The sequence below is a fragment of the Actinomadura harenae genome, assembly GCF_003696215.1.
GTDB lineage: Bacteria > Actinomycetota > Actinomycetes > Streptosporangiales > Streptosporangiaceae > Spirillospora > Spirillospora harenae.
Genome location: NZ_RFFG01000002.1, coordinates 1 through 57,671, shown reverse-complemented (window position 1 = coordinate 57,671; position 57,671 = coordinate 1). Strand labels below are relative to the sequence as shown.

The following is a 57,671-nucleotide window of genomic DNA, read 5'->3' as shown; positions in this document are numbered from 1 at the left end:
AGCGCCGGGCACGACGGCGGCAACAAGCGTCGGGCCTCGCTCGACGAGAGCGATCCGCCAGGAACCGGGTCGGCGTGGTAGACGTCGGCGGGCACGTCGTCGAAGACACCCGGCCGGGCAACCTCCCACGTCGCGGTGATGGTCGCAGCGGTCACCGCGCGCCGCCCAGCAGCGCGTCGAGGGCCAGCTCGACCCGCGTCCGCGCCGCGCTGAGCGCCTGCCCGTCGCGGTCGAGGCCGACCGCGTCCGGGACGACCTCCGACCAGTGAGTGACGCCCGCCTCGATGCTCTCGACGAGCCGGACGGCGTCGAACAGCTCGTTCACCGCGCGGTCCCTGTCGATGCCGTACAAGGGCGACAGCTCGTCGAGGTCCCCGGAGATCTCCAGGTTCGGCAACAGCCGCCTGCGGTGGACGAGCGCGAGCAGCTCCCTACGGGCTGCGGTGTCGGACGGCGCCTGCATGTCCGGGTGGATACTGGTCAAGACCCTGCTCCTCTTCTCTGTGGTGGATGGGTGGGGTCTCGGGCTCCCGGCCGGTCGCGCGGCGCGGGAGCCCTTCGTCGTCAGGCCGCCTGTCGCCGGGCGGCGGTCGCCGCGCGCAGCTCCCGCACCCGCGCGGCCAGCTCCTCGCGGGACAGGCCGCCGGGGACGTAGGCCGCCTCGGCCGCCTGCTCGGGGGTCTGCCGCGCCAGACGGGCGCGGGCATCCGCCAGGATCTGCGCGGCCGCGGCAACGGCCTGCTCATACGTGGGCGCGGTCACAGCGGGCCCCCACAGCCGATGCACGAGGTGCGGTCCGGCTCGTTCGAGGTCCCGCACGCGCACTTCTTCAGCGGCTCCCGGGGCGGGTTCGGCAGGAGCGCCAGGACCCGCAGCAGGAGCGCGAGGACGACCCGGGTGATCACGCGGACTCCTGCTCGGTGTCGGCCGCGTCCGCCTCGCGGAGCATCACGCGCAGGTCGTCATCGCGGCGCACGTCGACCGGGTGGATGTTCAGCGCGAGGGCCCAAGCCCTCAGCAAGGAGCGGCTGACCTGCTTGTTGCCCTGCTCGACGTTGGTCAGGGAAGAGGGGTGGACCCGAACGCCGTATTCGGCGATGCGCTCGGCGAGCTGGGTGGTGGACAGGCCGTGCGCCTCGCGGAGGGCCCGGAGGGGGACCATCGGAGGAATCTGCATGTCGATAGCTTGCGACAGCTATCGACAGGTGTCAAGCCTTGAGAGCGACACCTATCGACAACAAGTTTCCTACCTGGGGAAATGCGAGGAAAAGATGTCGTTACCTGTCGATGTGACGAGTTGCCACATCGGCCTTACCTGACTCGACCTGTCGATACCTGTCGTGCATCATGGGCGGCATGTCCCACCCAATCGAAGACTGGCAACGCCTCGCTGAGTGCGTGAGCCAGCGCCGCGCCCAGCTCGGCCTCACGCAAGAGGACGTGCGCGCGGCGGGTGGCCCATCAACGGTGACGCTGCGATACATCGAGAGCGCGTCCCAGGACAGCTACAAGAGCAACAGCCTCACGCGCCTAGAGCGCGCGCTCGACTGGGCTGCCGGGTCCGTCGAGGCCGTCCTGGCCGGCGGCGAGCCGACCGAGAGATCGGCCGCCAAGCGGCCGCCCTCAAATCCGGAGGGCGACTCGGAGGCCGGCGAGATTGGGGATCCGCTCGCAGGCCTACCGGAGGACCCTGACGAGCGGCTTGCCGAGCTGGTGCGCCGAAACAAGGCGATCGGCCGAGAGATCGAGCGACTGGTCCTCGATGGCAACGAACGATCCGAAGATCGCCACGCTGGTTGAATCCCCCGTTCGGAAGCCTGTCAGCGTGAACGCTTGACAATCCGCATTTGCCTGCTCACGTAAAGACAAAAAGCGTCCGACTCTTGATCATCCCGTGACATTTTGGGGCGAAGGTGAAAGCGCCCCGCGCTACCACACCGTCACAGGGGGCTGACGTGACGCAAGAGTCCCGGGAGGACAGGCTTGACCAACTCCGCAGAGCAGAGGCACAAGCAGAGGCAAATCTCGCCGCCCTCATCGCGGCACGCGAGGCCGAAGAACGCCGCCTAGGCATCCCCGCCGTCGCCGCGACCACCCTCACCGCGCGAGACCGCGCACGCCGCCGCGGCTGGCACATCATCACCGGCGGCACCACCGGCGCCGCACTCGCCGCCATCATCCGCTGGGGCCACCATCACGCCATGACCGCGACCACACTCGTCGCCGTGACCACGGCAGCAGCTACCACAGCCGCGATCCTGCCCGTCGTCACCCACATCAACGGACCCACCCCGGAGACGACCAGTCCGCCGCCCAGCATCGTCGACCGCTCGCCCGAGCCGTGGCCGTCTCCCACACTGCGCGCGTCGAGCGCCCGGCCAACGCCGCCCGGCCCGAAGTCACCCGTCCCGACGCCGGCGAACCCGACCACGCCGCCCGGGGCGCCTGCGGCGCCGCCAGGGAGCGGGTCTTCATCGCCCACGCCCAGCTCGCCGCCACCATCCTCGCCCCCGTCATCCCCACCGCCGTCTCCGTCTTCGCCACCGCCGAGTAGCCCCTCGGACGCCGGGCCGCCGGGGCAACGGAAGACGCACAAGCCTCACAAGAGGAAGCGACACGGAAGAACGCGCTACGCCATGCCAACCGCCTGGATTCGGCTCCTATGCGGCCGACTAAGCCGCATCATGTGACTACCTCCGGAAAATCTGACCCACCTCCTCGGAGTCCCCCCATGCCTCCACAGCTCGCCGCGCTGCCCGTCGAACCCATCCCGGCAATCGGGTACGTCCGCGTCAGCATGCTCCGCGAAGAGATGATCTCGCCGGAGCTGCAACGCGCCGCGATCACCGAATGGGCGCGACGGAACGGCCGCGAGGTCACCGAATGGATCGAAGACCTCGACAAAACCGGCCGCAACTTTAAACGCAAAGTGCAGCGTGCCGTCGCGGGCGTCCGCGACGGCCGCGCCCGCGAGATCATCGTCTGGAAATTCTCCCGCTTCGGCCGCCAGCGGCTCGGCTGGGCCGTCCACCTCGACCTGGTCGAGTCCGCCGGCGGCGACCTGATCTCAGCGACCGAGGAGGTCGACGCCCGCACCGCGTCCGGCCGGTTCGCCCGCGGGATGCTCGCCGAAGTCGCGGCCTTCGAGAGCGACCGCGCATCTGAGCAGTGGATGGAGGCACTCGACTACCGCGTCAAACGGGGCCTGCCCGGCAACGGCACCCGCAGGTGGGGGTACATCCGGCGGGGCCGCATCCCGCACCCGACCGAGCCGCACCTCTACATCGCCGACCCCAGCGACCCGCTCGGCGAGCGCTACGAGCCGGACCCCGATTTCGAGGAACCGTACGCGAGCCTCTACGAGCAATACGTCGCCGGAATCAACGACCGTCGCCTCGCGAAATGGCTCAACGACCACGAGCTGTACGCGCCCGATGGGGGCCTTTGGACTGGTCGGCAGGTGCTGCGTATCCTCGACTCGGGGTTCGCGGCGGGGTATCTGCGTGAGCACTCGAAAGAGTGCCGGTGCAAGCAGCGGGGCCGCTGCACAAATGTCGTCTACCGGAAAGGCACACACCGGCCGGTCATTGGCGAGGATTTGTGGCAGGCGTATTTGGAGCGCCGTGCGGCGAATCGGCGGCCGGGGCAGGGCAGCAAGGAGCCGAAGTATCCGCTGTCGGGCTTGATGCGCGACCCCGGATGCAAGGCCGTCCTCACCGCCCAGCACGGTGGCGCCCCGTACGGCGCCGGGTACGCGTTCCGCTGCAATGCCTACGGAGAGTCCGCCCAGTGCCAGCGCCCGTGGGTCCGACGGACCGTCGCCGAGGAGCGGGTGCTCGGGCAACTCGCGGAGTGGGCGGCGGAGATCGACGCGCTCGCGCTCCAGCTCGAGCCGCAGATCGTGCCGGAGCCCAAGACGTCCGCGAAGAACGACGTCGCCAGCCTGAAGACTCAGATCGCCAAGCTCGACCGGGCGCTGGTGAAGCTGACGACGATGCGGGCGATGGACGACGACGAATCCCCGGAGGCGGAGGCGGAGTTCCGACGGTCGCGCGACGAGCTGCGGTCCCGGCGGCGGAAGCGGGAGGAGAAGCTCCAGGCCGCCGAGGCCGTCCAGGAACCTCCGCCCTCGAAGGCCGACTTCGGGCCGGTGATTCAGGGGCTGCTGGCCGAATGGGACGTGCTGACGGTGGACGAGAAGCAGCGTCTCCTGCGGAGCCTGATCCGGGTGATCTGGGTCCATCGGACCGGGCACGGGCGCGGGTCGCTGCCGCGTCTGGAGATCGTCCCGGTGTGGGCGCCGGCGAGCTGACCCAGGCCGGGCGCGCTACGAGCTTTCTTGTCCTAGATGTGACTCATCAAAGGAAGAGTCCGCCACCGGACACCTCACCCCTTCTAGGCTGCGAATTCGTCCGCCCCGAGCACCAGGCGCGCAACCCTGGGCCCACCCCGGCGCGCCCCGCCAGCGTAGCGACCCGGAGCGATGTCACACCCACTCCCAAGGTCCGCTATTCTTTCCAGTGCCGCCGCGACAGCGGCGACCACGGCGGGTTGCCCGAGTGGCCAATGGGAGCGGACTGTAAATCCGTCGGCTTAGCCTACGCAGGTTCGAACCCTGCACCCGCCACACCACGTGGAACGGCCCCTGACCAGGAACAACGGTCAGGGGCCGTTCGCGTACCCACTCCCGCCCGGCCATCGAGGGCCGGGCCTCCGCGCCGCAGGCGACCGTCCAGGTGTCGATCATCCGCGGAACCCGCACCGCCACGACCGCTCGCAGGTGACGGCTTCTGCGGCGGGCTAGGAACCGTCGCCATTGCCTACGCAGATTGGATCCGCGTTCGCCGTGCCCAAAGGGACCGCCCGTGGCAAGTCCAAGGTCATGGGGTGTTCGCAATTCCTGGGCCGTGCGCGCGGGCGGGGTAGTTCGTGGGGCGTTGGGGGCCAGTAGGTTCGCGGGGTGGCGAATGTGTTGAGTGACGCCGTGCGGCGGTTGGTGGACGAGGACAACCCTGCGGTGCTGGCGACGGTGAATCCCGATGGCAGTCCCCAGACGTCCGTGGTGTGGGTGGGGCGGGACGGGGACGATCTGCTCGTCTCCAGCCAGGAGGGGCGGCGGAAGGTTCTGAACGCGTTGCGGGATCCGCGGGTCTCGCTGAGCGTGTACGACCGGAACGACCCGCTCTGGTACCTGGAGGTGCGCGGTGAGTGCGCCGTGGCCGAGGACGAGGGGCGCGCGCTCGCGGTGGCGCTGGCAGAGAAGTACGAAGGGACGGGCGCGGGGGAGGAGTACCTGGAGCTTCCGCCCGAGATCGTGCGCGTCGTGATGCGGATTTCGCCGCGGAAAGTGGTCGGGACGGCCGCTCAGGTGTGAGCGACCGTCCCGGGACGTTTCTGCGTGGCGGACCCTAGCGGCGGAACCGGATCCCTAGAGCCAGGGGCAGGATCACCGCGGCGAAGGCGGGGACGGGGCCCGGGTCGGGGGCCGGCAGTGGGACGAACGCCTTGCTCTGCTTCAGGGCGGGCTGCTTGAACGTCTTCGGGATCGGGATCGTGCCCATCCGGTTGAGCGGCCAGACCTTGACGAACGCGCGTCCGATGACGTCCTTGGTCGGGATCGAGCCGTTGTCGGGGCCGTCCTGGTGCGCGCGCGAGTCGAGCGAGTTGGAGCGGTGGTCGCCCATGACCCAGAGCTGGCCGTTCTGGAGCGTGATGTCGAACGGGCTCTCGGACGGCTTGTCCTGCTGGTGGTCGGCCGGGTCGATGTAGATGTAGGCCGACTCTTCGAGCGGGACGCCGTTCACGGTGATGCGCCCGCGCGCGTCACAGCACTTCACGTGGTCGCCGGGGATGCCGATGACGCGCTTGATGTAGTCCTTCTCGGTGGGCGCGACACCGAAGGCCGTCCCGACCCAGCGCACCGCCTTGGAGAACGGGTTGCTCGGCTTGGACACCTGCACCTCGGGCTGCCATGAGGGCGGGCCCTTGAAGACGATGACGTCGCCGCGCGCGATGTCCCTGGTGTGGAACACGATCTTGTTCACCAGGACGCGGTCGCCGACCAGGAGGGTGTTCTCCATGGAGCCGGACGGGATGTAGAAGGCCTGCACCGCGAACGTCTTGATGACGAGGGCCAGGATCACGGCGACGGCGATGAGGATGGGCAGTTCTTTCCAGAACGACCCTTTCTTCTTGCCCTCGTCTTCTTGCTTCTCCTGGTCGGAGCCCTCCGGAGAGGGTTCTGAGTGCTGGTGTTCAGCGTCAGGTCGCACGTTCGAGAACCTCCCCGGGGACAGGCTTGCCAGCTTATGGTGTCCGATGCCTCAGCGCGCCTGTGGATCGGCCCCATGTCGTGGACGCGCCACCGGCCTTCGTTGGTTCCCAGACGGCCGTTGTTGTTCCCAGGACGAGCGGACGTGTAGACCAGGCTCGTGCATGTGAGCTTCGCGAGCGAACCGACGCCCGGACGTCCGAACGAGGACTTCGTGGTCGCAGGCCCGGATTGGGCCGTCGTCCTAGACGGGGCCACCGCGCCCCCGGGTGTGAACAGCGGATGTGTGCACAACCCTGCCTGGCTCGTGCGACGTCTAGGCGGAGCGCTCGCGCTGAGGCTTGCGGTAGATGACGACCGTCCGCTGGACGATCTGCTCGCCGAGGCCATCAAGACGGTGTGTGAACTCCATGCCGACCGGTGCGATTTGGCCAACCCCGACAGTCCGTCCGCGACGGTCGCGATGCTGCGGCATCGGGACGATGCACTGGAGTGGCTGGTTCTTGCTGATTCGCCGGTTCTGCTCGATGTGGATGGTGAAGTGCATGTCGTCCGGGATGACCGCGTTGACCATCTGACCAGCTACACGCTTGAGGCCGTCCGTGCGGCCCGGAACGCGCCCGAAGGGTTCTGGGTCGCGAGCACCCGCCCCGAGGCCGCCTGCGAGGCTCTCAGCGGCCGGGTCGGGGCTGCTTCCGTCCGGCGGGCGGCGATGTTCACCGACGGCGCGTCCCGGCTCGTGGAGCGGTTCGGCGCGCTCGACTGGCGCGGCCTCCTCGATCTCACCGACCGCGAAGGCCCTCGCGAGGTCATCGAGCGGACGCGCGCCGCCGAGTCCGCAGAGCCGGACGGCTCACGCAGGGGGAAGCGCTACGACGACGCCACGGCGGTCATGGTCCGCCTGTAGCTTCCGCGTTGTCGCGCCTGGCTTCAGGCTGCCGTGCCGCGTGCGGGCCTGCCTTCTGGCCCGCACGCGCGACGCGCACGAGTCGTTCCTACCGGCCGTGGTCCGGACCGATGTGCGGCCACCAGGAGGCGAGGTCCTCAGGGTGGTGGACGCCCTCGATGGTGAGAGTCGCGTCCATCATCGGGAAGCGTCGTCCGGCCGGGAAGTGACGCGTGTACGAGGGCGGGTCCAGGACGACCACGCGGGTGCCGTTGATGGCGGGGATGTCCGCAGGCACGCCTTCGTTGTAGATCCACCCGCCGTGACCGTCCACGAGGTTCCACGGGCTGTTGATGATGGGACGGCCTTCCGGGTCCTGGTCGGTGAACCAAGCGACCCATTCCGGCGGAAGCGGCTCACCGGGCATGCATTCGGGACGGCCTAGAAGCGCTCCGCCCAGAAGGACGTGCAACTGGAAGTTGTCGCCGATTCCCGCGATCTGGACCGTCCAGCCTCGCTTGCTGGCTCGGTCCAACACGAGAAGCCGCTCGCCCTCGAGCACGCGCAGGAGTCCCTGCACGTAGCTCATGTGCGAGTGGAACTCGACGAGCTCGCCGGCGAGGCGCGCACGGTTCTCGCGGTCCTGGATGCTTCCGCGCACCATCGCGGAGTTCTGCAGGACCGTGGTCATCGCCAGGGCGAACTGCGGAACCGAGAACCAGGCCAGCATCGCGCTGACGGAGGCTTCACCGAGCTGCGGGACGAGGATGTCCACGATCTCCTGCGAAGGACCGTCGTCCTCCATGTCGGGCGGCGTGCTTCCCGTCGCCTCGCTCCATGCGCGCGCGAAGGCGTCGGCCTCCCCGAACACCTCGGTCGCACGCTCGACCAGAGGAAGGCCGATGCCCTCCGGAGCGGCGCCGTTCTCCACCCAGGAGCCGGACAGGATGGAGAGCCAGCCGCCCAGTGAGGGCTGGGCCTTGCCCAGGCCGTCCGCGATGCGCGGCAGCGCCGCGGACAGATCGGCGGCGGAGACCTGCTGGCTCATGCCCATGACCTGCGGCAACAAGCCGCTGAACGCGGGGTTGTCGTCGATCGCGGCCTGGACGAGGGCATCGCAGGCCCGGTGGAAATCCTCGGAACCCATGTGGATCACCCTGGCATACCGGATTCTAGAGTGGAATTCTAGAATCGGCTCCCATGGACGCTCAGGAGTTCGCCGACGTCGTTTCGGCCGTACGCGCCTTCGTGCGCGAGCAAGTCATTCCCCGCGAGGACAAGATCGAAGAGTCCGACTCCATTCCGGAGTCGATCCGTCAAGGCGCGCGCGAGATGGGCCTGTTCGGGTACGCGCTGCCGGAGGAGTACGGGGGCCTCGGCCTATCGCTGAGCGAGGAGGTCAGGCTGGTCTTCGAGGTCGGCTATGCCAGCCCTGCCTTCCGCTCCATGTTCGGGACGAGCAACGGCATCGCCGGGCAGGTTCTCGTGAAATCCGGCTCGCCTGAGCAGCGGGCGTCCTGGCTACCGCGCCTGGCGTCCGGAGAGGTCGTGGGGGCGTTCGCACTGACCGAGGCGGAGGCCGGCTCCGACCCCAGCACCCTCACCACGGTCGCCAGGCGTGACGGGGACCACTACGTCATCGACGGTGCCAAACGGTTCATCACCAACGCCCCCGAGGCGGACGTGTTCATGGTCTTCGCGCGCACAGGAGGACCGGGCTCGCGCGGCATCTCCACGTTCCTCGTCCCTGGGGGCGCTCCTGGCCTGAAGGTCGGAACACCGGACGCCAAGATGGGCCAGCGAGGCGCGCACACCGCGGAGGTCTTCTTCGACGGTGTCCGGGTCCCCGCGTCCGCGATGGTCGGCGACGAGGGGACGGGCTTCCGCACGGCGATGGCCTCGCTCGCGCAGGGGCGCGTGAGCATCTCGGCCGTCTGCGTCGGCCTGGCCCAGCGGATCGTGGACGAGACCGTCGCGTACGCGCGCGAGCGCACCCAAGGTGGCCACGCCATCGGCGAGTACCAGCTGATCCAGGGCCTCATCGCCGATTCCCAGGCCGAGCTGTACGCGGGACGCGCGATGGTCATGGAAGCCGCCCGCGCCTTCGACGCCGGGGAGGACACCAAACTCGGACCGTCCTGCACCAAGTACTTCTGCTCGGAGATGGTCGGACGCGTCGCCGACAGGGCCGTCCAGGTGTTCGGTGGCATGGGCTACATGCACGGCGTCCCCGTCGAGCGGTTCTACCGGGACGCCCGGCTGTTCCGGATCTACGAGGGGACGAGCCAGATCCAGCAGGTCGTCATCGCCCGGCACCTCCTTCGCTGAGCCCCCGGAAGCCCATGCCACGGGACGGGCGCCCACCCTGCTGATCGCCTGGTGGCGCCCCTCTCGGGCGGGCCTGGGGCCCGGCGGATTGATTTCGCACTACGCCGCCGGACCGTGTACTGTTCTTCCTGTCGCCGCGAACGGAAGAACGCGGGCGGACAAGCCCCTTTAGCTCAGTCGGCAGAGCGTCTCCATGGTAAGGAGAAGGTCTACGGTTCGATTCCGTAAAGGGGCTCAGCCAGAAGAGCCGTATTCCGATCAAGGGATGCGGCTCTTTTCGTGCGTGCCCCATGTGCGCCTCGTATGCGAGGGGATCCGGCCGCGAGTGGGCCCGCTAGCGTGATCCATGGTGATGGTGATGCGGATAGTGCGCGGAAGGCGCTGGTCGGGCGTGCGCGCGATTCGCTCGTGCGCGGGCGTTGTGGTACCGTCCATCCGGTCCCAGCGGGATGATTCGCAGGTCACCGCATCAGCAGGTAACCTGGGGTCCGGTCCGCTGCGGACCGCGAGGAACCGAGTCCCCCTGCAAGCCCCGGGAGCTCGCGTTTCCCCGGTTTGGTGAACTTCCGGTATCCTTGCAATCCGGTCGTCACCGACCATCACGGCGGGGTAGCTCAGTCAGGCAGAGCAAGCGGCTCATAATCGCTGTGTCGCCGGTTCAAGTCCGGCCCTCGCTACTACCCGAACCTCTCGGCCCCTCCGGGGGCGAGAGGGCTGGGTTGAAACAGCCGGCCTTCCACTCCTGGACGGCCGACCGAGAACGTCCATGTCCCTAGCCCAGAAAGGCACTCCAACGTGGCTGCCACCGACGTCCGGCCAAAGATCACGCTGGCCTGCCAGGAGTGCAAGCACCGCAACTACATCACGCGGAAGAACCGGCGGAACGACCCGGACCGCCTGGAGATCAAGAAGTACTGCCCCAACTGCCGGACCCACCGGCCGCACCGCGAGACCCGCTAGTAGCCGTTCGAGCACAGCGGTCCGCGCCGGCAGCTTCGCGCTTGCCCCAGACGCGCCTCAGCCCGTCCTCGCCTACCCGCGAGGGCGGGCTGAACGTCGTTCTGTTACCGTCCCGGAGCGAGACCGGTAAGCGGGCGCTTGGGCGCGGGCACCCCTGACCCGGACTCCGCGCGCACGAGCCCGGACGGGAACTCCACGCGCGAGCCAGCGGACTCCGCCGGGGAGTCCGCATGCGAGCGAGAAGGACGGAGTGCATGGCGATCAACCGTGATTTCATCGGGCGGACGTTCCCGCCCAGCGAGCCCTACGAGGTCAGCCGGGTCAAGATCCGGGAGTTCGCGGACGCCATCGGCGACGCCAACCCCGTCTACCGCGACCCCGAGGCCGCCCGCGCCGCCGGCCACCCCGACGTCATCGCGCCGCCCACCTTCCCGATCGTGGTGTCCCTCGGCGGGGGCGCGCTCGGCGACCCCGAGCTGGGCATCGACTTCGCCATGGTCGTCCACGGCGAGCAGCGCTTCGAGTACGTCCGCCCCGTGCGCGCGGGGGACGTCGTCACCTGCACCTCGACGATCACCGAGATCAAGGCGATCGGCAACAACGAGAAGGTGGACATCGTCACCGAGGTCACGACGGCCGAGGGCGAACTCGTCTGCAAGTCGTACAACACGATCGTGGAGCGGGGGGCCTGATGACCGCCAAGGTGAAGTTCGACGAGGTCAACGTCGGCGACGAACTGCCCGCCCAGACCTACCACGTCGACCGGGCGAACCTCGTCATGTACGCGGGCGCGTCCGGCGACTTCAACCCGATCCACTGGCGGGAGAGCTTCGCCAAGCAGGTCGGCCTGCCGGACGTCATCGCCCACGGCATGTACACGATGGCCCAGGGCGGCCGCTATGTGACCGACTGGGCGGGCGACCCCGGCGCGGTCGTCGACTACGGCGTGCGCTTCTCCGCGCCCGTCGTCGTCCCCGACGAGGGCGGCGCCGATCTGGAGATCACCGGGAAGGTCGAGGAGAAGCGCGACGACAACACGGTCGTCGTGGCCCTGACGGCCCGGTCGGTTGGCCAGAAGGTCCTGACCCGGGCCAAGGCCGTCGTCCGGCTCGCCTGAGTCCGGTCGAGGTCCACAAGTACGGTACACATGAGCCGGGGGCGGCTGGCCGCCCCCGGCTCATGCGCGCGTAGGGGAGGGGAGACACCACGTGGCGGTGTTCGCTGAAGAGGTGAACCTGGCCGGATACACGACGCTGCGGCTCGGCGGCCCGGCCCGGCGGTTCGTCGAGGCCACCACCGAGGCCGAGGTCGTCGACGCCGTCCGGGAGGCCGACACCGACGGAGAGCCCGTCCTGGTGCTCGGCGGCGGCAGCAACCTCGTGGTGTCGGACGACGGCTTCCCCGGGACGGTCGTCCACGTCGGGACCCGTGGCGCGGAGCAACTGATGGACGGCCAGGGGCGCGTCCTCATGCGCGTGCAGGCGGGTGAGGAGTGGGAGCCGTTCGTGGCGCGCTGCGTCACCGACGGCCTCTCCGGAGTCGAATGCCTCTCCGGCATTCCCGGGCGCGTGGGCGCGACCCCGATCCAGAACGTCGGAGCCTACGGGCAGGACGTGTCGGAGACCATCGTCGAGGTTCGCGCCTACGACCGCCGCGCGGGGACGATCGTCACACTCTCCCGGGAAGAGTGTCGCTTCACCTACCGCAACAGCATCTTCAAACAGACCCCGGACCAGTACGTCGTCCTCGGCGTCACCTACGCGCTGCGTGAATCCGACGATTCCCAGCCGATCGCCTATGCCGAACTCGCGCGCCGCGTGGGTGCCGAACCGGGGGAGAGCGTTCCGCTGAAGGAGGCGCGTGACGCCGTCCTGGAACTGCGGCGCGGCAAGGGCATGGTGCTCGACCCGTCTGACCTGGACACGCGCAGCGCCGGATCGTTCTTCACCAACCCGATCCTGGACGCGGCCTCCCTTGCCGAGCTCGAGCGACGCGTCGCCGAGCGCCTTGGTCCGGATGTGGCCTTCCCGCGTTTCCCCGAAAGTGAAGGCCGAGTCAAGACGTCTGCCGCATGGCTCATCGACCGCGCGGGATTCACCAAGGGACACACCCGCGGGCGCGCGCGCATCTCCACCAAGCACACCCTCGCTCTCACCAACCCGGAGGGCGGTAGCACCGAGGACCTGCTCGCGCTCGCGCGCGAGGTCCGCGACGGCGTCCGTGCCGCCTTCGGCGTCGAACTGGTCAACGAGCCGGTCTTCGTCGGCGTCGCCCTCTGAGCCTCAAGATCACGCTCTCTTCCGTCCTCGCTTACCGGAGCGGAAGAAGAGTGTGGCCAAGATCGGCTTGACGAAGTTAGTGATCGACCAATAACTTCGGATCATGAGTCCACGGATGAGCGCCGACGAGCGCCGCGAGCAGACGATCAGGGCCGCTATGGCCGAGTTCGCCCGCAGTGGCTTCGACGGCACCTCCACCGCGGCGATCGCCGAGCGGGTGGGGGTCTCGCAGCCCTACCTCTTCCGGCTGTTCCCGTCCAAGCGCGCGCTGTTCCTCGCCGCCGCCGAACGCTGCTTCGACGACATGGAGCAGGCGATGTGCGAGGCGGCGGGCGGCCTGTACGGCGGCGAGGCGATGACCGCCATGGGCGGCCGCTATCGCCAGATCCTGGCCGGCGACCCGACACTGCTCCGCTTCCAGCTGCAGATCTACGCCGCCGCCGTGGACGACCCGGAGCTCCGTTCCCTCGGCAACGCCAAGTGGGCCAAGCTGTGGCGGACGATCGGTGAGCTCTCCGGCGAGTCACCCGAAGAGGTGATGAGGTTCGTCGCCGTCGGCATGCTCCTGAACGTCCTGACCGCCTTCAACATCCCGTTCGACCGGGGTGAGCGGCTGCCCCGCATGCTGGTGGAGTGGTCACAGCATCCCTATGAGGCGCCGTTGGGCAATCGTGCCGCCGACCATGCGCCGTCGGGTCAGTGCTCTGCAGGGGAGGAGTAGGCGACCGGCGACCACCCCTTCGACTGAGCGCGCCCATCGGGGCGCCCTTTTTCTGGCCATCGAAGTTAGTGACTGATAACTAATCAAGGAAGCAGCATGAAACCTCACGCCCTCCGCACCCTCGTGGTGACCGGCATCGCGTTGTTCATGGTCACCCTCGACAACCTCATCGTCACGAACGCCCTGCCCGCCATCCGCGAAGACCTCGGCACCGGCCTCGAGGGCCTGGAATGGACGGTCAACGCCTACACCCTGACCTTCGCCGTCCTACTGCTCCCCGCGGCGGCCATCGCCGACCGGCACGGCCGGCGGCGCCTGTTCATGATCGGCCTGGCCCTGTTCACCGTCGCCTCGGCCGCCGCGGCCCTCGCCCCCGGCATCGGCACCCTGATCGCCGCCCGGGCCGTCCAGGGGCTCGGTGGCGCGATCCTCGCCCCGCTCACCCTCACTCTGCTCGCCCACGCCGTCCCGCCCGCCCGCCGCGCCGCCGCCCTGGCCGCCTGGAGCGTGATGAGCGGCCTCGGCGTCGCCCTGGGCCCGATCGTCGGCGGCGCCGTCACCGAGTACGCCACCTGGGAATGGATCTTCTGGATCAACGTTCCCACCGGCCTGCTCGTGCTCGGCCTCGCCCCGCGCTTCCTCACCGAGAGCCGCGGCCCCGCCCAGCGCCTCGACCCGCTCGGCACCGTCCTGATCACCCTCGGCCTGCTCGGCGTCGTCCTCGGCCTGGTCCGCGGCAACGGGCACGGCTGGACGAGCCCCCAGGTCCTCGGGGCGGAGATCGTCGGCCTCATCCTCTTGGCCGCGTTCCTCGTTCACGAGGCCCGCACGCCCCACCCGATGCTCCCGCTGACCCTGTTCCGCTCGCGCGGCTTCACCCTCATGAACCTGATCAACCTCGCCATGTGCTTCGGGATGTTCGGCGTGACGTTCCTGCTGATCCAGTTCCTGCAGATGATCGGCCACATGTCCCCGCTCGAGGCCGGCGTCCGCACCCTGCCCTGGACGGCCATGCCCCTCCTGGTGGCACCCCTCACCGCTCTACTGACGGTCCGCCTGGGCACCCGCCCGGTGATCGCCCTGGCACTCCTCTTCCAGGCCGTCGGCCTGGCCTGGCTGGCGATCCGCTTGAGCCCGACGTTCAGCTATGCCGACCTCGTCCCCGGCTTCGTCCTGGCGGGCATCGGCATGGGCCTGTTCTTCCCGCCCGTCACCCGCCTCGTCCTCGGCTTCGCCCCACCCACCCAGACCGGTGTGGCGTCCGGCGTCAGCAACGTCAGCCGCCAACTGGGCACCCTCCTCGGCGTCGCGGCCCTTGGAGCCGTCTTCAGCGCCACCGGCGACATGACCAACCCCCACCACTACGCCAACGGCGTCACCACCGTCCTGTGGACCGCGGCAGCAGTCCTCACCGCCGCCGCCCTGTCCACCCTCGCCGTCCCCCAACTGACCCCGTCCACCACCTCAACCCCCACCTCCGAGCCCACCCCTACCCCCACTCCCCAATCCGCCCCCACAACCTGACCCCGTTCCCACCCCAACCACCCGCCCACACCCGGGACCCAACCCCAACCGCCCGCTCACAACACGCCTTGCCGGAAAGCGCCGCGCGGGGCCATCCCCGCGCGGGCACCCCGCCCCTCAAACGCCACATCCACGCCCTCCCACACCCGCGCCCACCGCCAGATCGACCTACTCGCCACCTCACACTCACGTCACACCCGCACCCACCGTCGCCCACTCGCCCCTAAACCGCGGTGCGGGTCCGTGAGGTGCTCCAGGACGAGTACCTCGGGTGCACGCTCCTGGATCGCCGCGCCTGCCAACCCGCTCGCCTCCAACCGGGGCAGAGGCTGGCCAAGAAGCGGCCATACCCTGGCCGGAGCCACCAGCGAAGCGGCGCTCGCCAAGCGGCGCTCGCCAAGCGGCGCTCGCCAAGCGGCGCTCGCCAAGCGGCGCCCGTCGTGTGACGCCGCCGTGTGGCGCCCGCCGTCCCGTGTCTGCGTCCGGCGCACGCCAGCCGATGCGCTCCAAGCGACGCCTGCCGTTCGGTGTCGGCGCTCGCCGTTCGGTGTTCGCCGTGCGGCGTCTGCCAACCCGGCATCCGCCGTGCTGTGCGCATCACACGTGCTTGTTGCGCACGGGTGAGCAGGGCGAGGTGCTGAATGCTCGCCCACGTCCCGTTGGGAAACGAACTCGACGACGTCCCTTCAGAGTCTCGATCTCGGGACGGGCTGGGCCTGGCCACGCGACCGGCCGTCTATGACCTGTCGCGGGCCTTGGACGGGGGCCTGCGGATGACGTACGTGTGGCTGGGCGCGTGTGGACGGCGCCTCTACACGCGCCGCTTCCGTGCGCGTTGGCCCTGCACGGTGTCCCTCTGTGCGGGCTCCGGCGCACCATCTGTGTGCGCGGCCCCACTCGCACCACCCGGGCGCGCCGCTCTGCACGCCCTTGGAGTGCTGAGAGCTCTTGCGTTCGCCTTTGCCAGTGGCTGTGGGGGTAGGGGCTCTGCGGGGGTGTGTCAGGGGCGCGGTGGGCTTGGGGGTTGGGGAGGGGGTGTTGCTGGGGCGGGTCAGGCGGGGGTGGTGGTCAGCCAGGTGTCGATTTGGGTGAGGAGGCGGGTTCGGAGGGAGGTGGGGGCGGCGGAGGCCTGGATGGAGTGGCGGGCGAGGTCGGCGAGTTCGTGGTCGGTGAAGTGGTGGACCTCGCGGGCGAGCTCGTACTGGCGGGCCAGGCGGGAGCCGAAGAGGAGGGGGTCGTCGGCGCCCAGGGCGAGGTGGGCGCCCGCCTCGTAGAGGGTGCGGAGGGGGACGTCGGACGGGGTGGAGGCGACGCCGAGGCTCACGTTGGAGGAGGGGCAGACCTCGAGGGCGACGCCGCGGTCGGCGATGCGGGAGAGGAGGCGGGGGTCCTCGACGGCGCGGACGCCGTGGCCGATGCGGTCGGCCTCGAGGGTGTCCAGGCACTCGCGGATGCTGGTCGGGCCGAGGAGCTCGCCGCCGTGCGGGACGGACAGGAGGCCCGCGCGCTTGGCGATGCGGAAGGCGCCGTCGAAGTCGTAGGCGCGGCCTCGGCGTTCGTCGTTGGAGAGGCCGAAGCCGACGACGCCCTGGTCCACGTAGCGGGTCGCGAGGCGGGCGAGGGTCTTGGCGTCCAGGGGGTGGCGGGTGCGGTTCGCGGCGATGACCACGCCGATGCCGACGCCGGTGGCCTGCTCGGCCTCGCGGGCGGCCGACAGCACCAGTTCGACGGTGGGGGTGAGGCCGCCGAAGCGGGCCGCGTAGCCGCTCGGGTCGACCTGGATCTCCAGCCAGCCGGAGCCCTCGGCGGCCTCGTCCTCGGCGGTCTCGCGGAGCAGGCGGCGCAGGTCGTCCGGGGACTGGAGGACGGACCGGGCGATGTCGTAGAGGCGCTGGAAGCGGAACCAGCCGCGTTCGTCGGTGGCGTGGAGCCGGGGCGGCCAGTCCTCCACGAGGGCGTCCGGCAGGTGGACGCCGTACCTGTCGGCGAGCTCCACCAGGGTCGAGTGACGCATCGAGCCGGTGAAGTGCAGATGCAGGTGGGCCTTGGGGAGCGTCGCCACCGGGCGCGGGCGCGGAGTCTCGAACAGCGGGGACGCGACGGACGTGGTAGGGGCCTCCATGAGCCAATGTTGCCGGATCCGAGCCGGTGGGGAACCCACGGCTCACCGGGATCATCAGTCAGGACTACCCGCCATGACCCGTTGCGGCCATGCGCCACATGATCCTTTAGTGGGCCCGGACGGACGCCTCCCCGCGTCGAAAACCCCTCAGCGCAGGGCGAGATGAAGATTTGCGACGTTGGCGGACGAAGTAGGTCGTGACGCGCGAGTGCGCCCGTGATGTGTGGAAAATCACTCCAGGCGTTCCGGTGCGGGCACGGGAAAGCCCCGGCCCGAAAAACCGGGGCCGGGGCTTCGCGAGCACGGGTCAGTGGGCCTCGTTGAGGAGCTTGGCGACCCGGGAGACGCCCTCGACGAGGTCGTCGTCGCCGAGCGCGTAGGAGAGGCGGAAGTAGCCGGGGGTGCCGAACGCCTCACCCGGGACGAGCGCGACCTCGGCCTCGTCCAGGATCAGGGCGGCCAGCTCGACCGAGGACTGCGGGCGCTTGCCGCGGATCTCCTTGCCGACCAGCTCCTTGACCGACGGGTAGGCGTAGAACGCGCCCTCCGGCTCGGGGCAGAAGACGCCGGGGATCTCGTTGAGCATGCGGACCATGGTCTGGCGGCGCCGGTCGAACGCCTTGCGCATCTCGGCGACGGCCGACAGGTCGCCGGTCACGGCGGCGAGCGCGGCGGCCTGCGAGACGTTCGCGACGTTGGACGTGGCGTGCGACTGCAGGTTCGCGGCGGCCTTCACGACGTCCTTCGGGCCGATCATCCAGCCGACCCGCCAGCCGGTCATCGCGTAGGTCTTGGCGACGCCGTTGAGCACCAGCGTCCGGTCGGCGATCTCGGGCACGACCACCGGCATCGAGTGGAACTCGGCGTCCCCGTAGACCAGGTGCTCGTAGATCTCGTCGGTGACGACCCAGAGGCCGTGCTCGGCGGCCCAGCGGCCGATCGCCTCGATCTCGTCCCGCGAGTAGACCGCGCCGGTCGGGTTGGACGGCGAGACGAACAGCAGCACCTTGGTCCGGTCGGTGCGGGCGGCCTCGAGCTGTTCCAGGGTGACCCGGTAGCCGGTGGTCTCGTCGGCCACCACGTCCACCGGGACGCCCCCGGCGAGCTTGATCGACTCGGGGTAGGTCGTCCAGTACGGCGTCGGGACGATGACCTCGTCGCCCGGGTCGAGGAGCGTCGCGAACGCCTCGTAGACGGCCTGCTTGCCGCCGTTGGTCACGAGCACCTGGGCGGCGTCCACCTGGAGGCCGGAGTCGCGCAGCGTCTTCTCGGCGATCGCCTCGCGCAGCTCCGGCAGGCCCCCGGCGGGGGTGTACTTGTGGAAACGCGGCACGCGGCACGCGGTCACGGCCGCCTCGACGATGTAGTCGGGCGTCGGGAAGTCGGGCTCGCCGGCGCCGAACCCGATGACCGGACGGCCCGCCGCCTTCAACGCCTTGGCCTTGGCGTCGACGGCCAGCGTGGCGGACTCGGAGATGGCGGCGATGCGCCGGGAGATGCGGGGACGCTCAGTGCTCATGTCCGTAACGTTACCGAGGCCCGGGCATGACTTCAGCGAGATATCCGCAGCCGTTGTGGCAGGTCGGAGAGACATGCCGGGGGAGGTTTTCCGTTTCCGGTTCGACGGGAGGGCGTTCGGGGCCGTAGACTCCACTGCCTAGTGACGCGTCACCGGGATACGGCCCTGTCCGCACGAGCCGTAAGCTGGGACCGGCACTAACCGATCCGCGAGGGTCGGTGTCTCCCCCGGGAGGCGTTGAAGGGCAGTGGCTCAATTGGTAGAGCTCCGGTCTCCAAAACCGGCGGTTGGGGGTTCGAGTCCCTCCTGCCCTGCGAGGTGCGGTGCGCGCTTCCCGCGCGGCCACGGGCTGCCGGGGTCCGCGCGAACAACCACGACGTGGTTGAACACGACCTACCGAGGTGAACGGCGGCACAATGGCGACTGAGACGCGCGGCGAGGCCGCGGCCAAGGACGAGGACAAGTCGAGCTCCGCGCCCAAGCGGACGACTCCCGCGCTCTTCGTGCGCCAAGTGATCGCCGAACTGCGCAAGGTCATCTGGCCGACGCGCCGTGAGCTGATCACCTACACCACGGTCTCCTTGGTCTTCGTTCTGGTCATGGTCGCGCTCGTCGCGGGCATCGACTGGGGTCTGCAGAAGGGCGTGTTCTGGCTCTTCGGCTGATCCCCGCAGACCGCGGGACGCACGCCCGTCGCGTGCCCCCATCGCCGGAGGCGTGACCTCCGGCGCCGCCTCCGCGGTCAGCGTCAGCAGAACAGAGTCGACCAGCCCCCCGCGTCCGGTCCACCGCCGGAAAACTCCAGTCCGAGCCAGTCCGAGAAGAAGGATCAGCACCGTGTCCGAGTCCTCACAGCCCAACGACGAGGCCATCGAAGAGGCCCAGTCCGCTGCGGCTGACGCGGCCGAGCCGACGGACGAGGCGGCCGACGCCCCCGTCGACGGTGCCGCGGACGTCCCGGCAGGCGAGGACGCCGCCGCGGAGGGCGATGTCGCGGAGGCGGAGTCCGCCGGGCAGGCCGACGAGGCCGCGCAGGCGAGCGAGACCGAGCAGGCGAGCGAGACCGAGCAGGCCGACGAGGCTGATGAGGCCGTCGAGCGGGCTGACGGTGAGCAGGCCGACGGCGAGCAGGCCGACGGAGAAGAGGCCGACGAGGCTCCGGCCGGGCCGCCGGCCGACCCCTACGCCGAGTTCAAGATGCAGCTCCGGCTCCAGCCGGGCGACTGGTACGTCGTGCACTCCTACGCGGGGTACGAGAACCGGGTCAAGACCAACATCGAGACCCGTACCCAGACGCTCAACATGGAGGACTACATCTTCCAGATCGAGGTTCCTCAGCACGAGGTGACCGAGATCAAGAGCGGCAAGCGGCAGAAGGTCAACGAGAAGGTCCTGCCGGGTTACATCCTGGTCCGGATGGAGCTGACCGACGAGTCGTGGGCCGCGGTCCGCAACACGCCGGGCGTCACCGGGTTCGTCGGCCTGTCGAACAAGCCGTCCCCGCTGAGCCTGGACGAGGTCGCCAAGCTGCTGGCACCGGAGCCGGAGGAGACCCCGGAGACCAAGGCCAAGGAGACCGCCAAGATCGCCAGCACCGTGGACTTCTCGGTCGGCGAGTCGGTCACCGTCATGGACGGCCCGTTCGCCACCCTTCCGGCCACGGTCAACGAGATCAACATCGAGCAGCAGAAGCTCAAGGTGCTGGTCTCGATCTTCGGCCGCGAGACCCCGGTGGAGCTCTCCTTCAACCAGGTCTCCAAGATCTGACGAGGCTTTCCGCGAACGCTCCCGCCGCCACCAGGCGCGGGGGCGTTCCGCTTTTCCCGGCCGAACGCGGCGGGTTCCGCGTCCCGCTGGACGAGTCGCTCCACCGGATCGCCTAGACTTGCTGGTCGGCCCCGCCACGGCGGGGAAGGCTCCACATGGCGCGGACGGGTCGCACGACCCCCGCACCGGCGCCCCGCGTTCGGCGGGATGACGGAGCCGCCACTTCCCGGCTTCTACACGGCGGGCACGTCCCGGCCGCCGTGTTGCCCGTACCCACGGGAGTCGAAGCCATCGCGAAACGGGACAGAGGAGGGCGCATGCCTCCCAAGAAGAAGAAGATCTCCGCGATCGTCAAGGTCCAGCTGCAGGCCGGCCAGGCGACCCCCGCGCCGCCCGTCGGTACCGCGCTCGGTCCGCACGGCGTCAACATCATGGACTTCTGCAAGCAGTACAACGCTGCCACGGAGTCCCAGCGCGGCAACGTGATCCCGGTCGAGATCACGATCTACGAGGACCGCTCGTTCACCTTCGTCACCAAGACCCCGCCGGCCGCCCAGCTGATCCTGAAGGCCGCGGGCGTCGAGAAGGGCTCGGGCGAGCCGCACAAGACCAAGGTCGGCAAGGTGACCCGCGACCAGATCCGCGAGATCGCCACGACCAAGATGCCCGACCTCAACGCCAACGACCTGGACGCCGCCGAGAAGATCGTCGCCGGCACCGCCCGGTCCATGGGCATCGTGGTCGAGTAGTACCCCGGCGCCCGCCTCGTGCGGGCGCCACCGCCCGCCGACCCGCGGGCACCGGCCGTCCACCGTTCGGGTGGGCGGCCACCCGTCCGCCTCGCGCGGACGTCACGAAAGGCAGTGGAAGGGCCGCTGCGAGGCCCGCACCACGATCCCCTGAGGAGGGAACATGAAGCGCAGCAAGGCGTACCGCGCCGCTCTGGAGAAGATCGAGAAGGACCGTCTCTACACCCCGGCCTCCGCCGTGAAGCTGGCCAAGGAGACCACGGCCACCAAGTTCGACGCGACCGTCGAGGTCGCCCTGCGCCTGGGCGTCGACCCGCGCAAGGCCGACCAGATGGTCCGCGGCACCGTCAACCTGCCGCACGGCACCGGTAAGACCGCCCGCGTGCTGGTCTTCGCCGGTGGCGCCAAGGCGGACGAGGCCCGCGAGGCCGGCGCCGACATCGTCGGCTCGGACGACCTGATCGAGCGGATCCAGGGCGGCTTCCTGGACTTCGACGCCGTCGTCGCGACCCCGGACCAGATGGGCAAGGTCGGCCGCCTGGGCCGCGTGCTCGGCCCGCGTGGCCTCATGCCGAACCCGAAGACCGGCACCGTCACCATGGACGTGGCCAAGGCCGTCACCGACATCAAGGGCGGCAAGATCGAGTTCCGCGTCGACCGGCACTCGAACCTGCACTTCATCATCGGCAAGTCGTCCTTCTCCGAGCTTCAGCTGGTGGAGAACTACGCCGCCGCGATCGACGAGATCATGCGACTCAAGCCGTCCGCCGCCAAGGGCCGGTACGTGAAGAAGGCCGCGATGACCACCTCGATGGGCCCGGCCATCCAGGTCGACCCGAACGTGGTCCGCAACCTCACCGCCGAGCTCGAGGGCTCCGACGCCTGACGGAACCTCACGGTGGAGGCGCCGGACGGAAGCCGCCTGACGGACCGTCCGGCGCGCCGAGAGCGCTGAAGAGGACGTCCCCGGACACCGGGGGCGTCCTCTTCGTATTACGGGACGGAACCGGCGCATGATGGTCTTGTGGGGTACGCCGGTGGTCGTACCCGGGGGGCAGGTGTTCGTACCACCGGGGGATGCGGAGCGGTGGCGCCCCCGCGCAGACTGAAGGTCATCAAGCAGTGGGATGCATGCAGTGAGACCAAGGAGGCACCTTTCCATGAAGCGCCGAATCGCCGTGGCCGCCGGCGTGACCTCCGTCGGTGCCGTCCTTCTCCTGTCGGGGTGTGGCGGGACGGAAACGAAGGCCGGCTCGACCGGTGACATCAAGCTCACCGCGGCCGATGCCGTGATCAAGGCGTCCGAGAAGACGGGTCAGGCCGACACGTTCAAGGCCGACCTCACCGTCAACGGCTCCGCCAAGGGCGGGTCGGTGCACGCGACCGGGCAGTTCCGGCTCCGCCCGACGCTCGAGTTCGACGCCACGCTCGACAACGCGTCCAAGGGCGGGCAGAGCCTGTCCGGCCTGAGCGGGCAGGCGATCTTCACCGGGGACACCTTGTACGCCAAGGTGCCCCAGCAGTTCAGCCAGTTCGTGGGCGGCGGCAAGCCGTGGGTGAAGATCAGTGTGGCCCAGGCCCAGCAGCAGTCCGGAATGGACCTGCGCGGCGTCATCGACCAGATCCAGCAGGTCGACCCGGCCGAGCAGACCAAGATGTTCACCGCGTCCAAGGACGTGCACAAGGTCGGCACCGAGTCCGTGGACGGTGTGCAGACCACGCACTACCAGGGCACCGTGACGGCCAAGGAGGCTCTCCAGCAGCTCAACGCGCAGCAGCGCGCGAACGCCCAGAAGTGGCTGTCCCGGGCCGGGAACTCCGACAGGAAGATGAACTTCGACCTGTGGGTCGACTCGTCCAACCTGCCGCGCAAGATGGTCACCAAGGGCGCCGAGCCCACCGGTGACGGCGGCACGGTGACCGTCCTGTACCGCGACTACGGCAAGTCCTTCAAGGTCAGCGCGCCGCCGTCCGACCAGGTCGGCGACTTCTCCCTGCAGGGCCTGTTCGGCAAGCACAACTGATCCGGTCCGTGTGATCGGAGGCGGCCGCCCGCGTGACCTTCCGCGCGCGGCCGCTCGTTCGTCCCGGACGGCCGGGCCCGACTGACCGGACCCCGCTGACCGGACCCGGCTGACCGGACCCGGCTGACCGGACCCGGCTGGCCTGCCCGATTCGTCTGGACGCGCTGGGGGTGCTCGTGCCCCTCCTGAATCGCCCGGTCGTGTCTCGGTTCTTCCTGGGCCCGGAGGCGTGCGCGTCCGGTCTCGATGACGCTCCTGTCGGTGGCCTCCCGTATAGTGCCGGGTCCCGTGATCATGGGGATCGTCGACAAGGGAGCTCGGTCATGAAGCGTCGTCTCGCCGCCGGAACCGCCGTATCGGCGGGGCTGGTCCTCTCACTGACCGGCTGCCTCGGCGACTCGGGCGGTGGCGACAAGGCCGGCGCTGGGGCCGAGGGCGGCAAGAGCGTGGTCCTCGCCGCGGACATGATGCGCAAGTCGTCCGATACGACCTCGAAGGTGGAGACCGTCAAGGCGGACGTCCAGACCGAGGTCACGGCGCCCGGAACGGGCAAGACGGTCACCATGCACATGCGGATGGACTCGAAGCTGCGGCCGGAGCCCGCGTTCCGGATGACCATCGACTCGATGAACATGGGCGGCACGAGCGTCGGCGGCCAGGGCGGCATGGAGCTGATCATGGTCGGCCACGCCGTCTACATGAAGTCGGCGCTGTTCGCGCAGCTGACGCACGGCAAGCCGTGGCTGAAGATCTCCTCGTCCGAGCTGGGCGCGGCGTCCGGTCAGAACTTCGACCAGCTGATCGAGCAGCAGAAGCAGGCCGACCCGGCCGAGCAGACGAGGATGTTCACCGCGTCCAAGGACGTCCGCGAGGTCGGCAAGGAGACGGTGAACGGCGTCGAGACGACCCACTACCGGGGCACGGTCTCGCTCCAGGAGATCGAGGCGAAGCTGCCCGCCGCGTCGCGGCCGCAGCAGATGAAGAGCTTCCAGAAGCTCGGGCTCCAGTCGCTGGCCTTCGACCTGTGGGTGGACGGCAAGCAGCTTCCGGCGAAGGTCGTGGTCAAGTCGCCGGAGGGCGCGTCCACGAAGATGAACACCACGGTGGTCTACAGCGGCTGGAACACCCCGGTGACCGTCACGGCGCCGCCCGCCTCCGAGGTCGGCCCGATGCCGAAGCTGCCGAGCCTCGGCGCTCCGGGGGCCTGACCCGGCCTGAGGGCGCCTCCGCGGGAGGGGCCCGGCCTGCGCGATTTGGCACCGGCGGCCTTGGGCACGTACTCTGTGCACTGCCGAAGACCGCCGGTCGCCGTTCCTGTGTTCGCACAGCGAACGGCCGAAGGACTCGGCCTCCGATTCGTCGGGGGACGAGCGGCCCGCGTAGGTGAGACGAGAGCTTCTCGCATGACTTTCCCGTGGTCGTGCCCGACGCCCCGTGCGCCTACGCCGGGGCGTTTTTGCTTTCTTCGCCCCGGCGGCTTCCCACCCAAGGTAATCGGAAGGAGGCCACATGGCTAAGGCCGACAAGGCCACGGCGATCGCCGAGCTCAAGAACGACTTCGAGAGCTCGAACGGCGCCGTGCTGACCGAGTACCGCGGGCTCACGGTCGCCCAGCTCAAGGAGCTGCGCACCAACCTCGGTGAGAACGCGAAGTTCTCCGTGGTGAAGAACACGCTGACCAAGATCGCCGCTGGTGACGCCGGTGTCGACGAGGACTTCAAGAACCTTCTTGAGGGCCCGTCCGCCATCGCGTTCGTCCAGGGCGACGTGGTCGAGGCCGCCAAGGGCCTGCGCGACTTCGCCAAGGCGAACCCGCTGCTGGTGATCAAGGGCGGCTTCATCGACGGCAAGTCGATGGACGCCACCGAGATCTCCAAGCTCGCGGACCTCGAGTCCCGCGAGGTTCTCCTCGCCAAGCTCGCCGGCGCGATGCAGGCGTCCATGGCCAACGCCGCGGCCCTGTTCAACGCGCTGCCGACCAAGGCTGCCCAGCTCGCGGAGGCGCTGCGCGCCAAGCGCGAGGAGGCCGGCGAGACGGCCGAGGTTCCGGCCGCCGACGCCGCCGCCGAGGCTCCGGCCGAGGCTGCTGCCGACGAGGCGTCCGCCGAGTAACGGTCCGCCCGGACTGAGACCCGCGGTCATCACTGACCACACCTACCAAGCCACGGAGGAAACATCATGGCGAAGCTCAGCACCGACGAGCTGCTCGAGGCCTTCAAGGAAATGACCCTGCTCGAGCTCTCCGACTTCGTGAAGCTGTTCGAGGAGACCTTCGACGTCAAGGCCGCCGCCCCGGCCGCCGTCGCCGTCGCCGCCGCCCCGGCCGCCGGCGGTGCCGCCGAGGCCGAGGAGCAGGACGAGTTCGACGTCATCCTCGAGTCGGCCGGCGACAAGAAGATCCAGGTCATCAAGGAGGTCCGCGCCCTGACCTCCCTGGGTCTCAAGGAGGCCAAGGACCTGGTCGACGGCGCGCCGAAGCCGCTGCTGGAGAAGGTCGCCAAGGACGCCGCCGAGAAGGCCAAGGAGGCCCTCGAGAAGGCCGGCGCCACGGTGACCGTCAAGTAACACCCTTAAGGCACTCGTCAGAGCGTCTTTCGCGCGAGGCGGTCGTCCCACATTCGTGGGGCGGCCGCCTCGCCGCTTTTACGGGGTGTTTCGGCCGTCCGCGGTGTTCCGGACATGGGGCCGGGCTCGTGTGCGCACGATGTGAGCGTCCGGGACGGCGAAGTTATCCACAGGTGAGCGCACCGGTTGTGCGGGCTCTCGCACGCCGCGTAGCGTCGCGGGGGTCAGGGGAGGCGAAAGTTTCCCGAAGATTCCTCCGATACCCGCCTTGAAGTGCTGGTTCTCGGAGCAGTAGTGTCTCCCGCGATGTAAGTAACGATTGTCTTACGAGGTCGCTTTTCGTCGCAGTTGCGGGCTCGTGCCTCTTCCATTTCGGGCGCGGACCGCTACGGTAGTGGCACCCGCCACAGCTACCGGACGGTAGTAACCGGCCCGGTACCGGACGTCACGGTGGCTGTCATGGCGGCTGTCACGCGGCGAACCCCCCGGTGAGCCGGCGGGCACGACGGACAAAGACATCGGACAACTACACGGCGATCCCGTCCGCGGCGCGGCGGCGCGGGACCGCACCCCGCCTGAGTGCTACTCGCTCATTGGTTCCGGATTCCCCCCGGCCTGGACGAAAGGTGACGAGTGGGCGTCGAGATCAGAGTCGAGGGGCTGACCAAGTCCTTCGGCCGCCAGGTCATCTGGCAGGACGTGTCGCTGAGCATTCCCGCAGGAGAGATCTCCGTCCTGCTGGGCCCCTCCGGCACGGGCAAGTCGGTCTTCCTGAAGTCGCTGGTGGGGCTGTTGAAGCCCGACCGCGGCCATATCTACATCGGTGACCGTGACCTGCCCTATCTTCCCGAGCACCAGCTCTACGAGACCCGCAAGTTGTTCGGCGTCCTGTTCCAGGACGGCGCGCTGTTCGGGTCGATGAACCTGTTCGACAACATCGCCTTCCCGCTGCGCGAGCACACCCGCAAGACCGAGGCCGAGGTCAAGCGGATCGTCCTGGAGAAGATGGACCTGGTCGGCCTGATGGGCGCCGAGGGCAAGCTGCCCGGTGAGATCTCCGGCGGGATGAAGAAGCGCGCCGGGCTCGCCCGCGCGCTGGTGCTCGACCCCGAGATCCTCCTGGTGGACGAGCCCGACTCCGGTCTCGACCCGGTCCGCACCGCGTTCCTGAACCAGGTGTTCATCGACCTGAGCGCGCAGCTCGACTGCACGTTCCTGATCGTCACCCACGACATCAACACGGCCCGTACCGTCCCGGACAACATCGGGCTGCTCTACCAGCGGCACCTGGCGATGTTCGGGCCGCGCGAGATGCTGCTGTCCAGTGAGGAGCCGGTCGTCCGGCAGTTCCTCAACGCGAGCAAGGTCGGTCCGATCGGCATGTCGGAGGAGAAGGACGCCTCCGAGCTCGAGGCCGAGGCCAAGATGGGCCTCGACTCGGGCAAGCTGCCGCCGATCCCGCCGCAGCAGATGCCGAGCAACGGGCTGGTCCGCCGCGGCCAGCACGCGCCCGGCGCGTGGTGCGCGGCGCACGGCGTCACCCCGCCGCCCGGCTCGTTCATCGACGAGCTCGGCCGCAACTGGGTGGACGAGTGGCCGCGGTACGTCGCATCGATGCAGGCCGGGCAGGCCGCGGGCGCCGCGGGGATCACCCCGCCCGGCGGCTTCCCGCCGCCCGCGCCGGGACCGGGCGGTGCCGGGTACCGATGACGACCGACGGCATCACCCCGGGGGGCATCGGGGGATCGTCCCCCTCGGGTCGTTCGACCTCCCGGCGCGCGCGCCGCGCCGGGGGAGGAGGAGGCGGCTCCGCCGCTCTCCGCAAGATCTCCGACGGCGCGGTGAACGTCGCCGTCAAGGAACCCGGCCGCTTCTTCGCCCTGTGTCTCGACACGTTCCGGGCGATCTTCAGGTGGCCGTTCCAGTGGCGCGAGTTCATCGAGCAGTCCTGGTTTATCGTCAGCGTGACCGTCATCCCCACGATGCTGGTCGCGATCCCGTTCGGCGGCATCCTGTCGTTGCAGGTCGGCGGGCTGATCCGGCAGCTGGGCGCGCAGTCCTATACGGGCGCGACCGCGGTGGTCGCGATCGTCCGCGAGGCCAGCCCCCTGGTGACCTCGCTGCTGGTCGCGGGCGCGGCCGGGTCGGCGATGTGCGCCGACATCGGCTCGCGGAAGATCCGTGAGGAGATCGACGCGATGGAGGTGCTGGGGATCAACCCCCTGCACCGCCTGGTCGTCCCGCGCATGTTCGCCTGCGCGTTCATCGCGCTGTTCCTCAACGGCCTGGTGTCGGTCGTCGGCCTCGTCGGCGGCTACGTCTTCAACGTGATGCTGCAGAACGGCACGCCCGGCGCGTACCTGGCGTCGTTCAACGCCATCGCGCAGCTGCCCGACCTGCTGCAGGCCGAGTTCAAGGCGTTCGTGTTCGGCATCACCGCCGGGCTCGTCGCGGCTTACAAGGGCCTGAACGCCAAGGGCGGCCCGAAGGGCGTGGGCGACGCGGTCAACCAGACCGTCGTCATCACCTTCATGTTGCTGTTCGTGGAGAACTTCATCATCTCCACGCTGTACTTCCAGTTCGTCCCGTCGAAGGGCATGTGAGCATGGCCGCCCAAGGAAGGACGGGAAGGGCCGTCAGGACCGCCGTCAACGCGCCGCTGGCGCGCCTCGACGACTTCGGTCACCAGATGTCGTTCTACGTCCGGGCGTTCGCCTGGACGTTCCGGGTGCTGCGCCGCTACCGCACCGAGGTGCTGCGGCTGCTCGCCGAGGTGTCGCTCGGCACCGGCGGGCTCGCGGTGATCGGCGGCTCGGTGGTGATCGTCGGGTTCATGACGTTCTTCACCGGTTCGCAGGTCGGACTGCAGGGCTTCAACTCGCTGAACACGATCGGCGTCTCGGCCTTCACCGGGTTCGTCGCGTCCTACTTCAACACCCGTGAGATCGCGCCGCTGGTGTCGGCGCTGGCGCTGTCGGCGACGGTCGGCTGCGGTTTCACCGCGCAGCTCGGCGCGATGCGGATCTCGGACGAGATCGACGCGCTCGAGGTCATGGCCGTCCCGTCGATGCCGTTCCTGGTGACCACCCGCATGATCGCGGGGATGGTCGCGGTCATCCCGCTGTACGTGGTGGGCCTGCTGGCGTCCTACGGCGCGACCCGGATCGTGGTCACGCTGTTCTACGGGCAGTCGACGGGCACCTACGACCACTACTTCCATCTGTTCCTACCACCGAACGACATCCTGTGGTCGTTCGGCAAGGTCATCGTCTTCTCGGTGCTCGTGATGCTGATCCACTGCTACTACGGCTACAACGCCAGCGGTGGTCCCGCCGGCGTCGGTGTCGCGGTCGGCCGCGCGGTCCGCACGAGCATCGTCGTGATCAACGTGGCCGACCTGCTGCTCGGCATGGCCATCTGGGGTTCCAGCATGAACGTCCGGATCGCGGGGTGACCGGGCGATGACCACCCCCGCACCCCCTACCCCCGCACTCCCCGTCGGACCCCCGCGACGCACCGGTTTCACCGAGCGCACGCGGTCCCGCCTGCTCGGCCTCTCGATGATCGTCGTGATCATCCTGCTGGTCGTCCTCACCATCGGCTTCTACGAGAAGGTCTTCACGCCCGTCCTGAAGGTGCGGGTGGAGGGCGCGCGCGCCGGGTTGCAGCTGCTGCCGCACTCGGACGTCAAGGTTCGCGGCCTGATCGTCGGCGAGGTGCGCGGCACCCACGCCACCGCGAACGGCGCGACCCTCGACCTGGCGCTCGACCCGGACAAGGCCAAGCTGGTCCCGGCGAACGTCCAGGCGCGGCTGCTGCCGAAGACGCTGTTCGGCGAGAAGTACGTCGACCTGGAGATCCCGTCGCAGCCGGGCGCCCTCGGGCTGAAGCGCGGCCAGGTCATCCAGCAGGACCGGTCGCAGGCCGCGGTCGAGATCGACCAGGTGCTCGACAAGCTGCTTCCGCTGCTCCAGGCCGTCCGGCCGGAGAAGCTGAACACGACGCTGAACGCGCTGGCGACGGCGCTCCAGGGCCGCGGCGACCAGATCGGCCGCGACCTGGAGGAGGCCGACTCGCTGCTGGCGAAGGTGAACCCGCAGCTCGGCACGCTGGTGCACGACCTGAACGCGCTGTCGGCGACGTCCGAGATCTACGCGGACGCCACGCCCGACCTCACCCAGGCGCTGCGCAACCTCAACGTCACCAGCAAGACGATCACCGACAAGAAGCGGCAGGTCGAGGACCTGATCCCGATGGTCACCGGGTTCGCCCGCGACGGCACCCGGTTCGTCCAGGACAACGGCCCGAAGATCATCGGCTTCAACGTGGCGAACCGTCCCGGCCTCGAGCTGCTGTCGTACTACTCGCCCTCGCTGCCGTGCGTGTTCAACACGTTCCAGAAGATCAACCCGGAGATGGAGCGGGTCGCCGGCGGGAACGGCGGCACCACCTTCAACCTCACGATCGAGATCGTGAAGCCGCGGCCGGCGTACAAGTACCCGCTGGACCTCCCCGAGGCCAAGGACCGCCGCGGCCCCCGCTGCTACAACCTGCCGAACCCGAAGGTCCCGTTCCCGGACTACCTCGCGCGGGACGGCACAGAGGACGACCTGTGGTGGAAGAACCCCGACCCGGCCAACGCCTCCGCCACGGGCGCCGGCCGCGGCCGGGCCGTGTCGGACGTCTTCGTGGACCCGGGCACGATGAGTGAGAAGGACAAGATCAAGAGCATCGTCGGCCCGGCCACGCACACCCCCGCGGACCAGGTCACCGACGCCGTCCAGCTGTGGTGGGGCCCGCTCATGCAGGGATCGGTGGTGAACGTCCGATGAGAGGCAGGACGCTCTCCGCCGGCGTCAAGCTGGTGATCTTCGTGGTGCTCACCTCGCTGGCCACCGGCGTGCTCGCGATGACGATCAGCAACCTGCGGTTCGCCGACACGCGCAGCTACAAGGCCCTGTTCAGCGATGTCACGGGCCTGCTCGACAAGGACGACGTGCGCGTCGCGGGCGTCCGGGTCGGCCAGGTCGAGAAGATCAGGCTGACCCGGGACAACCAGGCCGAGGTCACCTTCTCCGTCGAGAAGGGCGGGGTGTTCGCGAACGGGCTGCCCTCGTCGACGCAGGTCAACGTCCGATACCGGAACCTCATGGGGCAGCGGTACCTGTCGCTGACCGAGGGCCCGGGCACGGTCGGGCAGACACTGCGTCCGGGCGGGACGATCCCGGCCGCGCAGACCCACCCGGCGCTCGACCTGACCGTCCTGTTCAACGGGTTCCGTCCGCTGTTCAAGGCGCTGGAGCCGCAGGAGATCAACAAGCTGGCGTTCGAGATCGTGCAGACCCTCCAGGGCGAGGGCGGCACGGTGAACAGCCTGCTCACCCATGTCGCGTCGCTGACCAACACGATCGCCGACCGCGACAAGGTCATCGGTGACGTGATCACCAACCTGAACAGCGTCCTCGGGACGATCGACGACCGCCACCAGCAGGTGGAGCAGGTCGTCGGCGACCTGCGCTCGCTGGTCAGCGGCCTGTCGAACGACCGGGAGGCGATCTTCCAGTCGGTGGACGCCATCAACGGCCTCACCGGCACCACCGCCGACCTGCTGAAGGACGCGCGGCCGGACCTGAAGAACGACATCGCCGGGCTCCGTCAGCTGGCCTCCACGTTCGACCAGAACCAGGACGCGCTGAACACCCTGTTCCAGCGCAGCCCGCTGCGGCTGCAGCGGCTGGTGAACATCTCGTCGTACGGCTCGTGGTTCAACATGTACATCTGCGGTCTCGACGCGCGGGTGCGGCTGCCGGGCGGTCCGGTCTACCAGACCCCGGCGATCGTGAACGAGAACGCGAGGTGCAAGTAGATGAGGATCCCCTTCCGGGAACGCAACCCGGTCCCCATCGGGCTCACCGCGTTCGCCGTGATCATCACCGCGCTCGTCCTCGCGATGAACCTGGAGAGCATCCCGTTCGTCGTGGGCGGCACGACCCACACCGCCTCGTTCGCCGAGGCCGCCGGGCTGAAGCCGGACGAGGAGGTGCGGATCGCGGGCGTCAAGGTCGGCAAGGTCGAGTCGCTGTCGCTCCAGGGCGACCACGTCAAGGTCACCTTCCGGGTGAACGACGGGGTGCGGCTGGGCGACCAGACCCGCGCCGAGATCAAGATCAAGACGCTGCTCGGCTCGCACTTCCTGGCCCTCGACCCCCGCGGGTCGGGGCGGCTCGGGAGGAACATCCCGGTCGAGCGGACGGCCACGCCGTTCGAGGTCGTCCCGGCGATCAGCCAGCTGAGCCAGCAGATCAGCCAGATCGACCACGTCCAGGTCGCCAAGTCGTTCAACGTCCTGGCCGACACGTTCAAGAACTCCGGACCCGAGGTGCGCGCGTCGCTCCAGGGACTCCAGCGGCTGTCCAAGACCGTCGCCTCGCGCGACGACCAGCTGCACGAGCTGGCGGGCAAGGCCAAGAACGTCTCCCAGATCCTCGCCGACCGCAACCAGGACTTCGCCAAGCTCATCCAGGACGGCGACAAGGTGCTGGCGGCGGTGCAGGCGCGGCGGACGGTGATCCACCAGCTGCTGGTGAACACCGTGGCGCTGTCGGAGCAGGTCAACGCCCTCATCCGGGAGAACCGGGCACAGCTCAGACCGATGCTGGACAACCTGCGGAACGTGACGGCGCTGCTCGTCCGGAACCAGGACAACCTCGACAAGATCATCAAGCTGTTCACCCCGTACGCGCGGCAGTTCACCGACGTCACGGGCACCGGGCGCTGGTTCGACAGCTACATCCAGAACCTCCTCCCGATCCCGGCCTCCATCCAGAACCCTCCGTCCGGAGCCACCGGCCAGGGCGGCCCGTCCGGCAACGGGCAGCAGGGCAACGGACAGCAGGGCAACGGCCAGCAGGGCAACGGCCAGTCGGGCGGCGGCAAGAACCCGCTGCCGTTCCTCCCGTGATCGCGACCAGGCAGGTGCACCACCGTGCGTAACTCAGGACTGATCCTCCGCATCGGCGGGGCGATGCTCGCCCTCGTCGTCGTGGCGGCCGCGGTCGTGCTGCTGCTGAGCGAGCCCAAGCAGAAGCACGTGACGGCGTACTTCACCCGCAGCGTCGGCCTGTACAAGGGCGCGGACGTGCGGATCCTCGGCATCCCGGTCGGCAAGGTGACCAAGGTCCAGCCGGTCGGGCCGGCGGTCAGGGTCGAGATGACCTACGACGCCAAGTACAAGGTGCCGAGCGACGCCTTCGCGGTCATCGTCAACCAGACCCTCGTCGCCGACCGCTACGTCCAGCTCACCCCCGTCTACAAGGGCGGCGCCACGCTGCCCGACCGGACGACCCTCACCACCGCCCGCACCCAGGTGCCGGTGGAGGTGGACGAGGTCGGCTCCAGCCTGAGCGACCTCAGCAAGGCGCTCGGGCCGCAGGGGGCGAACAAGGACGGCGCGTTGTCCCGGCTGCTCCAGGTCGGCGCCGACACCCTCCAGGGCACCGGCGACGACGTGAACGCGACCATCCACGACTCGTCCAAGGCGCTGAGCACGCTCAGCCAGGACCGCGAGGACGTGGCCAAGACGATCGCCAACCTCAAGGTGATCACCGACACGCTGCGCCAGAACGACGACCAGGTGCGGTCCCTCACCGGGCATCTGAACTCGGTGTCCGGGCAGCTCGCGGGGGAGAAGGACGACCTGACCGCCGCGCTGCGCACGCTCGGGCCGACGCTCCGGAACGTCCAGCAGTTCGTGAAGGAGAACCGGGACGGGCTGTCCACCGACGTCCGGCAGCTGGCCCAGATCACCGGGACGCTCGTCAAGGACAAGGACTCCCTGGCCGAGCTGCTGACGACCGCGCCGCTGGCCATCAACAACCTGGCCCGCGCGTACGACCCGATCAGCGGCACCATCCACAACCGGGCCGACCTGCGGCAGTTCCACGACCTGGCCGACTGGGTGTGCTCGCTGGCCTACTCGGTCGGGGCCCCGCCCAAGCAGTGCCTGGACTTCGTCAAGCCCTACAACGGCATCGGCAAGGCCCTCACGGGCCTCAGCCTCGACCTGTCCTGGATCACCGCTCTGACCACGCACTACGACCCGGTCCCGATCCCGCCGGACGCCTACGGCCCCGGCGAGGAGCGCCCGTCCACCAAGGGTGGGACGGGCAAGTCCGGAAAGACCGCCAAGCCGTCCACGACCAAGCGCGACTTCACCGCCCTGCTGCCGGGAGGTACCCGATGACCCGCCGGTCGTTCCGGTCTCCCCTCGGCCGCGGGACGCTCCGCGCCGCCGGGGCACCCGGCCGGGCCAGGACGCCCGTCCGCCTGGGCGTGGTCGCGCTCGCGGGCGCGACGGCCCTGTCGGGCTGCTCGTTCCGCGGGGTCGACTCGATTCCGCTGCCGGGCGGTCCCGACCTCGGCTCCCACCCGCGGACGCTGAAGGTCGAGTTCGGCAACGTGCTCGACCTCGTCCCGCAGTCGGTGGTCAAGGTCAACGACGTGTCGGTCGGCAAGGTCGACGACATCAAGCTCGGCGGCGGCCAGGAGGGCTGGCACGCCATCGTCACCGTCAAGATCCGCTCGGACGTGAAGCTGCCCGAGAACGCCTACGCCCGCATCGGCCAGACGTCCCTGCTCGGTGAGAAGTTCGTCGAGCTGGACGAGCCGCCGGTCGGCGAGCCGGCCCGCGGCGAGCTGCGCGGCGGGGCGCTGATCCCGCTGTCGCGCACCAGCCGGTCCACGGAGATCGAGGAGGTCCTGTCGGCCATGTCGCTGCTGCTCAACGGCGGCGGGCTGGAGCAGGTCACCACGATCACCCGGGAGCTGAACGCCGCGATGAGCGGCCGCGAGTCGACCATCCGGTCGGTGCTCCAGCGGATCGACACCTTCGCCGGGACGCTCGACCGGAACCGTCCGGCGATCATCAAGGCCCTCGACTCGCTCGACCGGCTCACCGCCAAGCTGGCCGCCGAGCGCAAGACGATCAAGGCCACGATCGACACCACGGGCCCGGCCATCACCGTCCTGAAGGACAACCGGGCCGACCTCACCGAGATGCTGGTCGCGCTGGACAAGCTCAGCAGGGCCACGACCAGCGTGGTGAACCGGTCGCGGGACGACCTGCTGGCGAACCTCAAGACGCTCGACCCGCTGCTGCGCAACCTCAACAAGGCGGGCAGCAGCCTGCCGCGCAACCTGGAGACGCTGCTCAGCTACCCGTTCCCGGCGACGTTCGGGAACGTCATCCGGGGCGACTACGGCAACATCCGGCTGACGATCGACCTGGACTTCCAGAACATCGCCCACAACCTGCTGGGCGGCACCGACCTGGAGGGCCTGGCGGGCGGCCAGCAGATGCGGTCGATGCTGAAGGTCCCGAACGTCACGCTGCCGCGGACGCCGCTCGGCATCCTGCCGCAGATGCCGTCCGGGGGCGGCCTGCCCGGCCTCGGCGGCCAGACGGGCCAGAACACTGGAAACACGGGCAAGACCGGTCAGACCGGCACGCCGAAGCCCAAGGCGCTCCGCGGCCCGGGCGACCTGCACACGCTGATGACCGGGGGCCTGTCGTGATCCTCAAGCGCGGCGTCAAGATCCAGCTCATCGCCTTCGCCCTGATCACGATCATCGGCATCACGACCGTGTCGGTGAAGTACATCGGGTTCGGGAAGAAGGCGCTCGGGCAGCAGTACTTCGCCTACGTCGACCTCAGCGACTCCGGCGGGGTGTTCACCAACGCCGAGGTCACCTACCGGGGCGTCCCGGTCGGACGCGTCGGGCCGATCCAGCTCACCCAGGACGGCATCAAGGTCAAGCTGCTCCTCGACAAGGGCCACCGGATCCCGCGCGACGGCACCTCCGCCATCGTCGCGAACCGGTCGGCCGTCGGCGAGCAGTACATCGACCTGGAGCCGAGCCGGAACGGCGGCCCCTACCTCGACCAGGGCAGGCCGTACACGATCCCGCGGCAGCAGACGCGGATCCCGGTCTCGACCGAGGAACTGCTGCGCAACGTCGACCAGCTCGTCGGCTCGGTGGACCCGAAGAACCTCGGGACGATCGTGGACGAGCTGGACAAGGCGTTCTCCGGCACGTCCACCGACCTGCAGAAGATCCTCGACGACACCGACCGGATCCTGAAGACGGCGGACAAGGCCTACCCGGACACCAAGGCCCTGCTCGACAACGGCCGGGTCGTCCTGGACACGCAGGCCGCCGAGGGCGCCAACATCCGCGGCTTCGCCCGCAACCTGAACAGCCTGAGCGCCACGCTCCGGGACAACGACGGAGCGATCCGCGACGACATCGCCGCCGCCCCCGGCGCGATCACCCAGGCGGACGGCACCATCAAGGACCTGGCCCCCACCCTGCCGGTGATGCTGGCCAACCTGACCACCACCGGGCAGATCATCGCCGCCCGGCGGGCCGGCCTGCGGTCCCTGATGATCCTCTACCCGGTCACGCTCGCCGGAGTGTTCACCGTCATGCCGGGCGACGGCACCCAGCACCTCGGCCTCGCCCTCAACATCGACTCGCCTCCGCCCTGCACCCAGGGCTACGAGAAGACCCCGCACCGCTGGCCCCAGGACACCCGGGACCGCATGCCCGACCTGAACACCGGGTGCAAGGCGGCGCACAACGCCCCCACCGACGTGCGAGGCGCGCGGAACTTCCCGAAGGACGCCCTCGAGCCGACCCCGAAGGTCCCGCCGGGCGCCACGTCCGGCGCCGGCTTCCCGGCGGGCGGGGCGTCGGGCAGGACGTCCGACGCGTCCGCCGGCAAGGGCGGGGACGACCGGACGTCCGCCGCGGGCTCGGGCCCCGCGACGAGCCCGATGGGGCAGCTGACCGGCGTCAACGTCCCGGTCGCCGACGGCACCGTGGAGCTCGCCGGGTACGATCCTTCGACCGGCGTGGTCTACGGACCGGACGGCCGCCGCTACGGGCTCGGCAACACCGGCGGACAGCAGCGGCTCCTCGGGGACGCCTCCTGGAAGATGCTCCTGCTCGGCCCCCTCATGGGCGGGAAGTGACCGCCCGGCCCGGGCCCGGAGCGAGCCCCCTCAACGCGATGAAGGAGACGACGCGATGAAGTACGGCGCGACCGACGCGGTCGACGCCGCGGCGTCGCGGGGCGGTGGCGGCGTGTCGATCGCCGCGATCGTCCTGGGTGTGCTGGCCGCCGCCCTGGCGGTGGCGACGGTGTTCGCCGGCGTCCGGTACTGGTCGGCCGGCAACGAGTCCGACGACCGCAAGGGCGTCCTCCAGTCGGCCCGGCAGACCGGGGTGAACCTCGCGAGCATCGACTACCGGACCGTCCAGCAGGGCATTGGGCGGGTCACCAGCGGGATGACCGGCGACATCAAGGCGCAGTGGGCCACGCAGGCCAAGCAGATCGCCGACATCGCCACCAAGTCCCAGTCGACCTCGTCGGTCCAGCAGGTCCACGCGGGCATCGTGTCCATGGACGGGGGCTCGGCCGAGGTGATCGTCTCGATCTCCGCGACGACCACCAGCCCGAAGGTGCCGAACGGCCAGCCGCGCTACTACCGGTTCGCGATGGACATGTCCAAGGTCAAGGGCAAGTGGCTCGTGTCGAAGATGGGAATGGTCCCGTGACGACCGACATCAACGCCGAGGAGCGGGCCCGCCGGGCCCAGGAGGCCAAACTCAAGGCCGAGATCACCCGCCGGATGGCCGAGGAGGCCGCCCGAGAGGCCGAGGAGGCCGAGCGGGAGGCGGAGAAGGCCGCAAAGTCCGGGGACGCCCCGGAAGCGCCTGAGAAGCCCGCTGAGGCCCTTGCGGACGCCAAGCCCGCCGAGGCCGCGGACAAGGACGACGAGCCCGCCTCGGACGAGGACTCCGCGTCCGCCACCGAGCCGAAGCCCGAGCCGAAGCCCGAGCCGAAGGACGTCGAGAAGGCCGACGACACGCCGGACGAGGACGCCGAGCCGTCCGCCGACTCCGAGACGATCACCGGGGACGCGCCGAAGCCCGCCAAAGACGCGGACACCGGCGCCGAGAAGGCCGACACGCCCGGGGACGAGGTCGAGGACGCCCCCGAGGCGGACGACGGGAAGTCCAAGGGCGGGAGGCGGAAGCGCGCCTCCCGGGCGAAGATCATCGCCGTCGAGGACGACGAGACCGACGAGACCGACGAGGTTCCCGGGACCGAGGCCGCCACGACGGCGAAGGTCGAGAAGCGCCGCCGGACGCGCGGGCTCCTGTCCTCCGTCAGCGGGACGGTCTGGGCCCTGATCGTGGTGAACCTGGCCCTCGCGGTCGCGCTGGGCGGCTTCCTGTACGGCGCGTCGACGACCAAGGGCGGTGTCGGCGACAAGGAGGGCAAGCAGGTCCAGTTCGCCGCGACCCGCGCGGCCGAGGACATCTCGTCCTACGACTACCGGACGATCGACTCGGACCTGAAGCGCGCCGCCGGGCACACCACCGGCAACTTCAAGACCCAGTTCGACCAGCAGATCACCCAGGTGAAGACCAGCGCCGTGCAGCAGCAGGCGGTGGTCGAGGGCCAGGCGGTGAAGACCGCCGTGGAGAGCGTGGACGGCGACAAGGCGATCGCCCTGGTCTACCTGGACCAGACGACCGCCAAGCAGGCCACCGCGTCCCGCACGCCGAACCAGTACACACTCCGCATGGTCATGAAGAAGACCAAGGGGCAGTGGCTGGTCTCGGACCTCCAGATGCTCTAACCGCCGCGGCGCCCCACAGCGGCCACGCGCGACGTCCCACGGCAGCCATCTGCGGCGTCCTGCGGCGGCCGGGCCACCCTCCGGGGCGGTCCGGCGAACCGCCCCGAAAGTGCGGCGCGGCAGGGCCGGAATCAGGACCCGCCACGGCGCGTCATGTCGAGCGACCTCCCCTCCCGGGACGGTCGCTCGACGCGTTTCGGCACGCCGTCGCGCCGCCCTTGCGGGGGAGCCCTCGCGGGGGCTCTAAACTATGGCCTTCCTCACTGCAGGTCAGAGCCCGAAAAGTCCAAGTGCGCTCTTGACTAGTCGGGCGGGAAGAGCGATGCTCGCAGGCGACTGTGATGCATACTGCGGCGCTGGAGTTGCGAGCGGTGTGGTTGTCGACTACACTGCCCCTTTGCGCTGCCCTCTGACTATTCACGTGCGAGAGCACACCTGCCATGGTCCGTTTTGGACCTCATCGTGCCGGTCTCGCTACTTGGATCGTCTGGCGTGCGTGTCGTCAGTTACGCCGCGAGCCCTCGGAAGGACCACTCTTGGCAGCCTCGCGCAACGCCTCGAATACCGCAACCGGTCCGAACCGCGTCTCCTTCGCGCGCATCAAGGAGCCGCTCGAAGTCCCGGACCTCCTTGCCCTTCAGACCAACTCCTTTGACTGGCTGCTGGGCAACGAGAGGTGGAAGGCCCGGGTCGAGGCGGCCCAGAAGGCCGGTAGTAAGAGCGTCCCGACGCAGTCGGGCCTCGAAGAGATCTTCGAAGAGATCAGTCCCATCGAGGACTTCTCCGGGACCATGTCCCTCTCGTTCCGCGACCACCGGTTCGAGCCGCCCAAGTACTCCGCGGAGGAGTGCAAGGACAAGGACATGACCTACTCCGCCCCGATGTTCGTCACGGCGGAGTTCATCAACAACACCACCGGTGAGATCAAGAGCCAGACGGTGTTCATGGGCGACTTCCCGCTCATGACCTCCAAGGGCACCTTCATCATCAACGGAACCGAGCGGGTCGTCGTGTCCCAGCTCGTTCGCTCGCCCGGCGTCTACTTCGACCGCGCGCTCGACAAGGCCAGCGACAAGGACATCTACGGCTGCCGGGTCATCCCCAGCCGCGGTGCCTGGCTGGAGTTCGAGATCGACAAGCGCGACAACGTCGGTGTGCGCATCGACCGCAAGCGCAAGCAGCCCGTCACGGTCCTGCTGAAGGCGCTGGGCTGGGACGAGGCGCGCATCCGCGAGCGCTTCGGCTCCTACGAGTCGATCAACATCACCCTGGAGAAGGACCACACGTCCGGCCAGGACGACGCGCTGCTGGACATCTACCGCAAGCTGCGTCCGGGCGAGCCGCCGACGAAGGAGTCGGCGCAGACCCTGCTGGAGAACCTGTACTTCAACCCGAAGCGCTACGACCTGGCCAAGGTGGGCCGTTACAAGGTCAACAAGAAGCTCGGGCTGGAGCTGGAGACCAACCAGGGAACGCTGACCGAGGACGACATCGTCGGGACGATCGAGTACCTCGTCCGCCTGCACGCGGGTGAGGAGGAGGCGTCGCTCGGCGGCGCGTCCGTGCCGATCGAGGTCGACGACATCGACCACTTCGGCAACCGTCGCCTGCGCACCGTCGGCGAGCTGATCCAGAACCAGGTCCGCCTGGGCCTGGCGCGCATGGAGCGGGTCGTCCGCGAGCGGATGACCACCCAGGACGTCGAGGCGATCACGCCGCAGACCCTGATCAACATCCGGCCGGTCGTCGCCTCCATCAAGGAGTTCTTCGGCACCAGCCAGCTGTCCCAGTTCATGGACCAGACCAACCCGCTCGCGGGCCTGACCCACAAGCGCCGCCTGAACGCGCTGGGTCCGGGCGGTCTGTCCCGTGAGCGGGCCGGCATGGAGGTCCGCGACGTCCACCCGTCGCACTACGGCCGCGCCTGCCCGATCGAGACGCCGGAAGGCCCGAACATCGGCCTGATCGGCTCGCTCGCCGCGTACGGCCGGGTGAACCCGTTCGGGTTCGTCGAGACGCCGTACCGCAAGGTCGTCGACGGCCAGGTCACCGAGCAGATCGACTACCTGACCGCCGACGAGGAGGACCGCTTCGTCGTCGCCCAGGCGAACTCGCTGCTGGACGATGACGGCCGGTTCACCGAGAACCAGGTCCTGATCCGCAAGAAGGGCGGCGAGATCGAGCTGATCCCGCCGCAGGACGTCCAGTACATGGACGTCTCGGCGCGTCAGATGACCTCGGTCGCGACCGCGATGATCCCGTTCCTGGAGCACGACGACGCGAACCGCGCGCTGATGGGCTCCAACATGCAGCGCCAGTCGGTGCCGCTGCTCCGCAGCGAGGCTCCGCTGGTCGGCACGGGCATGGAGTACCGCGCGGCCGTCGACGCCGGTGACGTCATCGTCGCCGACAAGGCCGGCGTGGTCGAGGAGGTCTCCGCCGACTACGTGACCGTCATGAACGACGACGGCACCCGCAACACCTACCGGGTGTCGAAGTTCAAGCGGTCCAACCAGGGCACCTGCTTCAACCAGAAGCCGATCGTGTTCGAGGGCCAGCGCGTCGAGGTGGGCCAGGTCGTCGCCGACGGCCCCTGCACCGACACCGGTGAGATGGCGCTGGGTAAGAACCTCCTGGTGGCGTACATGCCGTGGGAGGGCCACAACTACGAGGACGCGATCATCCTGTCGCAGCGCCTCGTGCAGGACGACGTCCTGTCCTCGATCCACATCGAGGAGCACGAGGTCGACGCCCGGGACACCAAGCTCGGCCCCGAGGAGATCACCCGGGACATCCCGAACGTCTCCGAGGAGGTCTTGGCGGACCTGGACGAGCGCGGGATCATCCGGATCGGCGCGGACGTCGTCCCCGGCGACATCCTGGTCGGCAAGGTCACCCCGAAGGGCGAGACCGAGCTGACCCCGGAGGAGCGCCTGCTCCGCGCGATCTTCGGTGAGAAGGCGCGCGAGGTCCGCGACACCTCGCTGAAGGTGCCGCACGGCGAGCAGGGCAAGGTCATCGGCGTCCGGGTGTTCTCCCGCGACGAGGGCGACGAGCTCCCGCCGGGCGTGAACGAGCTGGTCCGCGTCTACGTGGCCCAGAAGCGCAAGATCACCGACGGCGACAAGCTGGCCGGCCGGCACGGCAACAAGGGCGTCATCTCCAAGGTGCTGCCCGTCGAGGACATGCCGTTCCTGGAGGACGGCACGCCCGTCGACATCGTGCTGAACCCGCTGGGCGTCCCCGGCCGTATGAACGTCGGCCAGGTCCTCGAGTCCCACCTCGGCTGGGTCGCCAGCCAGGGCTGGAAGGTCGAGGGCGACGACGCCGAGTGGAAGCGCGAGCTCCGGGAGATCGGCGTGGAGGAGGCCGAGCCCTGGACCCGCGCGGCCACCCCGGTGTTCGACGGCGCCCGCGAGGACGACGTCACCGGCCTGATCTCCTCCACCCTGCCCAACCGGGACGGCAACCGCATGGTCGGCCCGGGCGGCAAGGCGAGGCTGTTCGACGGCCGCACCGGCGAGCCGTACCGCGACCCGATCGCGGTCGGCTACACCTACATCCTGAAGCTGCTGCACCTGGTGGACGACAAGATCCACGCCCGTTCCACCGGCCCGTACTCGATGATCACCCAGCAGCCGCTGGGCGGTAAGGCGCAGTTCGGCGGCCAGCGCTTCGGTGAGATGGAGGTGTGGGCCCTGGAGGCGTACGGCGCCGCCTACGCCCTGCAGGAACTGCTCACCATCAAGTCCGACGACGTTCTCGGCCGGGTGAAGGTCTACGAGGCCATCGTCAAGGGCGAGAACATCCCCGAGCCCGGCATCCCCGAGTCCTTCAAGGTCCTCATCAAGGAGATGCAGTCGCTCTGCCTCAACGTCGAGGTTCTGTCGAGCGACGGCATGTCCATCGAGATGCGTGACACGGACGAGGACGTCTTCCGCGCCGCGGAAGAGCTCGGCATCGACCTCTCCCGTCGCCCCAATGAGGGCGCGATGAGCGTCGACGAGGTCTGATCAAACTCAAGGGGAATCAAGTTGCTTGACGTCAACTTCTTCGACGAGCTTCGCATCGGCCTCGCGACCGCCGACGACATCCGCCAGTGGTCGCACGGCGAGGTGAAGAAGCCGGAGACCATCAACTACCGGACCCTGAAGCCGGAGAAGGACGGGCTCTTCTGCGAGAAGATCTTCGGTCCGACCCGCGACTGGGAGTGCTACTGCGGCAAGTACAAGCGCGTCCGGTTCAAGGGCATCATCTGTGAGCGCTGCGGCGTCGAGGTGACCCGTGCCAAGGTGCGCCGTGAGCGGATGGGCCACATCGAGCTGGCCGCGCCCGTCACGCACATCTGGTACTTCAAGGGCGTGCCGTCCCGGCTGGGCTACCTGCTGGACCTGGCGCCCAAGGACCTCGAGAAGATCATCTACTTCGCGGCCTACATGATCACGAGTGTGGACGCGGAGCGGCGTGACCGCGACCTGCCCACGCTCGACGCTCACATCTCGGTCGAGCGCCAGCAGATCGAGCAGGCCCGCGACGCCCAGGTGGAAGGCCGCCAGCAGAAGCTGGAGGCCGACCTGGGCGAGCTCGAGGCCGCCGGGGCCAAGGCCGACCAGAAGCGCAAGGTGCGCGACAGCGCCGAGCGCGAGATGAAGCAGCTGCGCGACCGGGCCCAGCGTGAGCTGGACCGGCTCGACGAGGTGTGGAGCCGTTTCAAGAACCTCAAGGTCCAGGACCTCGAGGGCGACGAGATGCTCTACCGCGAGATGCGCGACCGCTTCGGCAAGTACTTCGAGGGCGGCATGGGCGCCGCGGCCATCCAGGCCCGGCTCCAGAACTTCGACCTCGACGCCGAGGCCGAGAAGCTGCGCGAGATCATCCGCACCGGCAAGGGCCAGAAGAAGGCCCGCGCGCTCAAGCGGCTGAAGGTCGTCTCGGCGTTCCTGAACACCCGCAACAGCCCGCTCGGCATGGTGCTGGACTGCATCCCGGTGATCCCGCCGGACCTGCGTCCGATGGTCCAGCTGGACGGTGGCCGCTTCGCGACCTCCGACCTGAACGACCTGTACCGCCGCGTGATCAACCGGAACAACCGGCTCAAGCGTCTGCTCGACCTCGGCGCGCCCGAGATCATCGTGAACAACGAGAAGCGGATGCTGCAGGAGGCCGTCGACGCGCTGTTCGACAACGGCCGCCGCGGCCGTCCGGTCACGGGTCCGGGCAACCGTCCCCTGAAGTCCCTCAGCGACATGCTGAAGGGCAAGCAGGGCCGGTTCCGCCAGAACCTGCTGGGCAAGCGCGTCGACTACTCGGGCCGTTCGGTCATCGTCGTCGGCCCGCAGCTGCGCCTGCACCAGTGCGGTCTGCCCAAGCAGATGGCGCTGGAGCTGTTCAAGCCGTTCGTCATGAAGCGGCTGGTCGACCTCAACCACGCGCAGAACATCAAGTCCGCCAAGCGGATGGTCGAGCGCGCCAAGTCGGTCGTGTGGGACGTCCTCGAAGAGGTCATCACCGAGCACCCGGTTCTGCTGAACCGCGCGCCCACGCTGCACCGTCTCGGCATCCAGGCGTTCGAGCCGCAGCTGGTCGAGGGCAAGGCCATCCAGATCCACCCGCTCGTCTGCACGGCGTTCAACGCCGACTTCGACGGCGACCAGATGGCGGTGCACCTGCCGCTGTCCGCCGAGGCGCAGGCCGAGGCGCGGATCCTGATGCTGTCGACCAACAACATCCTCAAGCCGTCGGACGGCAAGCCCGTCACCATGCCCACCCAGGACATGGTCATCGGCCTCTACTGGCTGACGACGCAGAAGGACGGCGCGACCGGCGAGGGCCGCGCGTTCGGCTCGATCGCCGAGGCGATCATGGCCTACGACCGGCGCGAGCTGGACCTGCAGGCCAAGGTGCAGCTGCGCTTCAAGGACGTCCCGCCGCCGCGCGAGTGGGTCGCCCCGGAGGGCTACGAGCCCGGTCAGCCGTACCGGCTGGAGACGACGCTCGGCCGCGCGCTGTTCAACGAGGCCCTGCCCGCGGACTTCCCGTTCGTGGACGCCGAGATCGGCAAGAAGCAGCTGTCGGCGATCGTCAACGAGCTGGCCGAGACCTACCCCAAGGTCGAGGTCGCGGACGCGCTGGACGCCCTCAAGAGCACCGGTTTCCACTGGGCCACCCGGTCCGGTGTGACCATCTCGATCGAGGACGTCGTGACGCCGCCGAACAAGGCGGCCATCCTGGCGCAGCACGAGCGTGACGACGCCAAGGTGCAGCGCGAGTACAACCGCGGCCTGATCACCGACGAGGAGCGCAAGCAGGAGCTCATCGGGATCTGGAACAAGGCCACCGCCGAGGTCGCCGCGGACATGGAGAAGGCGTTCCCGAAGGAGAACCCGATCTGGATGATGATCCAGTCGGGCGCCCGCGGTAACCCGCTCCAGCTGCGTCAGATCGCCGGTATGCGCGGCCTGGTGTCGAACCCGAAGGGTGAGACGATCCCGCGTCCGATCAAGTCGTCCTTCCGTGAGGGCCTGTCGGTCGTCGAGTACTTCATCTCGACGCACGGCGCCCGTAAGGGCCTGGCCGACACCGCGCTGCGGACCGCCGACTCGGGTTACCTGACCCGTCGTCTGGTGGACGTCGCGCAGGACGTGATCGTCCGCGAGATCGACTGCGGCACCGACCGCACGATCGCGTTCCGGGTCGCCGACCGCGCCGCGGACGGCACCCTGACCAAGCCGGTGCAGTCCGAGACCAGCCTGGTCGGCCGGACGATCGCCGAGGACGTGACGGTGGACGGGACGGTCATCTTCCCGGCCGACACCGACCTGTCCGACACGGTGATCACCCGCCTGGTCGAGGTCGGCGTGGAGGAGGTGCGGACCCGGTCCGCGCTCGTCTGCGAGGCCAAGATCGGTGTCTGCGCCGCGTGCTACGGCCGCTCGCTCGCCACCGGCAAGCGGGTGGACGTCGGCGAGGCCGTCGGCATCATCGCCGCCCAGTCCATCGGTGAGCCCGGTACGCAGCTGACCATGCGCACCTTCCACACCGGTGGTGTCGCGGGTGGTGACATCACCCACGGTCTGCCGCGTGTCCAGGAGCTCTTCGAGGCCCGCATCCCCAAGGGTGTGGCCCCGATCTCCGAGGTCGCCGGCCGGATCAAGATCGACGAGACCGAGAAGACCCGGAAGATCATCGTGGTGCCGGACGACGGCACCGACGAGATCGCCTACCAGGTCCCGATGCGGGCCCGGCTGTCGGACGGCGTCTTCGAGGGCGCCCACGTCGACGTCGGCCAGCAGCTGATCGTCGGTGCGCAGAACCCGCACGAGGTCCTGCGCATCCTCGGCCCGCGCGCGGTGCAGCTCCACCTGGTCCACGAGGTCCAGGAGGTGTACCGGTCGCAGGGTGTGTCGATCCACGACAAGCACATCGAGATCATCGTCCGCCAGATGCTCAAGCGGGTGAACATCCTCGAGGCCGGTGACACCGAGCTGCTGCCGGGCGACCTGGTCGAGCGGCCGATGTTCGAGGAGAACAACCGTTCGGTGGTGGCCGAGGGCGGCAAGCCCGCGGCGGGCCGTCCGGTCCTCATGGGCATCACCAAGGCGTCGCTCGCGACCGAGTCGTGGCTGTCGGCGGCGTCCTTCCAGGAGACGACCCGGGTGCTCACCGAGGCGGCCATGCACGCCAAGAGCGACCCGCTGCTCGGTCTCAAGGAGAACGTCATCATCGGCAAGCTCATCCCGGCCGGTACCGGCATGCCGCAGTACCGCAACGTCCGGGTCGAGCCGACCGAGGAGGCGAAGGCCGCGGTCTACTCCGTGGGCTCCTACGACGACGGTGCGGACTACTCGTTCGGGCAGGGCTCCGGCGAGGCCGTCCCGCTGGAGGAGTACGACTTCGGTCAGTACAACCGCTGACCGTTAGCCAGTCGGTGAAGGGCCCCCGCTTCGGCGGGGGCCCTTTTCGCGTTCCGTTCGTCACGGACGCACCGTCCCGCCCAGCGCTCTCACCTCCACCCGGACGTTCCGGAACGGCCGCGTCATCGGCGCCGGTTTGGGGCCGGACGGGACGTCACGGCCGGGAACGGGCGGGTGGACAGGGGCGTCGAACCGGGTGATGATTTGCGATTCCCCCGGAGATCGGGGCAGGCTTGAGCCGATGCGTCACATCGTGGGGACCCCCCTCACGTGGGAATATCCGCCCGAAGGAGCCTGACGATGACCGACAACGACGGCGCGCAGGGACCGCAGTGGCCGTCGCCCCGGGACGACGAGAAGTCCGGGGGCGCGGAGAGCCGGGCGGCCGGTTCCAGTGAGGACGGCCAGGATGCCGCACCGCCCGCGCGTCCGATGGGCGACCGCACGGTCGTCTTCGGAGCGCCGCAGCTCGGCGGCACCGGTGGCGGGCAGCCGCCCGCACCGGCCCAGCCCGCCCAGCCCGCTCCGCCCTCGCGGCCCGCGCCTCCGGCCGCTCCGCCCACGATGATCGAGTCGATGCCGGTCGTCGGCCGGCAGACTCCCACCCCTCCGCACGACCCGCAGGGCACGCCCGGCGGCTTCGGCGCCCCGCCCGCGGACCCGCAGGGCGGCTTCGGCGCTCCGCCCGCGCAGCCGGGTGACCAGCAGCCCTACGCCCAGCAGCCCGGCCCGCCGCCCTTCGGTCAGCAGCCGTACGAGCAGCAGCCGTACGAGCAGCAGGGCTATGGCGCGCCGCAGGACCCGTACGGCCGGCCCCCGGCCGCACCCCAGGGCTACGGCGGCCAGCCCCAGCCCCAGCCCGGACAGCCCCAGGCGGGACAGCCCCAGGCGGGGGAGCCCGGCTACCCGCAGCAGCCCTACGGCCAGCAGCCCGACGCCGGGCAGTTCGGCCAGCCCGGCCAGCAGCAGTTCGGCGCCCCGGACCCGTACGCCGCGCAGCAGGGGGGCGCCTACCCGCCCGCCGGTGAGCCGTTCGCGCCGCCGGCGGAGCCGAAGGCCCCGTCCGCCGAGCCGCCCGCCCCCGTGCAGGGCGAGGACCGGACGCTCATCGTCCCCGGCCCGGCCGTGACCCCTCCCGCGTCCGCCGAGCCCGGCCGCGCGGCCCCGAAGGTGGACGACCAGGCGACCGTCGCGTGGTCGCCCGGGCCGGACGTCCCGGTGGCCTCGGGCCCGGAACGGCGTGCCGCCGAGCCCTGGCAGGCCCCGGCCGCCCCCGACACCCCGGAGCCGTGGACGGGACGGCCTGCCGGCCGGCAGGGCGGCGACCACGAGCGCACCATGATGGTCCCGCCGCCCGACCAGGGGCTGGGCACGCCCGTCGCGGGTCACGAGGCCCAGGCGCAGTCCGGGCCGTCCAGGTTCGGAGGCGACCGTCCGCAGGTCGAGGACGGCCTGCCCACCCAGGCGTTCGACCCGTCCGCGCAGGGACGGCAGCCCGGCCAGCAGGACCAGGGCCTGGGTGAGGCGACCCGCATGGACGCCGGGCAGCAGCAGTGGGGCGCGCCCGCGCAGCAGGGCCAGTACGGCCAGCAGCCCTACGGCCAGCAGGACCAGGGCCAGTACGGTCAGCCCGCCCAGCAGGGGCAGTACGGTCAGCCGGATCAGTACGGCCAGCAGGGGCAGTACGGCCAGCAGGCGCCGCAGGGGCAGCAGGGCCAGTACGGGCAGGGCGGCCAGCAGCCATACGCCCAGCAGGACCAGGGCCAGGGTCAGTACGGCCAGCAGGACCAGGGGCAGTACGGCCAGCAGGACCAGTTCGGCCAGGCCACGGCGGCCTTCGGCCAGGGGCAGGTCGGCGGCCAGTTCGGTGGCCAGGGTCAGTACGGCCAGGCTGCCCAGGGCGCCCAAGGCGGCGAGGCGTACCCCGGCTACCAGCAGGCGCCCGCTCAGCAGGGCGGCGAGAAGAGCAACAAGAAGCTCTGGCTCATCGTCGGCGGCGCGGCCGTCGCGGTGATCGTCATCATCGCGCTGGCCGTGGCCTTCCTCCTCTGACCGAGGCCCGTCCGGCCCCGCCGAACTCGGACCTGTCGAACTCAGTCAGCCGAACTCAGCCTGCCGGACTCGTCCCAGCCGAGCCCCTTCCGGCCGGAACCGCCGAGCGGAACCGGCCGGAACCGGGAATCGGGGCCGGGCCGCGCGGCAGCGACACGCAAAAGTCCGGCCCGGGTTCCTTGACCCGGGCCCCGCGGTCCGGGACGGTGAGGGCGAGACGCCGACGGGATTTGCGTCACATGACGGGAACATCCTGTCGGCCCGGGACCGTTGTGACTACGGGAAGATGGCCCGCAGGGGCGTCGCGAGCTTGCGCCGAAGGGGCCGCTCGCGATAGTGGACCGTTCGCTTTGACCTTTCGCGTAGTGGTCGGTAACCTCTGTCCTTGTGCCCGCTGTGTGCGGGCCAATCTGCGTGCGCGCCGGCAGGTCCCTGCGATTTGACAGGGCGGCCCAGCGCCGTAGCAAACTCCCCGGCTTGTTTCGGCCCATGCAGTGGGCCGGGCGGTCTCGTGTCGGATCACGGTCATCCTTGGGTGCGCCGGATGCGACACGCCCGACCGCGTGGGTCGGAGAGGTCGGGAAACCGGCAGGTCACAGCCTCAAACGAGGTGGTGATGACGGGTCTCGCGAGGCGGGGCTCAGGCAGAACAAGACTTACCGGCTCGGTACGAGGAAGACGGAGACGCGGTGCCCACGATCCAGCAGCTGGTCCGAAAGGGCCGCCAGGACAAGGTGACCAAGAACAAGACGCCGGCGCTCAAGGGCAGCCCCCAGCGCCGGGGTGTCTGCACGCGCGTCTACACGACGACGCCCAAGAAGCCGAACTCTGCGCTTCGCAAGGTCGCCCGTGTCCGGCTGACCAGCGGGATTGAGGTCACGGCCTACATCCCCGGTGTCGGACACAACCTGCAGGAGCACTCGATCGTGCTCGTGCGCGGCGGCCGAGTGAAGGACCTCCCGGGCGTTCGGTACAAGATCATTCGCGGTTCGCTGGACACCCAGGGCGTCCGCAACCGCAAGCAGGCGCGCAGCCGCTACGGCGCCAAGAAGGAGAAGAGCTAATGCCGCGCAAGGGCCCTGCTGGCAAGCGCCAGCTCATCGCCGACCCGGTGTACAACTCGCCGCTGGTCACCGCGCTGATCAACAAGGTTCTGCTGGACGGCAAGCGCTCCATCGCGCAGAGCATCGTCTACGACGCCCTGGAGGGTGCGCGCGAGAAGACCGGCAACGACCCGGTCGTCACGCTCAAGCGCGCGCTGGACAACGTCAAGCCGACCCTGGAGGTCCGCTCCCGCCGTGTCGGTGGCGCGACCTACCAGGTCCCGGTCGAGGTCCGGCCCGCCCGCTCCACGACCCTCGCGCTGCGCTGGCTGGTGCTCTACTCCCGGCAGCGTCGCGAGAAGACCATGACCGAGCGCCTGATGAACGAGCTGCTCGACGCCTCCAACGGCCTTGGCGCCTCCGTCAAGAAGCGCGAGGACACGCACAAGATGGCGGAGTCCAACAAGGCCTTCGCCCACTACCGCTGGTAATCCGGCGGATCCAGGTTTACGACGAGACGCAGCGAGGACGAAAGTGGCTACCAAAACCGGTGTAGACCTCTCCAAGGTCCGCAACATCGGCATCATGGCCCACATCGACGCCGGTAAGACGACCACCACCGAGCGGATCCTGTACTACACGGGCATCAGCTACAAGATCGGTGAGGTCCACGACGGCGCGGCCACGATGGACTGGATGGAGCAGGAGCAGGAGCGGGGAATCACCATCACCTCCGCGGCCACCACCTGCACCTGGCCGGTCGAGGACGTCAAGCACACCATCAACATCATCGACACTCCGGGACACGTCGACTTCACCATCGAGGTGGAGCGGTCGCTGCGCGTCCTGGACGGTGCCGTCGCGGTGTTCGACGGTGTCGCCGGTGTCGAGCCGCAGTCCGAGACCGTGTGGCGCCAGGCGGACCGCTACAACGTCCCGCGGATCTGCTTCGTCAACAAGCTCGACCGGGTCGGCGCGGAGTTCCACCGCTGCGTCGACATGATCAAGGACCGCCTCAACGCGACTCCGCTGGTCATGCAGCTCCCGATCGGTGCCGAGGCGGACTTCAAGGGCGTCGTCGACCTGATCACGATGAAGGCCCTGGTCTGGACCTCGGACGCGAAGCTCGGCGAGATGTACGACACGGTCGACATCCCCGACACGCACACCGAGATCGCCCAGGAGTGGCACGACAAGCTGATCGAGACGCTGGCCGAGGCCGACGACGAGATCATGGAGCTGTACCTGGAGGGCACCGAGCCCACCATCGAGCAGCTCTACCCGGCGATCCGCCGCGCCACCATCGCGGGCGAGCTGTTCCCGGTCCTGACCGGAACGGCGTTCAAGAACAAGGGCGTCCAGCCCCTGCTCGACGCCATCGTCCGCTACCTGCCCTCTCCGCTGGACGACGGCGGCGTGGACGGTCACTCGCCGCGCGACGAGGAGAAGACGCTCCACCGGGACGCCACCGAGGACGCGCCGTTCTCCGCGCTGGCGTTCAAGATCGCGTCCGACCCGCACCTGGGCAAGCTGACCTTCATCCGCGTCTACTCGGGCGTGCTCGAGGCCGGTTCCCAGGTCCTGAACTCCGTCAAGGAGCGCAAGGAGCGGATCGGCAAGATCTACCGGATGCACGCGAACAAGCGTGAGGAGATCAGCCTGGTGGGCGCCGGCGACATCGTCGCCGTCATGGGTCTGAAGCAGACCACCACGGGCGAGACCCTCAGCGACGACAAGGACCCCATCGTCCTCGAGTCGATGAACTTCCCGGCGCCGGTCATCGACGTGGCGATCGAGCCGAAGACCAAGGCTGACCAGCAGAAGCTCGGCACCGCCATCCAGCGGCTCGCGGAGGAGGACCCCTCCTTCCAGGTCCGCACCGACGAGGAGACCGGTCAGACGGTCATCGCCGGCATGGGCGAGCTGCACCTGGAGATCCTGGTCGACCGCATGAAGCGGGAGTTCAAGGTCGACGCCAACGTCGGCAAGCCCCAGGTGGCCTACCGCGAGACCATCACGCGGAAGGTCGAGAAGGTCGAGTACACGCACAAGAAGCAGACCGGTGGTTCCGGTCAGTTCGGTCGCGTGATCATCAACCTGGAGCCGCTGGGCGAGGGCAGCGACGGCTACGAGTTCGAGAACAAGGTCACCGGTGGCCGTATCCCGCGGGAGTACATCCCGTCGGTCGACGCGGGCTGCCAGGAGGCCGCCGAGTTCGGCGTTCTCGCCGGCTACCCCATGGTGGGCGTGAAGGTCACCCTTCTCGACGGTGCCTACCACGAGGTGGACTCCTCGGAGATGGCGTTCAAGATCGCCGGTTCCATGGCGTTCAAGGAGGCCGCCCGCAAGGCCGGGGCGACCATCCTCGAGCCGCTGATGGCCGTCGAGGTCACGACGCCCGAGGAGAACATGGGCGACGTGATCGGCGACATCAACTCCCGGCGCGGTCAGGTCCAGGAGATGGACGAGCGTGCGGGGATGCGGGTCGTCAAGGCCCACGTGCCCCTCTCGGAGATGTTCGGCTACGTGGGTGATCTGCGCAGCAAGACCCAGGGCCGGGCTGTTTTCACCATGCAGTTCCACTCCTACGCCGAGGTTCCCAAGAACGTCGCGGAGGAGATCATCGCCAAGGCCCGGGGCGAGTAACCAGCCCCCGGCCCGGCGACGGTCGTCGAGCCAGCACAGTCACCCAGCCAACACACGAAGCGGCCTCCTGCAGGCCGAGGATCGCAACAAGGAGCAACCAGTGGCGAAGGCCAAGTTCGAGCGGACGAAGCCGCACGTGAACATCGGCACCATTGGGCACATCGACCACGGTAAGACCACGCTTACCGCGGCGATCACCAAGGTGCTCCACGACAAGTACCCGGACATCAACCCCTTCACGCCGTTCGAGGACATCGACAAGGCGCCGGAGGAGCGCGAGCGCGGTATCACGATCTCGATCGCGCACGTCGAGTACCAGACCGAGTCGCGGCACTACGCGCACGTCGACTGCCCGGGTCACGCCGACTACATCAAGAACATGATCACCGGTGCGGCGCAGATGGACGGCGCCATCCTGGTGGTCGCCGCCACCGACGGCCCGATGCCGCAGACCAAGGAGCACGTGCTCCTGGCCCGCCAGGTCGGCGTCCCCTACATCGTCGTCGCGCTGAACAAGTGCGACATGGTGGACGACGAGGAGATCCTGGAGCTCGTCGAGCTCGAGGTCCGCGAGCTCCTGTCGGAGTACGAGTTCCCGGGCGACGACGTCCCGGTGGTGCGCGTCTCCGCCTTCCAGGCGCTGCAGGGCGACGAGAAGTGGGCCGAGTCCATCATCGAGCTCATGACCGCGGTGGACGAGAACGTCCCCGAGCCCGTGCGTGACACCGAGAAGCCGTTCCTGATGCCGATCGAGGACGTCTTCTCGATCACCGGCCGTGGCACCGTCGTCACCGGCCGCATCGAGCGCGGTGTCGTCAACGTGAACGAGGAAGTCGAGATCATCGGCATCAAGGAGACCTCGTCCAAGACGACGGTCACCGGTGTCGAGATGTTCCGCAAGCTGCTCGACCAGGGCCAGGCGGGCGACAACGTCGGCCTCCTGCTCCGTGGCATCAAGCGCGAGGACGTCGAGCGCGGCCAGTGTGTCATCAAGCCGGGCACCAACACCCCGCACACCGAGTTCGAGGCTCAGGTCTACATCCTGTCCAAGGACGAGGGCGGCCGCCACACGCCGTTCTTCAACAACTACCGCCCGCAGTTCTACTTCCGTACCACGGACGTGACCGGCGTCGTGTACCTCCCCGAGGGCACCGAGATGGTCATGCCGGGCGACAACACCGAGATGCGCGTCGAGCTGATCCAGCCCGTCGCCATGGAGGACGGCCTGAAGTTCGCCATCCGTGAGGGTGGCCGGACCGTCGGCGCGGGTCGCGTCACGAAGGTCCTCAAGTAACACTCTCGTAGTTCGGCGGGCTGACCACTGGCCTGGAACGCCATGTCGGCCCGCCGTTCCACGACCAAGAAGCAACAGCGGCACTACCAGCAAAGGACACCGAGGCCACCATGGCGGGACAGAAGATCCGCATCCGGCTCAAGGCCTACGACCACGAGGTCATCGACACCTCCGCGAAGAAGATCGTTGAGACGGTGACGCGGACGGGCGCCAAGGTCGCGGGCCCGGTGCCGCTGCCGACCGAGAAGAACGTGTACTGCGTCATCCGCTCGCCGCACAAGTACAAGGACAGCCGCGAGCACTTCGAGATGCGCACGCACAAGCGGTTGATCGACATCATCGACCCGACGCCCAAGACGGTCGACTCGCTGATGCGACTCGACCTTCCGGCCGGCGTTGACATCGAGATCAAGCTCTGAGGGACGCACCAAAATGAGTACGCAGAGGAAGGGCGTCCTGGGCGAGAAGCTCGGCATGACCCAGGTCTTCGACGATGAGGGCCGGATGGTTCCGGTAACCGTCGTCCAGGCCGGGCCGTGTGTGGTCACCCAGCTCAAGAACCAGGAGTCGGACGGCTACACGGCCGTTCAGATCGGCTTCGGCCAGATCGACCCGCGCAAGGTCAACAAGCCGCGCACGGGCCACTTCGAGAAGGCCGGCGTCACGCCGCGCCGGTACCTGGTCGAGCTGCGCGTTGACGACGCCGCCGAGTACGAACTCGGCCAGGAGATCACCGCCAGCGTCTTCGAGGCCGGCCAGAAGATCGACGTGACCGGCACGAGCAAGGGCAAGGGCACCGCGGGTGTCATGAAGCGCCACGGCTTCCGTGGTCTCAGCGCCTCGCACGGTACCCAGCGCAAGCACCGCTCGCCGGGTTCGATCGGCGGCTGCGCGACCCCGGGTCGCGTGTTCAAGGGCCTCCGCATGGCGGGACGGCACGGCAACGCGCGCACCACCGTCCAGAACCTGACGGTTCACGCGATCGACGCGGAGAAGGGCCTGCTCCTGATCAAGGGCGCGGTTCCCGGTCCGAACGGCGGCGTGGTCCTGGTTCGCGACGCAGTGAAGGGGACGGGCAAGTGACCTCCAAGCTCGACATCGACCTGCCCGCCGAGATCTTCGACCGCAAGACCAGCGTTCCGCTGATCCACCAGGTCGTCGTCGCGCAGCTCGCGGCGGCTCGGCAGGGCACGCACTCCACCAAGACCCGGGGCGACGTCTCCGGTGGTGGCAAGAAGCCGTACCGGCAGAAGGGCACCGGCCGCGCGCGCCAGGGTTCGACCCGTGCGCCGCAGTTCGCCGGTGGTGGCATCGTCCACGGCCCGCAGCCGCGCGACTACTCGCAGAAGACGCCCAAGAAGATGAAGGTCGCCGCGCTCCGCGGCGCGCTGTCGGACCGCGCCCGCTTCGGCCGGGTGCACGTCGTCGACAGCCTCATCGAGGGCGACGCCCCGAAGACGAAGACGGCCCTCGCCGCCCTGCGCGGTGTGACCCAGGCCAAGCGCGTGCTCCTGGTCCTCGACCGTGAGGACGAGCTGACCTGGAAGTCGCTGCGCAACGAGCCGAGCGTGCACGTCATCGTCGACGACCAGCTCAACACCTACGACGTGCTCGTGAACGACGACGTGGTCTTCACCCAGAAGGCGTACGAGTCGTTCCTGGCGCGCGCCGCGAAGTAACGAGGGCAGACATGAACAAGATCTCTGACCCCCGCGACATCATTCTCGCGCCGGTCGTCTCGGAGAAGAGCTACGGGCTGCTCGACGAGGGTAAGTACACCTTCATCGTCCGCCCGGACGCGAACAAGACGCAGATCAAGCAGGCCGTCGAGGCGATCTTCGACCGCAAGGTGGCCGGCGTCAACACGATCAACCGTCCTGGTAAGCGCAAGCGGACCCGCTTCGGCTACGGCCAGCGCAAGGGCACCAAGCGCGCGATCGTGAGCCTGGCCGAGGGCGAGCAGCCGATCGACATCTTCGGCGGACAGACCTCCTGACGAGGTCCGAGCCCCGAAGCGTGAACTAAGGGATTGCACGAAAAAGATGGGCATCCGTAAATACAAGCCGACGACCCCGGGTCGTCGCGGCTCCAGCGTGGCCGACTTCGTCGAGATCACGCGCACCGAGCCGGAGAAGTCGCTGCTGCGTCCTCTCCCGAAGAAGGGCGGCCGTAACAACCACGGCCGCATCACCACCCGGCACCAGGGCGGCGGCCACAAGCGCGCGTACCGGCTGATCGACTTCCGCCGGCACGACAAGGACGGCGTCCCGGCGAAGGTCGCTCACATCGAGTACGACCCGAACCGCACCGCGCGCATCGCGCTGCTGCACTACGCCGACGGTGAGAAGCGCTACATCCTCGCGCCGCAGGGGCTCAAGCAGGGCGACCGGGTCGAGAACGGCCCCGGGTCCGACATCAAGCCGGGCAACTGCCTGCCGCTTCGCAACATCCCGACCGGTACGGTCATCCACGCCATCGAGCTCAAGCCCGGTGGCGGCGCGAAGATCGCCCGGTCCGCGGGCGCCGGCGTCCAGCTGCTCGCCAAGGAGGGCAAGTACGCCACGCTGCGTATGCCGTCCGGCGAAATGCGCATGGTGGACGTCCGCTGCCGCGCGACGGTGGGCGAGGTCGGCAACGCCGAGCAGTCCAACATCAACTGGGGTAAGGCCGGCCGTATGCGGTGGAAGGGCAAGCGCCCGACCGTCCGCGGTGTCGCCATGAACCCGATCGACCACCCGCACGGTGGTGGTGAGGGTAAGACCTCCGGTGGCCGCCACCCGGTCAACCCGAACGGTAAGAAGGAAGGCCGGACTCGCAAGGCGAACAAGTCCAGCGACCGTCTTATCGTCCGTCGTCGCAGCAAGAAGAAGCGGTAGGAGTCGCTCGCAATGCCACGTAGCCTTAAGAAGGGCCCCTTCGTGGACGACCACCTGATCAAGAAGGTGGACGCCCAGAACGAGAAGGGGACGAAGAACGTCATCAAGACGTGGTCGCGGCGCTCCATGATCGTGCCGGACATGATCGGTCACACGATCGCCGTGCACGACGGCCGCAAGCACGTTCCGGTGTTCGTCACCGATGCCATGGTGGGGCACAAGCTCGGCGAGTTCGCGCCGACGCGCACGTTCCGCAGCCACGTCAAGGAAGACCGTCGCAGCCGTCGCGGCTGAGCGGGCAGGAATCTGTAGGAGAGAGGAACAGCGATGGAAGCCAGGGCCCAGGCACGGTTCATCCGTGTCACGCCCATGAAGGCTCGGCGCGTGGTGGACCTCATCCGCGGCCTGCCTGCCGCGGAGGCGCAGCAGGTGCTGCGGTTCGCCCCTCAGGCGGCGAGTGAGCCCGTGGGCAAGGTGCTCGCGAGTGCCATCGCCAACGCCGAGCACAACTTCAAGCTCGACACCGAGACGCTGGTCGTGAGCCACGCGTTTGTGGACGAGGGGCCGACGCTCAAGCGTTTCCGTCCCCGCGCCCAGGGTCGCGCCTACCGCATCAACAAGCGCACGAGCCACATCACCGTGGTCGTCGCCCCGCGGGACGAGGTTGCTGCGGCCGGCGGTAAGAAGACGAGGAGGGCCCGGTAGTGGGTCAGAAGATCAACCCGCACGGGTTCCGGCTCGGCATCACCACCGACCACAAGTCCGTGTGGTTCGCTGACAAGCTCTACAAGGACTACGTCAAGGAAGACGTCCAGATCCGGCGCATGCTCTCCAAGGGCATGGACCGGGCGGGCATCTCCAAGGTCGAGATCGAGCGCACCCGTGACCGCGTCGAGGTGAACATTCACACCGCGCGTCCGGGCATCGTGATCGGCCGGCGTGGCGCGGAGGCCGAGCGTCTCCGCGGCGACCTGGAGAAGCTGACCGGCAAGCAGGTCCGGCTGAACATCCTCGAGGTCAAGAACCCCGAGATCGACGCCCAGCTCGTCGCGCAGGGCGTGGCCGAGCAGCTGAGCTCCCGCGTGGCGTTCCGCCGCGCGATGCGCAAGGCGATCCAGTCGGCCATGAAGTCCGGCGCCAAGGGCATCAAGGTCCAGTGCTCCGGCCGTCTCGGCGGCGCCGAGATGTCGCGGTCGGAGTTCTACCGCGAGGGCCAGGTCCCGCTGCACACGCTGCGCGCCGACATCGACTACGGCTTCTACGAGGCCCGGACGACCTTCGGCCGCATCGGCGTCAAGGTGTGGATCTACAAGGGCGAGGCCGCCCAGACCCGCGCCGAGCGCGAGGCCCAGGCCGCGCAGCAGCGCGCCGCGGGCGGCGGCGGTGGCCGTGGCGGCGAGCGTCGTGAGCGTCGCGGTGGCG

At 69.0% G+C, this 57,671-nt stretch carries 55 protein-coding genes and 4 tRNA genes (1 of these 59 running past the window's edge); 50 read left to right on the top strand and 9 right to left on the bottom strand.

Annotated elements, in window-relative coordinates; all coding sequences use genetic code 11:
* The 5 genes from EBO15_RS01335 to EBO15_RS01320 all read right to left on the bottom strand — a co-directional run.
* Positions 1-155, bottom strand: the 5' portion of a protein-coding gene (locus EBO15_RS01335) for a PD-(D/E)XK nuclease-like domain-containing protein (protein ID WP_199744269.1). The gene continues 733 nt to the left of window position 1, outside the view; only the first 155 of its 888 coding nucleotides appear in the window; its start codon is at positions 153-155; its stop codon lies off the left edge, out of view.
* Complete coding sequence (locus EBO15_RS01330; protein WP_147481337.1) at positions 152-484, bottom strand: hypothetical protein; 333 nt, start codon at positions 482-484, stop codon at positions 152-154. Before EBO15_RS01330 ends, EBO15_RS01335 begins: the two co-directional genes overlap by 4 nt.
* Positions 485-564: 80 nt before the next feature.
* On the bottom strand, positions 565-762 hold the full coding sequence (locus EBO15_RS01325; protein ID WP_122192422.1) for a hypothetical protein: 198 nt from the start codon (positions 760-762) through the stop codon (positions 565-567).
* The gene (locus EBO15_RS43985; protein ID WP_158628095.1) at positions 759-905 is read right to left on the bottom strand and encodes a hypothetical protein; all 147 of its coding nucleotides are present in this window, start codon (positions 903-905) and stop codon (positions 759-761) included. The genes EBO15_RS01325 and EBO15_RS43985 overlap by 4 nt, the downstream gene beginning before the upstream one ends.
* A complete protein-coding gene (locus EBO15_RS01320) occupies positions 902-1,177 on the bottom strand; it encodes a helix-turn-helix domain-containing protein (protein WP_122192421.1) in 276 nt (91 codons plus the stop codon). The genes EBO15_RS43985 and EBO15_RS01320 overlap by 4 nt, the downstream gene beginning before the upstream one ends.
* Positions 1,178-1,356: 179 nt before the next feature.
* On the opposite strand from EBO15_RS01320, the gene EBO15_RS01315 reads away from it, so the two are divergent.
* From EBO15_RS01315 to EBO15_RS01295, 5 genes are all read left to right on the top strand, one after another.
* Positions 1,357-1,800, top strand: coding sequence for a hypothetical protein (locus EBO15_RS01315; protein WP_147481336.1), 444 nt, complete (start codon positions 1,357-1,359; stop codon positions 1,798-1,800).
* Between the two features lie 541 nt (positions 1,801-2,341).
* Positions 2,342-2,554 (top strand): hypothetical protein, encoded by a 213-nt coding sequence (locus EBO15_RS01310; protein WP_122192419.1) that lies wholly within the window; start codon positions 2,342-2,344, stop codon positions 2,552-2,554.
* Positions 2,555-2,731: 177 nt separating this feature from the next.
* Positions 2,732-4,312 (top strand): recombinase family protein, encoded by a 1,581-nt coding sequence (locus EBO15_RS01305; RefSeq protein ID WP_158628094.1) that lies wholly within the window; start codon positions 2,732-2,734, stop codon positions 4,310-4,312.
* Between the two features lie 233 nt (positions 4,313-4,545).
* Positions 4,546-4,627 (top strand) — tRNA-Tyr (locus tag EBO15_RS01300).
* 357 nt (positions 4,628-4,984) lie between these two features.
* Complete coding sequence (locus EBO15_RS01295; protein ID WP_233615851.1) at positions 4,985-5,374, top strand: PPOX class F420-dependent oxidoreductase; 390 nt, start codon at positions 4,985-4,987, stop codon at positions 5,372-5,374.
* A gap of 34 nt (positions 5,375-5,408) precedes the next feature.
* Here EBO15_RS01295 and lepB read toward each other — a convergent pair whose 3' ends face one another.
* Complete coding sequence (lepB, locus tag EBO15_RS01290; protein ID WP_233615850.1) at positions 5,409-6,272, bottom strand: signal peptidase I; 864 nt, start codon at positions 6,270-6,272, stop codon at positions 5,409-5,411.
* A gap of 159 nt (positions 6,273-6,431) precedes the next feature.
* Here lepB and EBO15_RS01285 point away from each other — a divergent pair, with 159 nt between their 5' ends.
* The gene (locus EBO15_RS01285; RefSeq protein WP_122192416.1) at positions 6,432-7,178 is read left to right on the top strand and encodes a protein phosphatase 2C domain-containing protein; all 747 of its coding nucleotides are present in this window, start codon (positions 6,432-6,434) and stop codon (positions 7,176-7,178) included.
* Between the two features lie 88 nt (positions 7,179-7,266).
* Here EBO15_RS01285 and EBO15_RS01280 read toward each other — a convergent pair whose 3' ends face one another.
* Positions 7,267-8,304 carry a hypothetical protein gene (locus tag EBO15_RS01280; protein ID WP_122192415.1) on the bottom strand — a complete coding sequence of 346 codons (1,038 nt, stop codon included), beginning with the start codon at positions 8,302-8,304 and terminating at the stop codon, positions 7,267-7,269.
* 53 nt (positions 8,305-8,357) lie between these two features.
* Between EBO15_RS01280 and EBO15_RS01275 the strand changes: the two genes are divergently transcribed.
* The 9 genes from EBO15_RS01275 to EBO15_RS01235 all read left to right on the top strand — a co-directional run bounded on the left by EBO15_RS01275 (position 8,358) and on the right by EBO15_RS01235 (position 14,969).
* Entirely contained in the window at positions 8,358-9,485 is a 1,128-nt protein-coding gene (locus tag EBO15_RS01275) for an acyl-CoA dehydrogenase family protein (protein ID WP_122192414.1), read from the top strand.
* A gap of 162 nt (positions 9,486-9,647) precedes the next feature.
* Positions 9,648-9,720 (top strand) — tRNA-Thr (locus tag EBO15_RS01270).
* A gap of 368 nt (positions 9,721-10,088) precedes the next feature.
* A tRNA-Met gene (locus tag EBO15_RS01265) sits at positions 10,089-10,162 on the top strand.
* Between the two features lie 118 nt (positions 10,163-10,280).
* On the top strand, positions 10,281-10,445 hold the full coding sequence (gene rpmG / locus EBO15_RS01260; RefSeq protein ID WP_026404241.1) for a 50S ribosomal protein L33: 165 nt from the start codon (positions 10,281-10,283) through the stop codon (positions 10,443-10,445).
* A gap of 254 nt (positions 10,446-10,699) precedes the next feature.
* Entirely contained in the window at positions 10,700-11,137 is a 438-nt protein-coding gene (locus EBO15_RS01255; protein WP_122192413.1) for a MaoC family dehydratase N-terminal domain-containing protein, read from the top strand.
* The gene (locus EBO15_RS01250; RefSeq protein WP_122192412.1) at positions 11,137-11,562 is read left to right on the top strand and encodes a MaoC family dehydratase; all 426 of its coding nucleotides are present in this window, start codon (positions 11,137-11,139) and stop codon (positions 11,560-11,562) included. Before EBO15_RS01255 ends, EBO15_RS01250 begins: the two co-directional genes overlap by 1 nt.
* Before the next feature lie 91 nt (positions 11,563-11,653).
* On the top strand, positions 11,654-12,724 hold the full coding sequence (locus EBO15_RS01245; RefSeq protein WP_122192411.1) for a UDP-N-acetylmuramate dehydrogenase: 1,071 nt from the start codon (positions 11,654-11,656) through the stop codon (positions 12,722-12,724).
* 103 nt (positions 12,725-12,827) lie between these two features.
* A complete protein-coding gene (locus EBO15_RS01240; protein WP_199744268.1) occupies positions 12,828-13,445 on the top strand; it encodes a TetR/AcrR family transcriptional regulator in 618 nt (205 codons plus the stop codon).
* A 96-nt stretch (positions 13,446-13,541) separates the two neighbouring features.
* On the top strand, positions 13,542-14,969 hold the full coding sequence (locus EBO15_RS01235) for a DHA2 family efflux MFS transporter permease subunit (protein ID WP_122192409.1): 1,428 nt from the start codon (positions 13,542-13,544) through the stop codon (positions 14,967-14,969).
* 1,051 nt (positions 14,970-16,020) lie between these two features.
* Here EBO15_RS01235 and EBO15_RS01230 read toward each other — a convergent pair.
* Complete coding sequence (locus EBO15_RS01230) at positions 16,021-17,091, bottom strand: adenosine deaminase (protein WP_122192408.1); 1,071 nt, start codon at positions 17,089-17,091, stop codon at positions 16,021-16,023.
* Positions 17,092-17,398: 307 nt separating this feature from the next.
* Positions 17,399-18,610 (bottom strand): pyridoxal phosphate-dependent aminotransferase, encoded by a 1,212-nt coding sequence (locus EBO15_RS01225; protein ID WP_122192407.1) that lies wholly within the window; start codon positions 18,608-18,610, stop codon positions 17,399-17,401.
* A 241-nt stretch (positions 18,611-18,851) separates the two neighbouring features.
* Here EBO15_RS01225 and EBO15_RS01220 point away from each other — a divergent pair.
* From EBO15_RS01220 to rpsC, 35 genes are all read left to right on the top strand, one after another.
* Positions 18,852-18,924: transfer RNA gene (locus EBO15_RS01220), tRNA-Trp, on the top strand.
* Between the two features lie 102 nt (positions 18,925-19,026).
* Complete coding sequence (secE, locus tag EBO15_RS01215) at positions 19,027-19,275, top strand: preprotein translocase subunit SecE (RefSeq protein WP_122192406.1); 249 nt, start codon at positions 19,027-19,029, stop codon at positions 19,273-19,275.
* 172 nt (positions 19,276-19,447) lie between these two features.
* Positions 19,448-20,377 (top strand): transcription termination/antitermination protein NusG, encoded by a 930-nt coding sequence (nusG, locus tag EBO15_RS01210; protein ID WP_122192405.1) that lies wholly within the window; start codon positions 19,448-19,450, stop codon positions 20,375-20,377.
* A 317-nt stretch (positions 20,378-20,694) separates the two neighbouring features.
* The gene (gene rplK / locus EBO15_RS01205) at positions 20,695-21,126 is read left to right on the top strand and encodes a 50S ribosomal protein L11 (RefSeq protein WP_122192404.1); all 432 of its coding nucleotides are present in this window, start codon (positions 20,695-20,697) and stop codon (positions 21,124-21,126) included.
* Between the two features lie 163 nt (positions 21,127-21,289).
* On the top strand, positions 21,290-22,012 hold the full coding sequence (gene rplA / locus EBO15_RS01200; protein WP_122192403.1) for a 50S ribosomal protein L1: 723 nt from the start codon (positions 21,290-21,292) through the stop codon (positions 22,010-22,012).
* 274 nt (positions 22,013-22,286) lie between these two features.
* Complete coding sequence (locus tag EBO15_RS01195) at positions 22,287-23,150, top strand: LolA-like protein (RefSeq protein ID WP_122192402.1); 864 nt, start codon at positions 22,287-22,289, stop codon at positions 23,148-23,150.
* Positions 23,151-23,473: 323 nt separating this feature from the next.
* Positions 23,474-24,358 (top strand): DUF6612 family protein, encoded by an 885-nt coding sequence (locus EBO15_RS01190; RefSeq protein WP_122192401.1) that lies wholly within the window; start codon positions 23,474-23,476, stop codon positions 24,356-24,358.
* Positions 24,359-24,659: 301 nt separating this feature from the next.
* Complete coding sequence (rplJ, locus tag EBO15_RS01185) at positions 24,660-25,262, top strand: 50S ribosomal protein L10 (protein WP_122192400.1); 603 nt, start codon at positions 24,660-24,662, stop codon at positions 25,260-25,262.
* Between the two features lie 66 nt (positions 25,263-25,328).
* Positions 25,329-25,715: a 50S ribosomal protein L7/L12 gene (gene rplL / locus EBO15_RS01180; protein ID WP_122192399.1), complete on the top strand. Its 387-nt coding sequence runs from the start codon at positions 25,329-25,331 to the stop codon at positions 25,713-25,715.
* A 633-nt stretch (positions 25,716-26,348) separates the two neighbouring features.
* Positions 26,349-27,425: an ABC transporter ATP-binding protein gene (locus EBO15_RS01175; RefSeq protein WP_122192398.1), complete on the top strand. Its 1,077-nt coding sequence runs from the start codon at positions 26,349-26,351 to the stop codon at positions 27,423-27,425.
* Positions 27,426-27,436: 11 nt separating this feature from the next.
* Positions 27,437-28,318: an MlaE family ABC transporter permease gene (locus EBO15_RS01170; protein ID WP_378238787.1), complete on the top strand. Its 882-nt coding sequence runs from the start codon at positions 27,437-27,439 to the stop codon at positions 28,316-28,318.
* Positions 28,319-28,320: 2 nt separating this feature from the next.
* Positions 28,321-29,169 (top strand): MlaE family ABC transporter permease, encoded by an 849-nt coding sequence (locus tag EBO15_RS01165; protein WP_122192397.1) that lies wholly within the window; start codon positions 28,321-28,323, stop codon positions 29,167-29,169.
* Positions 29,170-29,176: 7 nt separating this feature from the next.
* Positions 29,177-30,547 (top strand): MCE family protein, encoded by a 1,371-nt coding sequence (locus tag EBO15_RS01160; protein WP_122192396.1) that lies wholly within the window; start codon positions 29,177-29,179, stop codon positions 30,545-30,547.
* Complete coding sequence (locus tag EBO15_RS01155; protein ID WP_122192395.1) at positions 30,544-31,581, top strand: MCE family protein; 1,038 nt, start codon at positions 30,544-30,546, stop codon at positions 31,579-31,581. The genes EBO15_RS01160 and EBO15_RS01155 overlap by 4 nt, the downstream gene beginning before the upstream one ends.
* Positions 31,582-32,676, top strand: coding sequence for an MCE family protein (locus EBO15_RS01150; RefSeq protein WP_122192394.1), 1,095 nt, complete (start codon positions 31,582-31,584; stop codon positions 32,674-32,676).
* Positions 32,677-32,700: 24 nt separating this feature from the next.
* A complete protein-coding gene (locus EBO15_RS01145; protein ID WP_233615847.1) occupies positions 32,701-33,957 on the top strand; it encodes an MCE family protein in 1,257 nt (418 codons plus the stop codon).
* On the top strand, positions 33,954-35,288 hold the full coding sequence (locus EBO15_RS01140; RefSeq protein ID WP_122192393.1) for an MCE family protein: 1,335 nt from the start codon (positions 33,954-33,956) through the stop codon (positions 35,286-35,288). Before EBO15_RS01145 ends, EBO15_RS01140 begins: the two co-directional genes overlap by 4 nt.
* Positions 35,285-36,748, top strand: coding sequence for an MCE family protein (locus EBO15_RS01135; RefSeq protein ID WP_122192392.1), 1,464 nt, complete (start codon positions 35,285-35,287; stop codon positions 36,746-36,748). Before EBO15_RS01140 ends, EBO15_RS01135 begins: the two co-directional genes overlap by 4 nt.
* Positions 36,749-36,803: 55 nt before the next feature.
* Positions 36,804-37,334, top strand: a complete 531-nt coding sequence (locus EBO15_RS01130) for a hypothetical protein (protein ID WP_122192391.1) — start codon at positions 36,804-36,806, stop codon at positions 37,332-37,334.
* Positions 37,331-38,425: a hypothetical protein gene (locus tag EBO15_RS01125; protein WP_122192390.1), complete on the top strand. Its 1,095-nt coding sequence runs from the start codon at positions 37,331-37,333 to the stop codon at positions 38,423-38,425. Before EBO15_RS01130 ends, EBO15_RS01125 begins: the two co-directional genes overlap by 4 nt.
* Before the next feature lie 536 nt (positions 38,426-38,961).
* A complete protein-coding gene (gene rpoB / locus EBO15_RS01120) occupies positions 38,962-42,438 on the top strand; it encodes a DNA-directed RNA polymerase subunit beta (protein ID WP_122192389.1) in 3,477 nt (1,158 codons plus the stop codon).
* Positions 42,439-42,459: 21 nt separating this feature from the next.
* A complete protein-coding gene (locus tag EBO15_RS01115) occupies positions 42,460-46,338 on the top strand; it encodes a DNA-directed RNA polymerase subunit beta' (protein ID WP_122192388.1) in 3,879 nt (1,292 codons plus the stop codon).
* Between the two features lie 300 nt (positions 46,339-46,638).
* The gene (locus tag EBO15_RS01110; RefSeq protein ID WP_122192387.1) at positions 46,639-48,390 is read left to right on the top strand and encodes a hypothetical protein; all 1,752 of its coding nucleotides are present in this window, start codon (positions 46,639-46,641) and stop codon (positions 48,388-48,390) included.
* A gap of 689 nt (positions 48,391-49,079) precedes the next feature.
* On the top strand, positions 49,080-49,454 hold the full coding sequence (gene rpsL, locus EBO15_RS01105; protein ID WP_019632621.1) for a 30S ribosomal protein S12: 375 nt from the start codon (positions 49,080-49,082) through the stop codon (positions 49,452-49,454).
* Entirely contained in the window at positions 49,454-49,924 is a 471-nt protein-coding gene (gene rpsG / locus EBO15_RS01100) for a 30S ribosomal protein S7 (protein ID WP_067487277.1), read from the top strand. The genes rpsL and rpsG overlap by 1 nt, the downstream gene beginning before the upstream one ends.
* 94 nt (positions 49,925-50,018) lie before the next feature.
* A complete protein-coding gene (gene fusA / locus EBO15_RS01095) occupies positions 50,019-52,079 on the top strand; it encodes an elongation factor G (protein ID WP_378238772.1) in 2,061 nt (686 codons plus the stop codon).
* A 100-nt stretch (positions 52,080-52,179) separates the two neighbouring features.
* Complete coding sequence (tuf, locus tag EBO15_RS01090; protein WP_122192385.1) at positions 52,180-53,373, top strand: elongation factor Tu; 1,194 nt, start codon at positions 52,180-52,182, stop codon at positions 53,371-53,373.
* A gap of 110 nt (positions 53,374-53,483) precedes the next feature.
* Positions 53,484-53,792 (top strand): 30S ribosomal protein S10, encoded by a 309-nt coding sequence (gene rpsJ / locus EBO15_RS01085; RefSeq protein ID WP_018657599.1) that lies wholly within the window; start codon positions 53,484-53,486, stop codon positions 53,790-53,792.
* A gap of 13 nt (positions 53,793-53,805) precedes the next feature.
* On the top strand, positions 53,806-54,456 hold the full coding sequence (gene rplC, locus EBO15_RS01080; RefSeq protein ID WP_122192384.1) for a 50S ribosomal protein L3: 651 nt from the start codon (positions 53,806-53,808) through the stop codon (positions 54,454-54,456).
* Positions 54,453-55,052, top strand: coding sequence for a 50S ribosomal protein L4 (rplD, locus tag EBO15_RS01075; RefSeq protein ID WP_122192383.1), 600 nt, complete (start codon positions 54,453-54,455; stop codon positions 55,050-55,052). The genes rplC and rplD overlap by 4 nt, the downstream gene beginning before the upstream one ends.
* 11 nt (positions 55,053-55,063) lie before the next feature.
* Complete coding sequence (gene rplW / locus EBO15_RS01070) at positions 55,064-55,369, top strand: 50S ribosomal protein L23 (RefSeq protein WP_026414303.1); 306 nt, start codon at positions 55,064-55,066, stop codon at positions 55,367-55,369.
* A 46-nt stretch (positions 55,370-55,415) separates the two neighbouring features.
* Positions 55,416-56,249 carry a 50S ribosomal protein L2 gene (rplB, locus tag EBO15_RS01065; RefSeq protein ID WP_122192382.1) on the top strand — a complete coding sequence of 278 codons (834 nt, stop codon included), beginning with the start codon at positions 55,416-55,418 and terminating at the stop codon, positions 56,247-56,249.
* A gap of 12 nt (positions 56,250-56,261) precedes the next feature.
* Positions 56,262-56,543: a 30S ribosomal protein S19 gene (gene rpsS, locus EBO15_RS01060; RefSeq protein ID WP_122192381.1), complete on the top strand. Its 282-nt coding sequence runs from the start codon at positions 56,262-56,264 to the stop codon at positions 56,541-56,543.
* A 33-nt stretch (positions 56,544-56,576) separates the two neighbouring features.
* On the top strand, positions 56,577-56,954 hold the full coding sequence (rplV, locus tag EBO15_RS01055; RefSeq protein WP_117361129.1) for a 50S ribosomal protein L22: 378 nt from the start codon (positions 56,577-56,579) through the stop codon (positions 56,952-56,954).
* Positions 56,954-57,671 (top strand): 30S ribosomal protein S3 (gene rpsC / locus EBO15_RS01050; RefSeq protein WP_122192380.1); only part of this gene is annotated, 718 nt, incomplete at its 3' end. The genes rplV and rpsC, both read left to right, overlap by 1 nt.

Excerpts from the sequence above, each read along its gene's own strand:
- EBO15_RS01320 (WP_122192421.1), bottom strand. The coding sequence starts at position 1,177 with ATGCAGATTCCTCCGATGGTCCCCCTCCGGGCCCTCCGCGAGGCGCAC.
- EBO15_RS01315 (WP_147481336.1), top strand. The coding sequence starts at position 1,357 with ATGTCCCACCCAATCGAAGACTGGCAACGCCTCGCTGAGTGCGTGAGC.
- EBO15_RS01305 (WP_158628094.1), top strand. The coding sequence starts at position 2,732 with ATGCCTCCACAGCTCGCCGCGCTGCCCGTCGAACCCATCCCGGCAATC.
- EBO15_RS01280 (WP_122192415.1), bottom strand. The coding sequence starts at position 8,304 with ATGGGTTCCGAGGATTTCCACCGGGCCTGCGATGCCCTCGTCCAGGCC.
- EBO15_RS01275 (WP_122192414.1), top strand. The coding sequence starts at position 8,358 with ATGGACGCTCAGGAGTTCGCCGACGTCGTTTCGGCCGTACGCGCCTTC.
- EBO15_RS01255 (WP_122192413.1), top strand. The coding sequence starts at position 10,700 with ATGGCGATCAACCGTGATTTCATCGGGCGGACGTTCCCGCCCAGCGAG.
- EBO15_RS01250 (WP_122192412.1), top strand. The coding sequence starts at position 11,137 with ATGACCGCCAAGGTGAAGTTCGACGAGGTCAACGTCGGCGACGAACTG.
- EBO15_RS01240 (WP_199744268.1), top strand. The coding sequence starts at position 12,828 with ATGAGTCCACGGATGAGCGCCGACGAGCGCCGCGAGCAGACGATCAGG.
- EBO15_RS01235 (WP_122192409.1), top strand. The coding sequence starts at position 13,542 with ATGAAACCTCACGCCCTCCGCACCCTCGTGGTGACCGGCATCGCGTTG.
- EBO15_RS01230 (WP_122192408.1), bottom strand. The coding sequence starts at position 17,091 with ATGGAGGCCCCTACCACGTCCGTCGCGTCCCCGCTGTTCGAGACTCCG.
- EBO15_RS01225 (WP_122192407.1), bottom strand. The coding sequence starts at position 18,610 with ATGAGCACTGAGCGTCCCCGCATCTCCCGGCGCATCGCCGCCATCTCC.
- secE (WP_122192406.1), top strand. The coding sequence starts at position 19,027 with ATGGCGACTGAGACGCGCGGCGAGGCCGCGGCCAAGGACGAGGACAAG.
- rplK (WP_122192404.1), top strand. The coding sequence starts at position 20,695 with ATGCCTCCCAAGAAGAAGAAGATCTCCGCGATCGTCAAGGTCCAGCTG.
- rplA (WP_122192403.1), top strand. The coding sequence starts at position 21,290 with ATGAAGCGCAGCAAGGCGTACCGCGCCGCTCTGGAGAAGATCGAGAAG.
- EBO15_RS01195 (WP_122192402.1), top strand. The coding sequence starts at position 22,287 with ATGAAGCGCCGAATCGCCGTGGCCGCCGGCGTGACCTCCGTCGGTGCC.
- EBO15_RS01190 (WP_122192401.1), top strand. The coding sequence starts at position 23,474 with ATGAAGCGTCGTCTCGCCGCCGGAACCGCCGTATCGGCGGGGCTGGTC.
- rplJ (WP_122192400.1), top strand. The coding sequence starts at position 24,660 with ATGGCTAAGGCCGACAAGGCCACGGCGATCGCCGAGCTCAAGAACGAC.
- rplL (WP_122192399.1), top strand. The coding sequence starts at position 25,329 with ATGGCGAAGCTCAGCACCGACGAGCTGCTCGAGGCCTTCAAGGAAATG.
- EBO15_RS01165 (WP_122192397.1), top strand. The coding sequence starts at position 28,321 with ATGGCCGCCCAAGGAAGGACGGGAAGGGCCGTCAGGACCGCCGTCAAC.
- EBO15_RS01160 (WP_122192396.1), top strand. The coding sequence starts at position 29,177 with ATGACCACCCCCGCACCCCCTACCCCCGCACTCCCCGTCGGACCCCCG.
- EBO15_RS01155 (WP_122192395.1), top strand. The coding sequence starts at position 30,544 with ATGAGAGGCAGGACGCTCTCCGCCGGCGTCAAGCTGGTGATCTTCGTG.
- EBO15_RS01150 (WP_122192394.1), top strand. The coding sequence starts at position 31,582 with ATGAGGATCCCCTTCCGGGAACGCAACCCGGTCCCCATCGGGCTCACC.
- EBO15_RS01140 (WP_122192393.1), top strand. The coding sequence starts at position 33,954 with ATGACCCGCCGGTCGTTCCGGTCTCCCCTCGGCCGCGGGACGCTCCGC.
- EBO15_RS01130 (WP_122192391.1), top strand. The coding sequence starts at position 36,804 with ATGAAGTACGGCGCGACCGACGCGGTCGACGCCGCGGCGTCGCGGGGC.
- EBO15_RS01110 (WP_122192387.1), top strand. The coding sequence starts at position 46,639 with ATGACCGACAACGACGGCGCGCAGGGACCGCAGTGGCCGTCGCCCCGG.
- rpsG (WP_067487277.1), top strand. The coding sequence starts at position 49,454 with ATGCCGCGCAAGGGCCCTGCTGGCAAGCGCCAGCTCATCGCCGACCCG.
- fusA (WP_378238772.1), top strand. The coding sequence starts at position 50,019 with ATGGCCCACATCGACGCCGGTAAGACGACCACCACCGAGCGGATCCTG.
- rpsJ (WP_018657599.1), top strand. The coding sequence starts at position 53,484 with ATGGCGGGACAGAAGATCCGCATCCGGCTCAAGGCCTACGACCACGAG.
- rplC (WP_122192384.1), top strand. The coding sequence starts at position 53,806 with ATGAGTACGCAGAGGAAGGGCGTCCTGGGCGAGAAGCTCGGCATGACC.
- rplW (WP_026414303.1), top strand. The coding sequence starts at position 55,064 with ATGAACAAGATCTCTGACCCCCGCGACATCATTCTCGCGCCGGTCGTC.
- rplB (WP_122192382.1), top strand. The coding sequence starts at position 55,416 with ATGGGCATCCGTAAATACAAGCCGACGACCCCGGGTCGTCGCGGCTCC.
- rpsS (WP_122192381.1), top strand. The coding sequence starts at position 56,262 with ATGCCACGTAGCCTTAAGAAGGGCCCCTTCGTGGACGACCACCTGATC.
- rplV (WP_117361129.1), top strand. The coding sequence starts at position 56,577 with ATGGAAGCCAGGGCCCAGGCACGGTTCATCCGTGTCACGCCCATGAAG.